This window comes from Leptospira haakeii (assembly GCF_002812045.1).
Classification (GTDB): domain Bacteria; phylum Spirochaetota; class Leptospiria; order Leptospirales; family Leptospiraceae; genus Leptospira_B; species Leptospira_B haakeii.
Window position 1 is genome coordinate 1 of the sequence record NZ_NPEG01000013.1, and the last position, 57671, is coordinate 57671.

Below are 57671 nucleotides of genomic sequence, written 5' to 3' on the forward strand. Positions count from 1 at the left end.
CTTCTTCTATCCTGGATAAAAATGCCTCTTGGTTTTCGTTGATCTCTTTGCTTCCATCTTCTCGGAGTCCGACTATCAGATCGTCTTTTCCATCAGAACCTAAAAATAAACAATCTCCGGGTTTAAGCTGAAACGATTGAACAGTAAATGTTGAACTTGGATCGAAGGGTAATCCAATCCTATTGAAAAAATGTTTGGTTGGGATAAGGCTAGCTTTTCCGTTTCTATATAGAATAGGAGAAGGATGTTCTGCGTTTACTAAATATGTTTTACCTGTAGATTCTTCTATCACTCCTAAGACTGCAGTGACTAACATACTTCCTTCGAAAATTTCGAACACTTTAGAAAGTTCTAAAAAAGAGGATCTCAGCCAGCGTTGGGGACTGAACTCTAATGTTCTATCTTCGAATAGTCTGGTCCTGTTTAAGATAGCTCCGAATACGGAGCCTAAAACGATTGCACCTCCCGCGCCCTGGATGGATTTTCCCATTGCATCAGCGTTCATAAACACTGTACAATTTGCTCCTCCTATCTTGAGGCTGGTAGACATACAAAGATCTCCGCCGATTTCGTGATTTTGTTCTTTGAACGAGAATTGTTTTTTCTGGCGTGTAAATGATTCTACGAAAACTTTTCCGTTTCGAGCTGTTTCTATTCCGAAAGGTTTGAGAAGAAGGGAGGTTAAAAAATAATCTCCTTGCTGTTGCTCCAATAATTTTGTAAGTCTGGAAGTTCTGTCTTTAACCTGATCTTCTAATGTATCTGCGTATACGGAGAGGGCAGTTCTCGCTTCTCGAATGGAGCTAACCATTCCGTTAAATGAGTCGGTCAGAAAACCTATCTCGTCTTGGATTCGAACTTGGATTTTTGTGTTTAGATCTCCTTGGTTTACTTTTCCGATTCCTATTAATAAATTTTTAAGAGGATTCCAAATCGCTCCTCTGAAAAAAATTCTGAATCCGAAAAGTATTACAAATACAGTAATGAATAAAACAGCAAAATAAGGTCCGATTGCTCTATGAAGAAAGTTTCTATACTCTTCGTATGGGAATATTGCCTCGTATTTTCGATTTTCTAAATCGAATTTGTATAATACGGATCGGGATTCTTCTTTATTACCTTCTACAAAATAACGTTCAGCTTTTGAAGGAAAAACAGAGTCGTAATATCCTGAAGATTGTCTTGGGAATCTTTTAGGGGAGTCCGGGTTTGTTGGAATTCCAACACGCAATGACGGGTCCGGATCCGGAACGTTCTTCCTAATAAAAATCGAATTCTCAGCTTCTCTCAGTTTACTTAGATCGAACGTATCTTCTTGCCTGGAGACGGAAGCGAGTCCTATCCAATACAGGATGAGTAAGAATGTTCCCAAACAAATCCCGGTAATCCTGTTTAGAAAACGTGTTTGGTCCGAAGTGGTATTGATATAAAGCACCAGGATGACAAAACTTCCCGGGATCATAAAGAATGTATAAACCGTCAAAAAATCGGTTCTGGAGATCAGTCCTGCGCGGCTCATACTGTTTGCGATCACAGGAGGAAAGATAAGAAGAGAGAAGAATAGAACAAATAATCCTGTAAAGCGGTTGGATTCTTTGGAAGCAATCCAACTTCTCCAAATCCCCGTAAAAATCATTAGGAAAGAATAAACTAAAACCAAAACACCGAGGATCTTATTCTCTAACGGTAAGTAGAAAGTCCAGATCTGTTCTGAAAAATCAAATATGGGTTCTTGATTGAATGTGCTAAAAATATAATATACGGAGAAGCTAATCCAAACGAATAATTGGGTAATTAAGAAACGGAAAGCGAATTTTTCCTTTGCAGGACTTGGATAAAAGAAGAAGAACTGTCCCATACAAGAGAGCGCCGGGATAACAGCCAAGATCAACCATCTATGATAAGCAGCTATAGGAGAATCTATACTGTACGCGATCACGAATGAGAACGCGTGGATCGATAATAGAAAAAATGCCCCGGCCAGATAAGAGCTGGATTTGGATCTATTTCGGATTGCGGCTAAAAAACTTCCAAGTACCGCAGTGAATATACAACCGATCAGAGATCCAAAAGAAAAAAAAGTTAGCTGTAAGCTCATAAAGCCCCCACTGACTTTTAGCAGGAACTGTGCCAATGTCGGTTTAGATTTTTATCTTAAATGACTTCTCGTATCTTATATCCATTCGCCGTTTAATTTATTTCAATCGTTTTGAAATCTAAAGCAGTGATTGTTTTCAATCAGTATGGCAAAGAACAGTCGATCGATTTTAATCAGCACTCTATTGGAACGCAGTATTTCTTTGTTTTATGTGCGTTTCTTGAGAAAGTTTTATAAATTTCTTTCTGGCACGAAAACTGCTTAAGGAGGTTAAGTCTCCTGAAAATTCCAAAACGAATTTCGGAGACTCGTATAAAAAAACGAGGAGAATGTTAATGCGATACGGATGGAAAGGGACATTAGTGAGGGCATTTGTTCTATTACTAATTCTTCCACTTATGATCTTACCGATCTCTGCAGAAGAAAAGGAAACTGCGGAACCGCCTAAAGATAAATGGAGAGTTTTACTCGGAGCCTTTGCCGGCCAATTCGATTTACAATTACAAACGAAACTTCCGTTCAACTATGTAAATCCAAGTTCAGGTCAAAGAGAAATTCCTTCTTTAGGTAGGGCGAGTGGGCTTACACAAAACGGGGCCATGGATTTAGGAGCAGAAGGGATCGGTCCTCAGAAAGGACTCCAGTTTATGATCCTAAGCGACTCATTGGTTTTCCAAGCAACATATGCCAGAGTGGATGTGAATTTTGTTCCTCTGAGAAAACCTCCGATTGGAGTGAATACCGCAGAAGGAAATGCAGGCGGTAATGTTTATTCTACCAACTTGGATTATTATATGAACATAAGTCGTTATGTCCAACCAATGGTAGGGATAGGATATGCAGCCTTCGGAGCCTATTATAAGGCGCGTAACGTTGTTGGTACCACTGTTGGTAACGGACTTTACGAATCATTCCCTACCATAGATGCAGACGATGGATATAGTTCCGATGTCGGGAAGGCAGGACTTCGTATCAAGTTGCCTATCCAAAGCTGGTACATTACTCCGTATTTCCAATATGCTGGTAACGAATATCATATTAATGTAAGAACCACTGCGGGGACCGTACAAAACAATGTGAATGGATATCCTGCGGACCCGAACGGTATGTTGGATGCATGGTATTACCAAGGAGTGGGCTCGGTAAGCACTGTAGATTCAATGACTCAGGTTTCTAGACAAGCAAGAAGTGCAGGTGTTGTTTTCTTTATGGATTACAAAAAGTTCATAAGCCTTACGATCAATGCGAGAAGGAACTTTACTCAAGCTGCTTGGAACGTTTCTGCTACCCTGTTGGTATTCCTGCATCCAAATATGGGGATCATGGCGAATTACGCATACTCGGAGCCAGAGATCTTATTTAGCTTTAATAGATCTTGGGCAATCGGACCCGTATTCACTACTACGTTTTAAAAGGATATATCGGATAGGAAAATAGAAAATAAAAAAGGTCGATCTTAAAGATCGACCTAATGCGTAAATAAGGCTAAAGGTTTCCGTTCTTTTTAGAAAGTTCGGAGATCGATCGATCCAAAGATTCCAATTCCGTTCGGAATTCTTTTTTCCGGGTCTCAGAAAGTTCTTCTTTAAGCTTTTCGAATGTTTTGTATAGGATCTCACGGAGATCCTTTTTTTTTCTTAACTGCAAAAGAATATATTCTTCTTCTTCGAAAGTGTTTAAACCGGTAAAAGATCGTTTGTTCTCTAAATATTCTAGTTTTTCATGAAAAGATTTCACCATTTCTGCGTGGTTTGGATCGGGGCGAAAAATATTTCTTCCTAAGTTTTCGAAAATCTCCCTGGTCTTGGATAAAAAAGGGAAACCTACTAGTTCGGTTAATACAAAATCATCCGAAAAATCTTTATCCGAACTATTTTCAGGAATTTCCTCCGCCAAAAATGAATCATCGAGAGTTTCCGCAAAGCTGAACTGTTCTTCCGAAGGCTCTCTAACCTTTGAATTAAAGGAGCTGTCTGGATCAGATTCGGAGAATATAAAATAAAAACAAAATACTATTGCAGCGAAAAGAAATAAGAAGATTAAAACTCGGAATTTGGATGTAGATCTCATAGGCTTCTTCCTAAAAAAAGAATCCGGCGGGGAACACCGGATTCGAATTGGAATTTACTTAACGGTATTGGTTAAACCAAGAATATATTTTTCCTGCAGATGCGGATACCCATTCATGCCCAGCTAGGTAGTCAGTATATCTATCCGTAGGAATTCCTTGGGATCTGAGTTTGTCATAATACAAATCCATGGTCCACCAAGGAACTACAGCGTCCAAGAATCCGTGCATAAAGAATGTTGGCGGATGATTGGAAGGCAGAGTCGGAACAATACAGATCGGTCCGCTGCAAGTAGCATAAGAACCGGATTGAATTGCCAATGCTTTGAATTCTCCAGGGAAAGATACTGCCATACGGCTTGTATTATAGCCTCCGCTGGAAATACCGGTTGCGAATTTTTTATTCGAATTGATCGGTCCAAAACTTCCATTACGGATTGCAGCAAACAGATTATTTAAGAAAATATAATCTGCAGTGAGTTCATAGATTGTAGGCAAGTTTGTTTCCCAGAAAAGATCCAACCCCGCGTCCGGAGCGATCACTGCGAATCCATTATCCAACATCTTCTCAATGACTTTTACTTCGTAAAATCCACCGAACGGAGCCCCTTGTGTACGGGAAAATTGTACCGTAAAGAAAGATCCTTGGTACATCACTACCACAGGCCATCCTCCTGCAGGAGCAGTTCCTTCAGGTACTTGGTATCTTACATCCCTGAATATCCCAGGTCTAGCTTCGATTTTTTTTGTAGAGTAAGAGCAACTAGTTGTCTTTATCAAGAGACCGGTTGTTTTACAACGAGCAGCATCCACTTCCTCAGCACCTGCAAATAACAAGGCACCGATCAGTATAGGCATTAACATCGTGATTCTCTTCAGCATTTTTTTCCTCCCCGAGCCGAATTCGTTCGGCCGGTATGTTTCCTAAAGCAAGACCTGTGCCTAACGCAAAAAATGTTTTGCATAGCGTATGTTCTACAAAATAGATTCAGAATTTTGAAAGTATTCGCTGAATCGTTATTCTAAGAAAATTGAGATGATCATTTTCAATCGCCGAAAATGGACAATTGATTGATTTCAATCGATTTCTATTCCGCAAAATCAACAGAATCGCCGTTATATGCTAAGGATCGTAAGATTGGAACTTTCTCCGCTCGGCACGGATATTGCTTTCTGTCCATTATTATCTTTCCCAAAATAAAATCAGAGGGAAAGAGGAGGATTTCTAACATATGAGACTTTTCTTATATTCTTCTTTGTTGTTTTGGGGATTTTTATTTTCAAACTGTACTTCGATCTTTTTGTATTTGATCAAACCTTCCGGTCCTTTTGTACAAGAGAGTGTTCCGGCTTCTCCCGATTATTCTAAAAAAGAATCTTGGGCAGCACTTCCTGAACTGAAAGATGATCCGGATGAGGTCCCTACAATTTCCGGTTTCAAGGATGGGCAGAATAATGCTAAGGCAGATGTATTCTTTGTTCATCCTACCACTTTTATTAAGGCGGAAGGATGGAATGCTGAGATAGGAAGTAGTCTGATCGTTTACGGACTTTCTCCTCTAAAAATGCAGGCCTCCGTTTTTAATGAGTCTGCGAAAGTATATGCACCTAGATACAGGCAGGCAGCGTTATATTCTTTTATAGATGATTCTGGAAATGGAGAGAAGGCGTTCGAGATCGCAAAAAAAGATGTACTCTCCGCATTCGATCATTATCTAAAACATTATAACCAAGGAAGACCATTTTTTATAGCAGGTCATAGCCAAGGTTCTATGATGCTTGTCCATGTATTAAAAGAATATTTAGATAAGAAGAAGGTCCCGAACTTTGTCGCAGCATATCTCCCTGGTTGGGCCATACATTCTTCTGAATTTAAAAATCTGAAGGTATGCGCTAACTCCAAAGACCTTGGATGTTATATCAGTTGGAATTCTAAAAAATGGGGTTCACAACTTTCTGATTTTGCGCTTCCTCCGGAGAGATATGTAGGAGGAGTTTGTGTAAATCCGGTTAACTGGACTCAAAATAGTCCTGAAACTCCTAAAGAAGAACATAAGGGTGGAGTGGGAATCCAATTTTCTGAATTAGATAAGGCTTATATTAGAACTAAGTGCGAAGGGGAAATGCTTTGGGTAGATCTACCTTCTAATCCAAATTACGAATCCAGAAGAGGGAATAAGAAAAATTTTCATATTTCGGATTATGGACTCTTCTATTTGGATATCAGAGAAAACGTAAAAGAAAGATTAGAAGAATATTTTAATAAAAAAAGGTAAACGTTAGAATTATCACTTAAGCGGCGTTTCGACTCGATCCAATAAAATCGAAATGTCGCTTGACCTTCCGTTTCGGAATGGTCTTTTTAAACTCCACTTTTATTTCATGTATCTTCAATTCCTGACCCTTTCCTTTTTGATCGCAGTTCTTCTATGTATCTTAGGAGTAGTGTATTGCCTTAGTGTAAAAAATAAGATCTCTGGGATCAGAGAGTTAATGCTCTCTTTCCTATGCTTAGTTATTTTATATTCTGCATGTGTCTATGCTTCCATAGAAACGGATCAAAGGGGAGCATTACATAGATGGATCACGGTTTCCGCCGCATTATTTGCTGCAGTCTTCTACCAAAGATTTTTTCTAAAATTTCCTTCCATCGTTTTTCCTAAAGTTTCTTCTTATCTTTTTAAGATCCAATTAGCAATCGCTGCATGTATTTCTCTCTGGTTCGTATGGGAAACAAAAGATGCAGTCAAAACGTTTAGATTTAACGGACAATACTGGGACTTAACCGCAACATTTCCAGGAAGAGTAGTCGCGATCTTTTCTTTGTTCTTAGCTTTGAGTGTCATTGTTATTGCAATCACTCAGATTCTAAAGAATAAGGATCAGAAAAAAATCGCTCTTGGGGGGATTTTAGGTTCTTTCTTCTTAAATTTTCTGATACCTACAATCTATCTTACCTTATTCAGATTGGGACAAGTAAGTGCAGAGGTTTTCGTAAATGCATTAGCGATCTCCGTCATTTCCGGATTTTTTGTATTCCACATATTTTTTGTGAGTTATGGAGGACATAGGACCTCTCTCACTGTTAGGATCTTGACCATAGTTCTTGCGATGGCATTATCCGTGACCCAGGTAATGTCCGGTGGACTGAGTAAAGCGATAGAAAACGAATACGATAGTATCCAAACTAATGTATTACAAAATGCGAAACTATCTTCTCCTCCTAAGGATTCGGTTTTTCTTTCTAAAATTGGAGAAAATACTTCTAGATCGGATCTGAGTGCGGCGGTTTTAGGAGTTCGCTCTTTTATCCTGACTTCTTCCGGAAAACCCCTTATCGTATATCAGAATTTTATAAATAATACAGAGATGGGATTGGAATATTCTTCTTATAGAAGTTTTGTTCACGGATATGTTTTGGATTGGGCGATCCGACTTTTTATAGGTCTTTGTGTATTGATTTTCGGATTCCTGATTTTTATGAAAATCTCCATATTAAACCCATTATTCGCCTTATTAAAAGGTTTAGATAGGGTAGAAGGAGGTGAACTTTCCGTCGAAGTCGAAGTTCGCAATAAAGATGAGATAGGACTATTGACCCAGGCATTTAATGCGATGGTCCGTTCTATTCGAGAAGCGAGACAGGAACTACAGCAGTATACTTCTAATTTGGAAAGAACCATTTTAGAAAGGGATTCTATTTATTATGCTGTTCCTCAAGAAAGGGTTTTATCTAATAAAACCTTAATATACGCATCAAGAAGTATGCAGGCAGTCGTGGATCGTGTAGAAAGAATTTCAGGAAGAGAACAACCTGTATTGATCACTGGAGAGACAGGAACCGGAAAGGAGATCATTGCGGGCCTGCTTCATGAATTAGGAAAGGGGAAGGACAGTCCATTTGTACCAATCAATTGTGCTGCAGTACCTGCGAATCTTTGGGAAAGCCAGATCTTCGGATATGTAAAAGGAGCTTTTACGGATGCAAAATCTGACTACGCAGGTTTGGTTGCAGAGGCAAACGGAGGAACATTATTCTTCGATGAAGTAGGTGAGATGCCGATCGAGATCCAGCCTAAAATATTAAGATTATTGCAAGAACGAAAATACAAACAGGTGGGAGGACGCTCAGAGCTTAAGGCGGAATGTAGGGCAATTTTTGCTACTCACAGAAACTTGAGATCGATGGTAGCAAAGGGAACTTTTAGAGAGGATTTATATTATAGGATTAATGTATTCGAAATTGGGATCCCACCTTTGAGAGAAAGAAGATCCGATATTCCATTTCTTACGAATCGGTTCATAGAACATTATTCCAAACAAATGGAAATGGATAAACCCAATATAAGCGAAGAAGTTATGGATCTGTTCTTGGAATTTCCTTGGTCGGGGAATATACGTGAATTGGAAAACTGTATTATCCGAACTCTTGCGGATTTAAAAGGAGATCATATTAAGATTTCCGATCTTCCCTCTGAATTATTAGAACTCAAAAGTTCACAAAGAGAAGAGATGGGAGACATGCCGATTTCAAACGGATCTTACGCTGCCGGATTTGAGCCATTGGTTTCTATGTATTCCAGAAGATTAATTGAAACAGCATTACAGAAGTGTAAAGGAAATAAATCCGAAGCTGCTCGACTTCTGAAAATTTCCAGAGGAAAACTTCAGTACCAGATGAAAATGCTGGATATGGAATGATTCAAAAGTTCGTTTTACAAACGAATCTAAGAATAAATCGATCATCCACATTCTTTTCGATTTGATATAAAACGAACTGAATTTCTAACTAGGTATATGACAGAGAAATTCGACGTTTTGTCCATACCCTTCAATGTACATATCCAGCTTTCCAGACCTAAACAGGGAGAAGATGCTCTCTTAGTTATGGAGGATAAGCCTATTTATAAAAACCACGTAGGCTCAGGACATGCTGCGGCGTTATTCGCTCTCGCAGAAGGGAGCGGAGGAGAATATTTACTTTCCAAAGTGGCTTCTCTTCCTTTCGAAATCATTCCGGTAGTTCGCAAATCCGAAGTAAAATACAAAAAACCTGCACAAGGTAGGGTTGTCTCCAAAGGAGTGATCAACGAAAAAGAATGGTCCGCGTTCATGGCCCAGCTTGAGAAAAAAGGAAGAGCAGGGCTTACGGTTGGAGTAGAACTTTTTGATGAGACCCAAGCGAATGTAGCGAGTTTTAGTTTCGATTGGTTTATTGCTAAGAAATAAAATTTTTCCTAATTAGATTTGATATCAGCTCAAGCTTAAAATACGAGACTGTATTTCTATTTGGGCTGTTTTTCTTATAGACCCGCCAATCTCGCAGCCTCACTTACATTGATGTACCGATCACTTATATTTTAATTATAAAGTTGTCCGGTGGGTAATGCTGATACGTTCGAAATAAATTCAAAACTTATAATGTTTTTTTCGAACGTAAGTGCCTACTTACATCTTTTTTAAAAATCGTTTGACCTTCCTTAAATTTCGGTTACCCCACTTCGTTGAACTGTGGAGGCAAGGGAAATGAAAAACAAACAAACGAAATTTTTAACCCTAGCATTGGCTCTGATCTTTATCCTAACCGGTTGTGATCAGAAGTCAGACGACGATAAATTATTAGAACTGGCCGTTTCTTCTAATGGAGTGAAGGAATCCAGCTCTAATCCTATTCTAAATAGTCTCGCTTTACCTACATCTACCCCTGCGGATGTGTTTTTGGTAGGTGCAGCTAAGGCTGATATTACTGGACCTTTTGTACAATCAAGCACCGGATATAATAGCCCTGGTGATGAGATGTCCGGTTTGGCTATGAGGCTTTATTCAAGAGCGTTCGTGATTGAACGTCCAGGTGGGGCGAGAGTAGCAATTGTTACCAACGATATGATCCATATGTACCAAAGCGTAAAGATCGGCGTCGTTAAAAAATTGCAAGCTGACGGCTATGGATCTGCGTTTAATAATGATAATGTCCTTTTGTTTGCGACCCATACACATTCTGCTCCTTCTAACATCTCTTGGTACACATTATTCAATTTGTTCAACGGAGTAATCGGTTTTGATAAAGTTCACTATAATATAGTGGTGAACGGTATCGCTGAGTCTATCAAGGCGGCCTATAATAATAGAAGAGAGGCAAGGATCAAATTTGCTGCAGGGAATCTTTCCAATTTCGCAAATAATAGGTCTTCCTCTGCGTATGCATGGAACTTGGACAAAACAAATTATTCTTCAAACATAAACGAGACAATGAGTTTGCTTCGTTTTGAAGGGACAGATGGTTCTCCGATCGGATTATTGAACTGGTTTGCGGTTCACGGAACTTCTCTTGGGATTACAAATCGTAGGGCTCATGGAGATAATAAGGGTTACGCTTCTTATTTAGCTGAAAGCACATTTGGTGGGAACTTTGTAGCCGCATTCCCTCAGGGTCCTATGGGAGATGTGAGTCCGAACACTCCGGATCCTTCCGATATTACGAAACCTTTCTTAAGACCAAATGATATTGATCCAAGCTTAGATGCTTTGGAAAATCCTATCGTTCATGGAACCAAACAAGGAAGTCGAGCATTAGAATTGTATAATGCAGCCACCACTACACTTACCGGGAATATCGGTTATAGACATTCTCATGTAGTTTGGAATAATAAAGTTGCTGTAGATCCTTCCTATATCGGGACCTTCTCCATGCCTTGGGATATTGGCACTGGAAATACAACCTGTGTTGCGACGATCGGTGGTGGATTTTTGGCAGGAGATGAAGAAGGCGCTCCTGTAGAGTTCGCAAAAGAAGGCGAGATCCGAAACAATTACGTGTTCGAGAATGGAGCCTGGGTTAAGAAAAATTATTCTTTAACTAATTTAAGCGGTGCCGCTCAGATCTTAGGGTATCTATGGCCTCTTGCTCAATTAGCATTGGGTTCCACGAAATATGAGGCATGCGATAAGGAAAAATTCACTCTTCTTCCTGTGGGAGAAGTTGATAGTTTCTGGTTTCCAAATCCTCAGGTACCTTTTGTTCCTGTGGTTCTTCCATTACAAGTGATCACGATAGGCAACACTGCGATTGTGGCTTCTCCTTTCGAAGTAACGACGAATGCGGGAAGAAGGTTGAAAGCAAAGTTAACTACAACTCTTGCTGCAGCGGGGATCTCCAACGTAGTTGTAGGAGCAATGGCAAATGCTTATGCTCAGTATCTGACTACTCGTGAAGAATATTCCGCTCAGAACTTCGAAGGTGGATTTACCGCTTATGGCCCTTGGGCGAATGCAGCACTGATCCAAGAGTTTGATCGGATCGCTAAGGATATAGTGGCGAATCGTTCCACAACTGCAGGACCGAATCCTCCTGATCTTTCTAACCAACAGTTTGTTCAGACTTGGCTATCTCAAAACGGTATAGTTAATGATGGAGGAGATTTCGGAAAAGTTCTAACTGATCCTAGCTCTTCTTACAATAGGACCAAAGATACCGTGACGGTCAAATTCCAAGGTTCACATCCTAGGGTGGTTCAGGATAAAAAACTGGATGGATCTCTTTCTTCTTTTTATGATCCGAATACTTATACGTATTTAGAAATCCAAAAGAAGAACGGAAGCTCTTGGACTACTGTTGCTAACGATAATAATCCATATACGGCTTATGATTGGGCAAGAACCGGCGGAGATCTTTCTGCTACATCCGAAGTAACTATCACTTGGTTGATTCGTAATCAACAAGCAGGAACTTACAGAGTTGTATACAATGGTTTGGCGAAACAGTTCTGGGGAATTTTCTGGACTTACAAAAAATTCACAGGAACTTCCAAAGAGTTTGTTTTGCAGTAAAACGATCTTCTCTTAAAAAACCGGTTTAAGACCGAAAGAATATCCCGGAAACGGATGGACCTGTTTCCGGGATTCGGATATGATTCCACTATGGCTCTCAAATCCGTTTTGATTTTACTTTCCTTACTGATAGTTTCCTCTTCTCTTTATGCCGCACCTAAAGCGGTTTATGATTTTACTGTGAAGGATATCAAAGGAAAGGATGTGGCACTTTCCAAATACAAAGGTAAGACCTTACTTATCGTAAACGTTGCTTCCAAATGTGGGTATACCTACCAATATGAAAATTTGGAAAAGGTATATAAAAAATACAAAGGGAAGGGTTTCGAGATCGTTGGCTTTCCTGCGAATAATTTTTTATCCCAAGAACCGGGCAGCGACGCAGAGATAGAACAATTTTGCAGAGTAAAAAAAGGTGCAACCTTCGATATGATGTCCAAGATCTCGGTTAAGGGAGAAGATCAACATCCCCTCTATACCTATCTCACTTCCAGCTCTCCGGATCCAGGCGATGTAAAATGGAATTTTGAAAAATTCCTGATCTCTCCTGCAGGAAAGATCGTAGCGAGATTTCGTTCTGGAACTGAACCGGATAGCAAAGAGGTCATGGATGAAATTGAGAAGGTCTTAAAATAAGGGATCTCACTTTCGGGATAATTTTATTCTACGCGATGTAGGAGCTCCAACAGCATTGCAAATGTAGTGTAGGAGTTCTTACGAGCAGATACTTAAATATGTTCTTTCAAAAAAGCTAATGTGATCGCCCAGGCTTGAGCGGCAGAAGTTTTATGATAAGCTGCTCTCGCATCACAAAAGAATCCATGCTCTGCTTCCGAAAAGACCAATTCCACATAATTTTTTCCTGAGCTCTTTAGTAGTTCCGATATCGCAGCTATATGAGTTTGTTTTACACTTCTGTCCTTGCCTGCCCAAACTAAAAGTAGGGGTGCATTTTGTTTGGGGGAATATTCCTCCGAAGTTTGGACAATCCTAGATCCGTAATATGAAATGGCTGCCTTGAATGTAAAAATTGAATTTGCAAAAAACGAAACCCATCCACCTAAACAATAACCGATACTCGCGATTCTATCCGGAATACTTTTAGGATTGGATTTGATCCAATCCAAGACTGCATTCAGATCTGATTGCAAATTTTCAGGAGTTAGCTGGCTAAAATGAGGTTTTAACGCCATAAAATCTTCGTAACTTCCGGCAAATCCGGGAGGAGCAGTTCTATAATAAAGTTCGGGAGCGACTGCGAGATAACCTTCTTTCGCAAATCGGACTGCAACATCTTTGATATGATCGTTTACTCCAAAAGCCTCTTGTAATACTAAAATGCAAGGAGAAGGAGAAGAATCCGGATAAGCCACGAATGTTTGCATTTCTCCATGAGCTGTTTTAATGATAATCGCTTCCGTATTCATTTTCACCTCTTTAAAAGCAGGTAGAATGATCCGATGATTCGGATCCTTGTCGATCGATTTACAACCTTCTAATACCTATTTAAGTTCTTTTCTTTTTTCTTTCGATTTCCAAACTAAGTTTCATGCTGGTTCGTGTTTTTTGGTTCCTTCTTCTTTTCCCTACTTTCTTATTCTCCCAAACTTTTAGTCCTGAAGTTTATGATTCAAAAAATAAATCTAAGGTAGATTTTTCGTCTATCATAGAAATGGCGAAAGATGCGGATGTTATCATTTTTGGAGAAGAACATAATGATAAGGTGGGGCACGCTTGGAAATTGGAGGCCTTTAAAAATTTGGCCTCCACATATTCTACACTTCTTTCCTTGGAAATGTTGGAGAGGGATCAGCAAAGATCAGTGGATGAATACTGCAAAGGAGAGATCACTGAAAGAGGTTTTTTGAATTCTGGAAAATTTTGGCCGAATTACCAATCTGATTATCATCCAATGGTTTCTTTCGCGAAAGAAAAAAATCTTCCTGTGCTTGCGGCTAACGCTCCCAGAAAATATGTGAACCTTGTATCTCACCAAGGATTGGATTCTTTGTATAAGATCAGATCTCCTTTTCTTCCTCCTAGATATACTTATAATTTATTCAGACAAAAAGAATACGAAGAACTTCTGTCCGCAATGATCGCAGAACATTCTCCTACAGGTTTTTCTCCGGATAAACAAAAGTTTATAGATGCTCAATATGTTTGGGATGCGTCTATGGCCGATTCGATTGCGGAGGCATATTTTTTATTAAAAAGAAAGATCGTACATGTGAACGGAAGATTTCATTCTGATAGAAGTTTGGGGCTGACATATAGGCTGAAACAGATGGGCCTGAATGTTTTGACGGTCAGCATTTTTCCTTCAGAAGAAGGGAAAAGTTTTCAAGAAGAAGATTGGAAATTGGCTGATTTCCTGGTAATCACCGAAAGAAAACCGGTGCCATGACACTTTCTTGCTTGTAGGGTTAGCGGATCTCTCCGACATTAATAGAGATGTTGGAAACCAAGGTCCGCACTCTTACAGAAACCAAGTTTGAATGCCTTTCTTGCGGAACCGTTTCCAGGTTACCGGAAGGAGTTCCTACGGGAACTGTCTTTAAACTTACTTGTTATCGCTGTGGCGAGAAGGCATTAGTCAAATACCTATCTTCTCCGCCTGAAATTACGGAAGAAAAACCGGCGCCAAGGGAGGAGATCCAGACACCATCTGTTGGAACTCCAACATATCAGGAAAGAGAAAGACCCGCGATTCGTCCTATCCAGAAAGAAGTTTCGAAAGAATCGCCACTTGCTGGTTTCCTGGAGGGTATCCAATCTAAATGGGATAATTGGAAAGATTCCTGGTCCAAAAATCCTTCTGAGGATCGTCCTTGGTTCCAAAAGGTCAGAACCGAAACCGATACTCCTACTGCCTTCCATCGTCCGATCAAAACTTTATCCGAAAGATTATTGGAGAAGGGTAGAAGGTTCCAATTTCCTAAATTCCGTCCGAATATCTGGCTCGTCCTAATCCCTTTACCTCTTGCATTAGTATTTTTGATCTTTTTCTGGATGGGAGTGATCCAGAGAGAAGCGGAAGTCCCAGGTCTATTAAGTATTTTTTATATTCATCAGCCGACTGTCATTTATGATAGGGACGGAAGAAAAGTTTCCGAAATTTTCGGCAAAAAAACAAGCAACCTAGAATGGGAAGCTTATCCGGAAAATCTAAAAAGAATGGTGCTTCTGGTAGAAGACCGTAGCTTTTTTTCACACGGAGGAATTCATTATTCTTCGGTGTTACGTGCTTTTTTTGTAAATATAATCAGCCTTCGATTCAAACAGGGTGCTTCCACAATCACTCAGCAGTTGGCTCGTATTCTTCTGAATGATCGTGAAAAAAGTTTAGGAAGAAAGTTAAAAGAGGCTCAGCTTGCTTATGCTTTGGAATCTTCCTTAGACAAAGAAAAGATCTTATTACATTATATGAATAACGTGTATTTAGGTCATGGCGCGTTCGGATTTGCAAGTGCCTCCGAATTCTATTTTGGGAAAAAACCGAAAGACTTAAATGTATCGGAGATGATTGTTCTGGCTTCTCTGGCTTCTGCTCCAAATCGTTTTTCTCCATTAAAAAATCCTGATCTATCTTCCGGAAGAGTAGAAGCGATCCTCAGATCTTTAGAGAATGACGGCGCATTAAAAGAAGATCTAAGGCCTACGATCCAAGATATCTACCAAACATTCAATACTCGTTCTCCTGGAGAAACAGTGTATGGAAATCGTAAGGATGATTCTCCTTACGTAACCGAACATGTCAGAAAATTTCTTCAAACGATGTATCCGGATACAAACATTTATGAAAGCGGTGGATTTTCAGTTTATACCACAATTTCTCAGCCTGTTCAGGCAGAGTTGCAGAAGGTGGTGAAAACACATGTGGAAAATCTACTAAAAGGTGGACAAGTTAGACGAAACCGTCTCACTGAGAATGGAAAAAATGCGGATGTAACTCCTTTCCGAAATTTAGTCGCAGATCTTTCTCCCGCATTGGAATTATTTATAGATACGGATCGATTTGTAACTGGGGGAGATAGCGGGCTTCAGGCTGCAGTGGTCGCAGTAGATCCTCAAACGGGTGATGTTCTTCTTTTGCATGGGGGAACAGAATTCAAATCGGATAACCAATTTCCTAGAGCGACCGGAATGTATAGACAAACCGGATCTACGATCAAGCCGATCCTGTATTCGGAAGCGATAGATTCAGGGATCGCGAATCCTGCGACACATATCTTAGATGCACCTTTGATCTATAAAAATTCGGTCTCGAATTGGATGCCCGAAAATATAGGAAACCAATACGATGGGGATATTTCCCTTAGAGTTGCACTTGCAAAATCCAAAAACACTGCGGCAGTCCAGATCGCCGAAAAACTAGGATTAGGTGAGATTTCTGCCGCATTCGAAAGGTTTTTCTTTCCGGAAGAGAAAGTGTTGAAAAGCAGATTTAGGCGAGATCTTTCTTTGGCTCTCGGTTCCTTGGAACTTTCTCCTTTGGAAATGGCTTCTGCATATTCCGCATTTGCAAATGACGGAAATATAGTAAGACCTCATTTGATCGAAAAAGTAGTAGATAGAGCGGGTAACGTTGTTTATCAAAGAAAGGACCAAGACGAATTCAATTTGAAATGGCCTCAAACTAGAAAAGCGATCACACCTCCTACTGCTGAGATCATGATCGATCTACTTCATGGAAGTGCAAATCATGCCGGTGTCCGAAACACAGGTTACAGGGGGGAAGTAGCGGGCAAGACAGGGACTACGAACGAGCATAGAGACGCTTGGTTCGTAGGAGTAAGGCCTGGGATTTCAATGGCGGTTTGGTTGGGTTACGATTCTCCAGGTTTTGGAATGGGAAGTTCTGCGTTAGGCGGAACAATTGCGGCTCCTTTATGGGGATCAATCGCTAAACTATTCGATTCTGCGGAATCCGGAGATAAGGAAGAAAGAAAAAAATATCAGTACTCCCAAAGAGCAGTGACTATGGAAATCTGTCCTGAGTCTGGAAAACTTCCTGGGCCGGATTGTCCTAAAAAGACCAGTGAATTATTCCATCCTTCTCATCTTCCTGCAGAGACCTGTCCTTTGACCCATAAGTCGGATGCAAAACAGGAGCTTTTGAAGAATGTTTTCTAAAAGAAAGAACGCGGCTCTTTTCTTTCTGGTATTTTCCTTTTTTCCTAGTTTGAGCTTTGCAGTTTCTTATGAAGAAGCTTACGAGTTAGAAAAACTTTCTCCCGTATTTGCGATCCCATTATACGAAGAAGTAGTTCGATCTTCCGGCGTTGGAGACTTTAAAAAAACTGCATCTTCCAGGCTTTATTTTTTATACGAAAAATTTAATAAATACCTTCCTGCCATCCAATACCAAACAAGAGCCGGGAGTTTAAAAAATAAAAAAGGAGAATGGTCTTCTCTAGTAAAAACACTTTCAGACGGATTGGGAGTCACACCATTCTCTTTGCTCGCCGTTATCAATTCTTGCTCTAAAGAAACTCCGGTTTGGGTACCACCTGAGCCGACTGTGCATCCGGAAACGGGAGAACTGATCCAGCCGACTCCTCCTGATCCTTATAGGGTATTATCTAAAAAAGAAAATCATTCTTTGATCCGTCTTTGTTATTCTCTCAAAATGAAACAAAGAGATTTTGAAGGATGGGATAATATATTCTTTTATTTATTTTCCAAAGATGTTCTTACAAAAGATGAAGCGCTTCCACTTTGGGTGGGATCTTCTATACAATCCGGGAAAGGAACTCCATACAAAAGAGTATTTCTTTCCGGAAGATTCAAAGAGTTAAGTAATGAATCCAAATCGGATCTATTATTCTTATATGCAAAGTTCCTCAGACATAATGGAAAATTCGAATCTAGTACCAGATATTTTCTGACAAGCGGCACTTACTCTTCTTCCAAAAGAGGAAAATGGGAAACTGCGAAAAACCTGCTGATCATGGATAGAAAGAAAGAAGCCTGCACGATGATCGGAGATTCGTTCAACGCGGGTGATGAATCCGAAATATTAATGAAGAAGATTTGCCAGTCAGGTAATTGGGATTGGGTCCAAACCTATTTACCTGCTCTCAAAATCCTAATGAGAGAAAATCCGGATCCTGTATTTGCTTATGCACTCGAGGGTGGTGGCAGAGAAGCAATCGATCTATTTTTAAAACAAGTTGGTTCAAAAACTTCCGATAAAGACGACGATTCTGAGGAAGATTCAGAATCGGCAGATATTCTGAACAAACTTATTCCTCCGGAGAGCAGAAATAAATTCCCTTTCTGGGATGCTCGAGACAAAGAAGCGGATCTTGTAGTTCCGGATAGAGCAAAATATTTATGCAAGGTGATACGTAGACCATTCTTCGGGACTCCTTCGATCCAACCTCAGTTCTGCAAAGAAGTTTCTCCTGGAAGTTTGGAAACATTACTTTCTATCGTAGCAGAAGAAGAGGAAGAGGCGAGTTTTGCATTCGCTGATCCTGCTTATCTTCCTCTTTCCGTAAAATGGATCTGGAAAAACGGATCAGAATCCGAATCGAATGTGGAGCCCGCACTTCCAAAAGTTTTGGGTCCTTCTTCCGAACCTGGTCCTTGGAATTTGGAATTTATAGTATATCGTAAAGTTCTAAATCGTGCTTATGCAGAGATCCGCATCAAAGACAAATACTTTGTAGTTTCCGTGAAACCTTCTTATGTGGTTTGGAGTAAGAATTAAAAACGTTACTCTAACTTATTGTTGTACACCTGCACGCCAAACATTGTGGATAGACAAAGTATCTGAAATATTCTGAATTGGATTCCCATCAATCAATAACAAGTCCGCTCTTGCCCCCGGAAAAATTCTACCACGATCGTTTAAGCTGAACCTTCTCGCAGGAATAGAAGTGGCAGCGCGTAATGCCTCTATAGGTTTGAATCCTGCTGCCACAAGTAATTGTAATTCATGATGAAGACTTGCACCATGAGCGAGGCCACCAAGATCTGCAATTGGCTCAGATACATCACTTCCCGCTAATATATCTACGCCAGCTTTATGAAGAGCCATTACACTTTCGAAAGAATCTTCGAGCCTTCCTTTAGGATAAACATTCATATTTTTGGAGAGAGCTTCTAACCATTCTTTACTTAACTTGGAACTTACACGTTTATCTGAAACTAATGTGCGAGGGCTATTGCCGAAAGCTGTAGAGAGTGTAGTCAACGTAGGTACGATAAAAGCCCCGGAAGATTGGATCGCAGAGATCAGTTCTTTGTCAGGTTTCCTATCAAAGAACATATGTGCCAGTCCATCTACACCTGCAGAGATTGCCCTGCGTCCTCCGCTAAGGGAAGTAACATGAGCGATCGCCATTTTGTCGCGACGATGAGCTGCTTTTACAGACGCAATTAAAGTTGCATCATCAATTACTGGAAGTCCAGGTGTGCCGACAGTGTCTCCATCTTCTATAATGATCTTAATGAAGTCGGAACCACCTTCCACTTGTTTGTCTACGAACTTGATTGCTTCTTCCGGAGTGGAAACAAATGGATAACGATAAAATGTTTTTAAGAACCAGTTACTACTCAGCTGCATATACTGTGTTGGATGTCCTCCAGGAGGAGTGATTCCCATACCTGCAGAACGTATGTCGGCAAGGTCAGTCCTATTTGCAATCTGCCAACGTTCCCAGAACATCCATTGACCGGTCATTTCCAATTCCGTAGTCACTCCGAACAATAGAGCATCATGTAAACCGTCTATATCAGTATGAACATGTGAATCTATTAGACCTGGCATTAACATTCCGCCATTTGCATCCACAATCCTGGCGCTGGCAGGAATATCTCCGCCAATAGAATGAATACGATCCCCTTTGATAATCAGAGTATGATCTTTGATAAGTTCTTGTCCGTCGAAAATATTCGCATTGATGATTGCGACTATTTGATCTTCCGGAGCTGAAGGTTTTTTGCAGTCGATCAAAAGGCAACCGGAGACTATTACTGTTAAAGTAGTTACGGTAATCGCTTTTAGAGCAAGGTGTTTGGATTTTTTATAAGTTTTGGTAAGTTCGTTAAAGTTCATATATGGTATCACTTCAAAATCAATTCTACAATTTCTTCCGGAGATTTTTTATTTTGAACACAAATCTCCTCCAATGATTTTGAAGGATCATCAATAATGATATTATTCTTTTTTAGGATCTCCGCAGCCTGCTGATAGTCTCCATTCAAAAGTTTGAAAGAATCAGATACAGGAGATTTAATGAATTTTTCCAAAATCTGATCTTCCAAATTTCCATGCATCTTTCCACCAACGATAAATGCGATTGAAATGATAAGAATTGATATACTCGGAAGAAGAAGTTGTTTCTTCTTCGCGTAATTTTTGATACTGCTCCAATTCATTCGTATATGAAAGATCGCAAACACCACAAAGCTTATGCCTAAAAATTCATGAACAACTTTTGTATAATCATCCAAGAGGTGAAAGAACATCAAGACACCCGTGGCCCCGACGATCAGGAATATAAAAACTAGATAAGGTGTAACGAATTCTTTTTTGAGTTTCATCGGGCTCTCTCTTGTTCTTCATGAGACCTTGGTTGGTGTGGAGGTTCCACAGAAAGGGTTGGGCGACTCCTTCGGACCGCGCTCTACGCTTCAATCAGCAAAGCACCACCTGTGGTGCATTGCCGGATTTCCGCTACGATCGCTGTCGCGGTTGTAGTCTGGGAATGTTTAGTATGATTATGAGGAAAGATTTGTGGACGGGAGATTTCGGATTCGCCGTTACGCACTTTGCCTTCCTGGCAAAGTTGGCTCCACGGCGTCTTTCTCACGCTCTTCGCCATCCATGGCTCGAGTCGCATTCATTTACGCTCCCTACGGGTCGCTATGAATGCTCACGCTCGAAAGCTTCGAATCCTTCCGGACTTTTTAGTATATTAGGATTTTGTTTTAAGGGGGAAGGGAGAAACTTTTGGGCAGGGAAGGATTCGAACCTTCGAAGGCTGGGCCAGCAGATTTACAGTCTGCCCTCGTTGACCGCTTGAGTACCTACCCGTTGTTGAAAGCCATTATTTTTGCTCAGGGTGGCTGGTCAATCTTATTCGGAAAATGAACGAGCTGCCTATAGGAATCGAACCCACAACCGTCTGATTACAAATCAGATGCTCTACCAATTGAGCTAAGGCAGCGTTCAAGAGACAGTTTTCGAAATCATTTTGTCGGGTCAATCGATTAAAAAGGATTTTCTCCAGCTTTCGAATATTGTCTTTTGGACAGATGCCTCTTTTTCTGATCAATACTGGAATGACTCTCTCTATACTTTTTTTTTATACGGGGTATTGGTTTCGTTTTAGAAACAACCGATTGCATAGGATCTTCAATTTGGGAGGAATCCTTTTCAATCTAAGCACCGCAATTTATTTGTTGGGCCTAAAATATTTGGGGGAAGGGATAGAGCAGTCTGGGCTAATCGCGACTGTTGATAAACTGTATATAGACATTCACAGAGCGGTGGCGGCCATTACACTGATTATGATGTTACTCATGGGTTGGTCCGGGCTGACTAGAAAAAAAGAATTCCATAGGAAGCTTCATTTTATTTTTCTACCATTATACACACTCGTTTATCTATCGGGACTATTTTTGTTCCGCTCGAATTAATACCGGAGCTTGCTTACGTGGAAGATACCAAAGAAATCAAAATATTCGCTAATAATATCCGCAAAAACGTGATCAAAATGGTCACTGCGGCAAAATCCGGTCACCCGGGAGGTCCTCTTGGACTTGCGGATATCTACGCAGTATTATACAAAAAGGTCCTAAATCATAAACCTACTGATCCGGATTGGGAAGATAGAGACAGACTTATCCTTTCCAACGGTCACGTATGTGCAGTACGTTATGCTGCCATGGCTCAGGCGGGATTTTTTCCAGAGTCCGAACTTCTTACCTTTAGGAACATAAACTCTAAATTGCAAGGACATCCTTCTACCCGTTATTTAAAAGGGATAGAAAGCTCTTCCGGATCTCTTGGCCAGGGACTTTCTGTTGCAGTTGGGATCGCTTTAGGTGCAAGACTTTCTAAAAAAGACTACAAAGTATATGCATGTATCTCTGACGGAGAATGTGGAGAAGGTATGACCTGGGAAGCGGCACAATCCGCTGCTCATTATAAAACCGATAACCTGATCGCGTTTATGGATAAAAACGGGATCCAGATCGACGGATTCACCAAAGATGTAATGAATCTGGAGCCTCTTAATAAGAAGTTTGCTGCATTCGGTTGGAATGTATTAGAAGCAGATGGCCATAATATCGAATCTATTATCTCCGCTTTCGAAAAGGCGAAAGCTCATAAAGGTTCTCCTACCATTATTCTTTTCGAAACCGTATTAGGAAAAGGTGTCTCCTTCATGGAAAATAATCCAGGATGGCATGGAACTCCTCCGAATGCGGAACAAGAAAAGAAAGCGTTGGAAGAATTAGAACAAGTAACCGCTTAATCCTCTTGGGTTAGAGAAAGAAATTTTTCTAACCCGAACATTTCTATCAACATAACAAAAGTCTCATTTCATTTTTCTAATCACTTGAACAAGTGCGTTCGAAAAAGATGGAAGACATAGTTAATTTATATTGCACATCCTTTTTTATACAATCATTTCAGATCCGAATTGACTTTCGTTTTTGAAATCCGATTTTATAGATATGCAATCCTCCGATTCTTTTTTCGGCACAGTTCCTTTTCCTCCGGATAAGATCGAGGACAAGTTTTATCAGTTAGAGTTTTCTTCTCTTCAAGATAAATCTAGGATCATAAAAGAGATCGCTAGCATGATCCCTTGGCAAGTTAGAGTCCAAGAAATTGCGGATGAACTGAAAGATCCAACTCTCAGAGTTTTTGCACGTTCCGTAAGCGCTGCAATTCATTCTGAAAGGATCAGTTATCGTTATTCTATCTTAGCTGAAAAGGGTCATCCAAATCATTATGACGATTTGGAAGAGGGTGTATTTCTTCTTTCTTCAGTGATTGATTCAGATCTTTCTTATTTGGAGTTCAGAACTTATCTGGATAAGATCGCGATCCGTGTAGAAGAGTTGGTAGATCTGAATGAGGATCTCGCTTCCGACGAAGTTAAGGTGCATTTTTTAACCAGAGTACTCTCTCAGGAAGAAGGTTTCGGCGGAAATCACGACCAGTATGAGGATCCGAACAATTCTTATCTTCACAAGGTGTTCTCTTCTAAAAAAGGGATCCCGATCTCTCTTTCCGTTATTTATTTGTTAGTGGCCCATCGATTACAACTCCCCTTATACGGGGTAAATATGCCTCTACATTTCCTTCTTCATTTTGAATCATCCGAATTCCAAACCTATATAGATTCTTATCATGGTGGCGTGATGTTGGATCGTTCTACCTGCATTCGTTTTCTAAAAGCGAACGGATTTCAGGCCCATGAAAGATATTTCACTCATGCGAGCAGTCTGACAATTCTCAAAAGAATGTTCCGCAACCTAATCCATATCTACCGCAAAAAAGAGGATAGGGATATGGAAAAGATCCTTTCCCGTCATCTTCTTGCCTTGGACAATAAATGGAAACCTTGACCATAATTGGTCTCGAACTCCTCTCCTCGCTTCCTTTACTGCTTGAGCCAAAAATTCGTTTCTAAATACTGTCGTAACAGGAAACCCGCGTGAAAGCAAAAGGATTGAAGGATCTCTTAGTCCGTAAGTTCGATAAAAAACTAAAAGATATCATAGATGAAGATCTGCGCATACTGGCAGAGATCAAAGAATATACGATTCGGTCCGGTGGAAAGAGGATACGTCCTATTCTACATTATTGCCTTTGTAAGATCCTGGGCTATAAGGGAGATAAATACTCCGACGTAGGTGCTATCGCAGAGCTGATCCATGCTGCTAGCCTTCTTCATGACGATGTGGTGGACGAGGCCCAAACAAGAAGAGGAATGCCTAGTGTTCCTTCTAAATTCGGGAATAAGACCTCTATTTTGGCGGGGGATTATCTTCTCGCATGCGGGATTGATCACCTAAATAGTTTGGGGTCTCCGGATTTGATGGATCTATTCACTACAGTGATTAAGGATCTTTCAGTCAGTGAACTCATTCAGATGGAATGGGAAAAAAATCCTAAAATTACATTAGATATATATAATAAAGTAGTTTATGGAAAAACAGCGTCCCTATTCGGGGCTGTCTCGGAAGCTGCGGGAATATTGGCAGAAGTTCACAAGAAGACCAGAAAAAAACTGCATGAATTCGGGATACGATTGGGTTCTTTATTCCAGAAACAAGATGATGCAATCGATTATTTCCAAGCCGGAGACCAAACAGGAAAAATCCCTTTAAAAGACTTCCGCAATGGTCTATATACATATCCGATCTTGAAATTATTGGAAATTGCGGACAAGAACGATAAAAAATTGGCTCATTCTTTATTCGCAAAAGAGGAAAGAAACTCAGATGATGATCTTGTCATTCTATCCTTATTAAACCGATATAATATTCGAAAAAGTTTGAATGAAGAATTTGTGGCAGATGTAGAAGGTTTATTAAGTTTCTTAAAATCTTACCCTGAGTCTAACGAAGGTAATCTTGTTAAAGAACAATTCCGCAAATTGATGGAAGTTTGATTTTTTTAAATAAGGGAATAGAAGGCGAAAGAGTCTCTCGCCTTCCATATCAAAGAATTGATTATTTTTTGCCTGGTGCTTTTACTTGCACTTTAGAAACTTCTTCCAAGAACTTTTTGATATTGGCTCTTGCAGAGTTTTCATTCGCTAATCTCATTCTTTTTACTCCGATCAATGCATCGCCCATAGTAGCTTCACCGGATTCATCTACTAAAAGTTCAGAAACTACCTGAGTTCCTTTAGATAGGGTGTATTTGATTTTCGTTTTTACTGTGAAAGTAGTTCCGAAATAAGGGCGATCCACATCTACGATCTCAATTTTAAGATGCCAATTGTTTCCGAATTGTTCTTCGAGGGTCTCGAAAAGTCCGGCTGCCGCTACGGATTCTTTTACCGCAGCAGTGAATTCCTCATCAGATATTTTGGACATCCAGAACGGTAAAGTGATACTTCCGCCCACGGATTCGTTGATATAGATTTTATCTCCGACTTTTTTTGGAGCTTTAAAATCTGTGACTCTCATTCCTTCTCTTGTAGAAGGGAAAGCACAATTGAACATTACTAAGGCGGAGGCGATTAGGAAAATGGTTTTACGATTCATTTTTGTCCTTATTAGGGGTTAATTTAGAGTAGTATGATTTTCTAAAGCGCGTGACGGTCAAATATTTTAGATAAAGAAGGGCGGATCGTCCTATAATAATGTACGTAAACCGAATTATCCCATATGGGATAATTAAAGAGCGAAGTGTACACAAAAAAGCCGCGAGTAAACCCGCGGCTTCTTTTTTAGCATTTTGCGCTAAACTTGGATCACTGGCTGGTTGTTGAAGAACCGGAAGGTATCGCGTTACTTGTACAGTTAATATCACCTTTAATAGAAACTGTAGGACCACTTGCAGTATTCGTATTATAACATTTTAAACCGTCTTGAGTATAACACATACTAGAAGAAGTAGCAGAAGTACAGTTAATAAAGTCCGTAGTATAACATTGGGTCAATGCAAGACCTGCAGATCCGGTTGTTACTTTATTTCCAACTAAATCTACTGTAACAGTTAGATAGGAAAGAGCCTGGGTGCTGGAAGTTCCTGTATCCACAGGTACTCCACTTCCTCCCCAGAAAATTTTTCCATAGTTTGCAACTACTGGAGAAATCCCTAATAGAGGTAGGCCTGAGAAGGAGAATCCTTGTTGGGCATCTACTGTTCCTTGGTTTTGGGTAGCATCGTAAACAAATTTCAAGGTTACGAAAGCTCCTGTAGTAAAATACATCCTGGAGTTGATCGTAAATAAATTGGTAGTGGAACCTGTACTTGTAGTAGTTCCGGTAGTTGTTCCTGTCCCGGAACTGGAATAAGGAGTTGCAGATCCGCAGTTGGAGGTCTTGTCCTTATCAATCTCTCCCTGGATAGGGAAGGTGGAACCATCGGTTCCTGTTACAGTAAGATCTACTTTATTAGTATCACCAGTATTACAAGACACAAGCACCGCGACCGTGGCGATTAGGCCGACAAATGCAGGGAATAATTTGGAAATAAACGGTTTGGAGAACGCCATAATTCTAATATCTATCTTCGGAAAATCATGGTCAAGAATGAAATCTTGGGAACGAAAACTCGACCAGCTGGGCCTTAGACCCTGAAAACTGGCCGGGAGGTTCCACCATTGAGTTGACTAACCTTCTATTTTAGTTTCCGATCGTCCTCCTGATGAACGTAAGGGCCGAATCTTATTCAGATTATAAACCAGGTGTTTTGGAAAAATGGGGGATCAAAATTCTCCAGAATTATGTCAATGAGGAGAAGGATGAAGAAAAGACTCTTGGACCAAGCCCTGACTTCTTCCCTAAAAGTACTAGGATCATACGTTGGGCTTCCTTCTTAGGATTGCAGATAGGATTTTGGACCACTTATTTTATTATCTTAGTAGAAAAACTTTTTCCTGAATCACCTGAAACATTCTCTCCTGCATTTATAGAAAAATGGAGTTATGCAGGAACAGCACTCGCTATCGGGACAATTATAGAATTTTATCTACTTTATAAATTAGGATTATGGGCAGCGTATAAACTTACAAAACTTTCAGGGATACAATTGGAAGAAGATCCTGATCTTGTAACAGGAAACGCAAATTTACTTTCCAGAATGGCTTTGGAAATTCCGGACCCGGATCTAAAATTATTAGGGATAGATCCGCTAAGGCTCACTGACAAAAGAAGTTTACTCATACGAACATTCTTTTATAAGACCAAGGTTTTACTTTCCAACCTGCTCGCTAAAATTGTACTAAGAAAAATTCTAGCAAGAAACTCGTTGAGGGTATATGCAGATTATATTGCCGCTCCTATCACTGCGATCTGGGATGGAGTAGTTATGTATTTGATCTTAAAAGAACTTAGGATCAGATTACTTTCTAGGATCATCGCAAAAGAAGTAACAGACGAAATATTAAAAAATAAGGATAAACTCAGCAAAGAGGGAAAAATTGCATTCTTAGCAGCAGTCGGGAACTCGGTAGTATTTACCCAAATATTCCATCCCAATTTGGAATACATGCTGATCAAAATGCATAAAGGATTCGGTTTGGATTCTCATGATGGATCTTTGGATGATCTGGACACATTCGGAAGTTTGGTCTCCCAATTATCTAAGGAAGAAAAAAAAGCATGCTTGAGATTATTATGTATCGCATGTTCCTTCGACGGAAAACTATCATCGTTCGAAACAAAACATATTAAACGAATTCTGGGAGAAGAAGCGAAAGAGAATTTAGACTCAATTCGAATTCTTTCAGAGTATATCCGAAAAGGAAATTTAGAAGCTTGCAGAGAAAGGAGTCGCCTATTTTCCTAGAAGACGGACTAGGCAGATCGATTTAGCCAAGGGAGAATTCGAGTTTGAAAATATATCACTATGACTCAATTCCAGATGTAAAAGAAATCGGGGACGGAATTTTTAAAACGGAGATCCCTCAGCCGTTTTATGCACCAAATAATATTTATATCCTTCCAGACGGAGAGCCTGCACTTATCGATTCGGGTTATCTTGCCAATTTAGGAATGCTCCAAAGAGCGCTGCGGAAAATTGGGCTTAGCTTAAATAAGATCAAACATATCTTTTATACTCATAATCATTTGGATCATCTTAGTGCAGTACTTACGATCCGTTATTATACGGATGCAAAACTATACGCAATGAAAGGAATGGCATCCGGTATCGGAAACTATTTGGAACATGTGGAAATGTTCAATAGAGCTTCTAAACGATTGGTGTATAAGGGCCATAGAGTCCCGGAAGATCGTAAAAGAGAACTCGCAAGGATAGAAGAGGGAAATCTAAACTTAAGAAATACATTAAGTAGGGGAACTCGTATCGACCCTATCTTAAAATTCGATATAGAATTGGTAGAAGGAGACGTGATCCACGCGGGTGGAAGAGATATCGGGTTCTTACATACACCAGGTCATAATCTTTGGCATCTTACTCCTTATATCTTGGAAGAGAATATATTTTTCACCGGAGATTTGGTTTTACAGAACATCTCCTCTATTTATGCAGAGATCGACGGGAACTTAGAGGATTATTACCGTTCCTTAGAAAGGATTTCTAAGATGAGCATCCGTAGATTATTACCGGCGCATGGACCGGAGCCGGAATCTCCTCAAAAAGCAATTAAACTTCTTCATAAAACATTACAGATCTTGGAAAGAGGTGTGATCCGCAGACTCAAGGAAAAAGAATACGATCTTTCTGCATTAACATTAGAAGCAATGGGAGAAAAGGTCGCTAATTCAGGATATTATAATACTGCAATGGCGATCTTACATTCTATGGTTCGTAAGTTTATAGACAAAGGCTGGGTGGAAATTATAGAAACAGAACCACCTTACGAGACTTATCGATGGATCGGTGATCAAGAGCCACAGAGTTAGGAGAGCTACAAAGTTTTTTCACACAGAGACACGAAGACACTGAGGGTATTATCAACTTTCCAAAAACTTTTCTTTGTGGCTCTGTGCCTCTGTGTGAACCTTGCCTGTGTCTCTTCAAACTTCGTGTCTCAAGTCTCGGGGATCACTTCTCCAAAAAAACGTGTCTCTTTGATTTTCAAGTTATACGATTTTATAAACAAAAGTTCTAGATTGACCACATCTTCTTTATTATATTTTAAAAGAAGATCTAATGCGTCTTGGTCATCGTATTGAACATATTGCCACCATAATCGAACAGCGTCCGCGCCATTCACTTCATATGGAAGATCTCTTTTTATTCCTAGGGCCTTCTCACATCCTTTTAAACCTCCTTTGATCCCGAGGCTTCTGAGAATGTACATTAGATCCAAATGACGGTTCTTGAATTTTTTACCGAATTCTTTTTCTAAAAAAGGAACATCGAATGCAGCGCCATTATAAGTCACAAAGACATGAGAAGAAGAAAGTTCTTCCGGAAAATCATCCATATTCCTTCCTCTCAGATATGTTTTGAAATTTTTACTATCGTATGTTCCTACAACAGTCACAAAGTCGCCACTTCCTAAACCGGAAGTTTCAATATCTAAGTAGAGAAGATTCTCTCTAATGGTCGGGAATAATCTCCATTTTTGTTGGTTGGGTAGAGCGAAGAAAAAATAATCCCAGTTTTTTCTATCCATTTCCTTTCTGGAAAAATCCAAAGAATCCAAAAGTAATCTGGAATGCATATCAGAAGGGGATTTTACTTTTTCTTTTAATACTTCTCTGAGTTCGTTCCAATGAAGAATTCCTTGGTCCCAGAGTTTTCCCTCTTCGATCACGTCGATGCCAGGGAGATGGCAGAATGTATGTTCTAACAAAGATCCCCCTTGGAGTTAACCCTTAGTTTTGAAAAACGCCCTTTTTCCTACAAGGAAGAATAACGTGAATACCAGAATTGTATAAAGATAAAAAGGAAAATTTCCCCATTCAGAATAGAATGTATTTCCACCTTCTTTCAATTTTGTAGCAGGAAGTAAAAAGGATCTGGTATCTTTTTCTCCGTATCTTGTCGGATGATTTAAACTTCTGCCATAGGGATCCACTGCGAGTGAAATTCCTGTGACTGCGGGGCGCACTAAAGTAATTCCGAATTCTATGGCTCTAAATCGGACTGCTCCTGCATGTTGCCAAGCTTCCACCTCGGATGAGAACCAGGAATCATTGGTTGGATTAACGAAAAAAGTGTAAGTATCTTTGGAAGCGAATTTTACGGAATCTCTAACAAGATAAGAGAACATCGCCTCGTAACAGATCAAAGGTAGGATTTGATAGGAAACATTTTCTTCTTTACCCGAGCTAGTTAAAATTGGACGGAAATGATCCGGATTTTGGATCAAAGGAGTTTCTTCTTCCGTAGGAAAAGAAGGAACTCTTACTCTTCTTAAGGAACGATTTCCCGTAAGAGGTTTAGGATCTCCTCCTGTAATATAAAAGGAAGTTTCCTTAAATAATTTTCTCAAAAAAGGAAATGTAGACTCGAAAGGGATATATTCTCCGAAAGCGAGTAATCTTCTTTTATCATAACGTTCTACCTCGCCATCTGAAGAAGAAAGAAGGGTTACCTGATTTTTTAAACCTTCCGGAAAACGATTCAATTCATTGTATAAAATATCTGCCCCGGATTTATACGCTAGATACATTAGAGCACCGTGGAATGTGGAAGAGTAAACTCCTTGTCCCGGATTTTCATTCGGAATGGTGCCATGAAATGGAACAGCTGACTCGGGCAAAAACAAAAGATCAGGAGGAGGGGAAGTTTCTAAAGAAGATCGAAGTCCTAACTCCAAGCTTGTGCTGATAGTTTGTCCTACAAATTCAGGATTTTCGGCCAGTTCTCTTTTGCCAGGAGAAGTATTCGGCTGTATTAGAACTCCTGAAAGTTTTAAGATCTCATCTTCTACAGCTGGAGTGGAATTAGGAACGGTATAATCAGGAGCGGAATAAAGTCTAAAACTGCCTAAGGTCCAAACAATTCCGAAAATAAGTATACCGGCGATCCCGTATTTCTTTAGGGAAGGATCCCTGATCAATACTAAAGAAGAACTTCCTAAGAGTAGAAAAAATCCTACTCCAAATATACCGGTCCAAGATGCGATCTGCGAAAAGGATAGATTTCCTTCCGCTAAATTTCCCCAGTACCAAGGGAAAAGTTGAGGCATGATCAGATCGGATAAAACTCCCCAGATAGGAAAGATTACCCAGCCGAATAGAGTAGATCTTTCCGGAGAGTTAATGTATTTATTATATAAGAATAAACTAAATTGCCATCCCAAGTAAAAGATGATCAGTTTAAAATGAGAGAAGATCCCGTACACAAGAAATAGGATCCAGGAAATGCCAGCACCTGCTCCTGAAATTGCAGAAATAGAGGAGGGGATCCAGAAAAACACGATCAGGTTAATGACCTGAGAGAGCCCTAATAGCCAGAAAATGACAGATTTAAGTTTCCATTCTCTTAATTCTAAAAATAGAATATATGCGCAGAATGCGGAGAGCCCTCCCGCAGGAAAAAACTCGAAGGGCTCCATTCCGAAAAGGATTCCGGACGCAATTCCGATCAGGTATAAAAATGGACGGATCGGATTTCTGGAAAATCGGATCATTTACCTTGCAGACGTCTTTGGTCTTCTTCTAAGGCTTTTCTTCTACCGTAAGCCTCTGCTTCTTCTTGGCCTAAAATTTTAACTCTGATCTCATTCAAAGCTTTATCTCTTTCTTCAGGTCTTGCAGTCGGATGAGCTTTGAGCCAAGTTTGTTCTTCTTGTGCGGTTTGATCTTCCCTCTTTTTCTCTGCGTCGATTTCTTTCAGGACCTTTTCGATCCTGTCAGCTCCGTCTTTTCCGAAATATTTTTCGCGGATCGCACGAACCTGAGGATCTTTTTCAGCGGCAGATAATTTGTTCAGATCTGTTTCTTTAAAATAAAGTTCAGTTTCGTATTTATTGAACTTAGGCTCTCTTTTATAGATCGTATTATAATAGTTTCCATAAACTCCCTTACGATATTCTTCATATCTCGCGAGCTTTTTATCTCCCGGGAGATTTTTGACTTCGCTCAGGAATTGGTCATATCCATATTGGAACTCCTTCTCCGCTTCTTCTAATCCAAAGATCAGTTTAGCATCTTGGTCTGAAAAAAGTTCTCTTCTCTTCTTCTTTATGATTTCGTAAATTTCTTCCTGACTTTTGCCTTTCGGTTGTTCGAATTCTCTTAATACCATCTCATAAGAAAGATATTTTCTGAAAAGACCAACGAGCCTTTCTCCATCCGCTCCAGGATATTGTTCTAAGATAAATGCTTTTACTATTTCATTACATTGTTCTGGAGTATAATCTGCAGGACATTTCCTTCTCAATTCCCAAAGAGAAGATACAAGATCCAATTCTCCATTCGCAGCGTATTTCAGGATCTCGTCATAGCTCAACCATTGGCCATCTTTATATAGTTCGCGAGAAGTAGCCATGATCTCCGGATTGATGATCCATTCTCCATTCTCATTTTGGGTCACAGTAAAGCCTGGAGAATCCCCTCCATCAAAACCGAACTCTTTGCCGGTTGAACCGGGTTCCCAAAGAAGGAATACAATCAACACTATAAGGACTAAAAAACCAGAGGCAAAAAGCCAGATTTTCGGGGGGATTTCTTTTAAACGTTCTAACATTTGAAATATTTACCGGTTGGAAAGCATTGAAGGTATTGATTGGGCGTGAGAAGGCAAGAGTTTTTACGGAAAATAAATTGGCGATTCAGGTCCTTTTTTAAAAGATTCCTTCATGTCTCTTCCTATTCTTTTTTATCCGGAAGGAACCGTTGGAGCTTCGGAAATTTTTTCTCATTTTCGGAACTTAGATGTGAGATCTTATCCTGCCAAATCTCCAGAAGAGATCGAAAAGTTTAAACCTACTGTATTAATTGCAAATACTAGACTCAAGGTGAATCGAGAAACTTGTAGGGCCTTCCCAAGTGTAAAAATTTTTGCGACTGTGAGTTCTGGAACAGATCATGTGAATTTTTCGGATCTAAAAAAAGAATCCAGAGTGTTCATCAATTCCCCGGGAAGTAATGCGGGTTCTGTTGCTGAATATTGTTGGGTCTCTCTCCTTCATTTTTTTTCGGAAGAAGAGTTGAGAAAGAAGAATGTTGGCATCATCGGCTTCGGAAATACGGGCAAGATGTTTGGCAAAATTTTAGAAGGGAAAAATATTCCTTACGTTTACAACGATCCTTTTATAAAGGACAGATCTGTTCCTTTAGACGAAATCTTAAAATGTGCTATTGTTAGTCTTCATGTGCCTCTTACTTCTGATGGTCCTTATCCTACAACGAACTTGCTGGATAAAGATAAAATTTCCAAATTGAAAGAAGGTACACTTCTTCTGAATACAAGTAGAGGAGAAGTTTGGTCGGAAGAAACTTTCCAGACTATTTTGGCTAGAAAAGATCTATTCAAAGTGATGGATGTGTTTTCTCCGGAACCTCCTAAGGGTAAAATCGCAGAACAAATGGCGAGTTTGGAAAATTCGATTTTCACTCCTCATATCGCAGGTTATAGCCAACTAGGGAGATTATTAGGCACTTATAGGCTTGCGGAGAAGTTATGTATATTATATAAGGAGAGTCCACTTCCGCCACTTTCCGAATTTTTAAAATCGAATCAGCCGATTTCCACAGAAACTTTTTTGAAAGAAGAAGATCGGAATTTGAGAGACTCCTGGAAAAATCAGGACTGGGAATATTTTGAAAGAAGAAGGAACTCCTATCCGGTTAGAAAAGATCTTGGACTCTCGGATCTATATTAGAGAATTCTATCGTTCAATTGCGGGTTTCATGGGTGAGGAGATTATTTTACTAACGCTTTCTCACCTGGAAACAAAAGATATTTAGGTCTTGTTTTAGCGAGAATATCATCTATTACGAAAACTTCTCTAGTACCTCTTTTTCTTTCGAAAGGAGCTTCGTATAAAAACCCTAAGAATACAAGTTCGGAGTTTTTATGAGTTACTAAATCATCCTGTCTTACTTTGCGAGTGATGTCCAAGGACAAGACTTTCCAACCTGAAAAATTAAAATGCGTGAGTAATATTTTTTTTTGGTCTAAGCTGGAATCTCTCACTAAAACAAAAAGAGAACCGCCTCCATCGTTTGCATATACATGGAACTTGAACTCTTTTACGAATTCTTTGGAAGACCAAGGTTTCTTGAATAAGATCTGAAAGGATTGGTTTTTTTCAGCGCTTAGTTCTACATACAAAGATTTTTCGGATTCTCGTTCCGGAGTTCTAAACACAGTGGAAATCCTTACTTCAGGACTAAAATCAGGACCTAATTTTGCTTTTACGTTTTCTTCTCCAAAAACTTCGGTCTCAAAATCTTGGACCACGTATTCCTTATAAATCCCGGAAAGATCTTTGGATAAGATCGAGTTAGATAAGATAAAAATTCCACCAAGTATAAATAGTGAAAAAATCTTTCTCATGTTTTTTATTTCGGTCATATTCTCAAAAAAAACTAACATCCGGTTTATTTTTATAAGATCCATTTCTCTAAAAACTTGATGGAGTATCCGTCATTTCAAGAATCAGTACTATGGATCCTTCAGAAGATTCTTATTTCCAAACTCGCTTGGAATTCGGGGACGCATTCCGTTCCGCTTTTCATGAGTTTTTCGGAGATGAGAAGGATTTACAATACGAATTATACGATCTAAAACCCGAAGGCTCCGGGCCCAAAGCAAAATGGGCTACCTTTTCCATTCGAAATCCATTAGGCGGTCGATCCATCGTATTTAGATTCGATCCTGATTCTGGGACCTTCTACGCTATGTTAAAAGTACAAGTGATTCCTGGGGAAGAAGATTGGAGTTTAGATTCTTTTTTTCAGAAAAATGGCTTTTCGGAAATCGGTTCTGTAGAAGTGCAAAATACTGCAGGGGAATGGCTTTTTCATTCTTTAGCCAGACATTATTTAGGGGTCATTTTTAGCCATTGCCCTCGTATTTTAGAGCCTGATTATAAGTTGGAACCCTAAACTAATCTGGAACAAACTCTATAAAATTCGACATAAATGGACTCTATATATCCTAAAAAAAGATGGGAAAGATCCTGAGGAAATTTGTTATTAAGTAAAGGCCCGGGCATGAAACATATCGTTCTATTACTAAGTATCTTTCAGATCTTATATTGCAACCAAGCCAAGGAAGTGAGTATAGACGCTTCCAAGTCTTTAATGGGCCTTGGCTTGGATCTTACATTATCCAATGGGCTCCAGCCGACCGATGACAGCAATGAGTTTGTAGCAGTCGGCGTAGCTTGCTCTTTGTGGACTAGTAAGGATGGAATTGCATGGACTGCAAGTACGGGCTCTTCCGTCTTTCCGGATTGTAGCGGAGGAAGTTTATACTCAGTCACTTACGGAAACGGTTTATTTGTAGCTGTAGGAACAGTCACCGGTGATTTTACAAGCAGAACGAATAATTGCGGGATTTGGACCAGTGCAGATGCAGAGACTTGGACTAGGATCGCATGTCCGAATTCCGCCGCACATTCATCTCAAGGAAATCTACCATTACGCACTATCACTTATGGCTCAGTTGGCGGGGCGAATAAATTTATTGCAACAGGTTCCAAGTATGCCTCATCTTCAGGGGACAACTTATATATGGTCCAAAGTTCGGATGGTGTTACGTGGACCGTAATTGAAGATATCGCAGATGTAGATTACGGCACCGTTGATGCTTCTTGTTTAGTTTCTATTTATAATAATACGGTGTACTGCTCGATGGAAGTGGGATCCTATACTGCGATCTTAAGATATAATCCTGCATCCTCAATTAACGCTCTGGAATCATTTCCACCATCAGGAAGTTCTATTGGTTCGATATTATGGAATCCTCCAACGGCATCTCCATATGAGATGACCACATTTCGATTTTTCAGATCCCGCTCTAATGATTTCTATTTGATTGGAACTAGATCAAGCGACTCTGTAGCTGTAAGTTCCAAAATGAACACGAACGGAACATGGCCTGCTAGTGTAGCCACAGGTTTTGGAGCGAATACTAGACCAATGGGTTTTGCAAGCGACGAATCAGGAAATATTTACACCTTCGGTGCAAATTGCAAATGGGCTTATTCTTCTAACCAAGGAACATCTTGGACCTCTTTTGGCACTTTGGATACTTGCGGAGGTAGCAGTGGATACAATGATTGGATGAGCGCTACTTATAGTACTAAACTAAATCGTATTGTAACTGTTGGCGATTCCGGTTCTATCGGTACTACAGGAATTTCGCCAACTCAAAGTACCGACTGGACTTATGTGAAAGTTGCAGGTTTTAATCTTGAAATGACTTCAGTAACTAGCAAATCCAACTAAGATCTTGCAAGACATAGGTCTATAATCAATCTGTGATAAAGATGGACCCAATTTTAATTATAGTAATCGTATCCGGATTTTCCGTGGGCATAATATACGGACTCTGGATCAGAAAAAGACATAAAGAATTAAAATAATCTGATAAAGCTAATACATCCCTCACTCAAGGGATCATAAAAAATTTTCTGAAAATGTAAGTCTTAGTTCTTCAGTTTGTTCTCTAATATATAGAGATGAAGAACAAAAGATTCGAGTTAAAACTTTGGAAATTCTATAGAATTATCAGGCCGCTAATGGCGATCTTAATTTCTTTGGCATTCTTACTAGTGAGTATTTATCTTCCGATCAAGGTTTGAATTACTTTTAGTAATGTTTCAAATTTCGCAGTTATCCTGAGGAAGGAATAACATAGATTTCAAAAACACTTTCAGGACTTCTCTGCCTACAGTCTGCAAAGCTCTTTTGCTGGAAATATCCGACTGTATCTGCAAACCGTCAAAGAGCGCGAGTAGAGTTCTCGCGGAAAGTTCAGGAGAAAGATCTGCTTTGATCTTACCGTTTGCCTGAGATTCCTTGATCGTCTTAGCGAAAAGTTTTTCTAAAGAATCATAAAAACTTAATATTTCTTTTTCCATTGCACCGCAGGCGGTCGCTTCCGCGAACAAACGAGGGCTACAATTTCCTTCCACTGCCAAACGATTCGCAAGTCTTTCTAAATATTCTACTAAGCGTAAATGTGGAGGGAGTGCTTTTACCTCAGGTTCTTCAAATCCGAATCTTTCCCAGGACAAAAAGTTTTGAATAAGAGTGTCTCTGATCTCTTCTTTACTTTCAAAATGGAAATAGATCCCTCCCTTTGTGAGTCCGGCCGCGTCTGCAATGTCTTGGACAGAAGTCCTTTCGAATCCTTTGCTAAAGAAACATTGCATGGCTGCCTGAAGGATGGATTCCTTTCGGACCTCCTCCGGCATTTTTTTCCAGCCAGGTTTTGCTTTGCTCAGTTTCATTCCTTGCCCTCTGTTTCTATATTTTTCATCCGCTCGTCAAACGAATTCTCCAAATTTCCCAAAAATAAATACCAACCGGTAGGAATTTTAATTGACCGGCCCAGTCCAATAAATACCGAATGGTAGGAAATAACTTGAGTGAGAGTTTTATGATCCAGGCATTATCTAAGGAAGGAATTTCATCCGAACTGAAACTTCCAAACGGCCAAATACTCAAAAACAGAATTGTAAAAGCATCTATGGAAGAAGGCCTTTCGGATAAGGAATTTCTTCCTAGCCAAAAATTATTAAAACTTTATGAAAGATGGTCCCAATCAGGCGCAGGACTTCTTCTTACCGGAAACGTAATGGTGGACCCGAATGGCCTTACCGGTCCGGGTAATGTTATCTTAAGAAAGGATATGGATCTTTCATCCGTCCAAAAATGGGCAGAGATAGGACAGTCCGGCGGTTCAAAAATTTGGATGCAGATTAATCATCCGGGAAGACAAACATTCGGTTTTATTACGGAAACACCTGTTGCTCCCTCGCCAATAAAGGTACATATACCCGGAAGAATGTTCGCCAAAGTTTTCGGAGTGCCTAGAGAATTAAAAGGAGAAGAGATCAAAGTCCTTATCCAAAAATTCATAGATGCTGCAGTATTGGCTGAAAAGGCAGGATTCAACGGGGTAGAAGTTCACTCCGCTCATGGATATTTATTAAACCAATTTCTATCTCCAATTACAAATATTAGAAAAGATGAATGGGGCGGCCCATTAGAAAATCGGGCCAAATTTCTTTTAGAAATTTTAAAAGGTATCAAAGCTTCCGTTCGATCCGATTTCGGGATTGGAGTTAAATTGAATTCAGCGGATTTCCAAGGTGGCGGTTTTCAAGAAGAAGATTCCATCCAAGTGATCAAAATGTTAGAGCCAATCGGTTTGGATCTTCTGGAAATTTCAGGAGGGAATTATGAATCTCCTGCAATGCAAGGAACAGGCACAAATAAGAGAGAAGCTTACTTTTTAGATTTTGCAAAAAAGGCAAAAGAGATCACTAAAATTCCACTGTTAGTAACCGGAGGATTCAGAACTAAATCCGTAATGGAAGAAGCTATCGTTTCCAAAGAGGCGGACCTGGTTGGGATCGCCGCACCTTTTGCATTTCATCCTACTTTCGTAAATGGAATACTTTCCGGGAAAATAGAAAAGGTTTCCGTAGAAATACCTAAACTTTCTAACCCTGCATTAAATTCACTTTCAAAGATGTCCGCGATCCGTCTTCAGTTTAGAAGAATGGGAGAAGGAAAAGAACCTAGGTTACCAGGCTCTTTGATTTGGAATATGATACGAGATCAGATCAGAGGAAGACGTAACGCTAAAAATTACAAAAAATTTTTGGAACGAATTTCTTTAAAGCGGATCGCATACTGAAACGACTTAATCCATTGAATAGCAAACCTTAAACCGTCCGTCGGAGTAATTCCGACGGACCTTTTTTTATTTATTTTCTGGAGAGAGAATTCTCTTGTATTTTTGCTCCTAACATCAAAGGAGATTCTTTAAGTAAGAAAGATAGAGCCAAGTTTAGAACCCCAAGACCTATAAATATTTTTAAGAATAGATCTATTCCTAAAAAGTTCAGTCCTAAGATAAAGAATATCCCGGAGATCTGACCAATCCAAAGTAAAAGTCCTTGGGAAGAAGACTCAGGTGCAGGTGAAGTGATCTCTGCACAATATTGGAATCCAATCGGAGCCCCGATTCCAAGTAAGAAAAATCCGATTAAGAACGCGCCAGTTAACACTAATGAATAGTCATTCGCTAAGGAGAATAATAACATTCCCGGCAAAAATCCCGCCATAGAGATCACTAAGAAGGGTTGTCTTTTGCCAACTTTGTCGGAGATCAATGGAACAAAAATCCCTGCAATAATTCCGGACATTAACATCATTCCTGCAATCTCTCCGGACTGGGTCATGTTCAGCTGTTTTGTTTCACAGATCTGATCGATACATGTACTGACTGCATTAAATACTCCTAAACCGATCAGGAATAGAAGTAGGGATTTTCTCATATCCTTTTGGCTTAAAATATGTTTTAAACCTTCGAATACTTTAAATTTAGAATCTTGTAGATTGGCATTGTCTGGAGCAGTCGGCGGTTTCTCTTTGAAAAATGCTAGGAATATTACGGCTCCTACCATAGCTACCAATCCGTAATTCAAAAGAATTCCTGGGATTTCTTGAGGATTCGGATTCACTTCTCCCAACATTCTAGGAGTGATCGCCATAACTAAAATAATACCTACAAATTGTGCCAATGTTCCTATTGCAACTGCGGTGGCTCTTTCGGTGATTGGGAACCATTGTACGCTCACTTTTGTGACTGCGTTTAATATGAAAGGTTGTGCGATCGCTAAGCCGATTTGGGACGCGATCACTACGTTAAAATTATCCGCGTAAACTCCTTTGCTTAAGGAGAAAATTCCCGTGAGAGCTGCGCCCACTCCGACTCCGATCTTAATTCCGTAAGTATCGATAATATAAGAAGCGGGGATCGCCATTAATACGAATACTCCCATGAAGATAAGAGAGAGGAGATCTATTTGGAGGCTTGATACATCGTAAAATACTTTAGCCTCTCTGGCTATAGGCGCAAAAGTCAGCCATTGGATTTGGATAATCGCCGTAATTAGTGCGTATAGACCAAGAATCACCCATCTGTAGCCGTATACCTTTACTTGGTTTTCACGCATAGAAAGCCCCGTTTTTTATTTTAATAGTGAAAGATAAAAATTCACATCACTTAGGTCCGAGGAAGTCATCATAATACACTCGGAAGTAACAATGACAGTATAAGAGGTATATGTTATAGTTCCAAGCAAATTATAATTTTGGAATGAGAAGTACCTGTGATTTTAGATTCTAATTATAACAATCTCAATATTATGCGAATAAGTGATTTTGTAAAATGTAAGACGCATATAAGTACAGGGTAATTCGGTCCTATAATCCCGTTCCTTTTTGCATAGATGCAAGTTTACATCTCATACTAGTACTTTAAGAAATAAGAAAGTTGTAAGTTTCGATTTTTTATGAAAGACCGACTTCTTAAATTCGGACGTTCGACTTAAACAATGCGGACGACCATTTTCTTTTTTGCCTTATGATATGAGGCAGTGGAGAAAATTTTATGTTAAAAAAATGGGCAATAGTCTTTGCATTGGTTTCTACCATTGTAAAATGTGAAACAGGAAATTTAGAAGATAGGACAACGTTACCAAAATATCCAAATTCTTCTATGGAAAAAGTGATCCAGTTGGATCGCCCTCCCGGTAATATAAGTGCATCTGCATCCGGAAGGATCTTCTTCTCCTTCTTCCCTCAAGGTTCTCCTCCGATCAAAGTTGCAGAGTTAAAGAATGGCCAGGTTCTTCCTTTTCCAAACCAAAACTTTCAGAAAAATTTTAACACAGTTCTTTCAGTGAGAGTGGATGATAAGAATCGGTTATGGACCTTGGATTATGGTAATCTGGCGATCACAAGGCCAAAGGTGTATGCATTCGATATAGAAACAGGTGCCACCATCCACGAGTATGAATTCCCTGTCGCTATAGCTCCTAAAGATTCTTTATTCAACGATATGCAGATCGATACGGTAACGGAAACTATCTTTATCACAGATACAAGCCCATTGATACCGGATCCTGGGCTGGTTGTTTACGATATCACAAACAAAAAAGCAAGAAGGTTATTAAAAGACCATGTCTCTGTGGTTGGGGAAAGAAATGAGATCGTAGTAAACGGTTCTCCTTTCCAAGTAGCCGGGGTTTCAGTCATATTTAACGCGGATTCTATTGCTTTAGACCAAAATCGGGAATGGTTATACTTTGCTCCTTTCACTTCCGGAGAATTATATCGTGCTAAGACCAGTGTTTTAAGGGATTCTACTTTGACTGCGGCCCAACTCGCGGCGCAGGTGGAACAATATTCTTTAAAGTCAATGAGTGATGGGATCAGTATCGATAAGAGCGGAAATATTTACGTGACCGACGCCGAACATTCTGCAGTGAATCTGATCGATCCGGATAAAAAGATCACTACATTATTCAAGGATCCAAGTTTCCGTTGGCCTGACGGATTTAGTTATGCTCCTGATGGATATATGTATCTAACTTGCAGTGCGTTAAACGAAGTTTTCCTGCAATTGGATAGTGTAATCTTAAACAAAGGACCTTATTATATCTATAGATTCAAACCGGAAGCGGAAGGGATCATAGGTAGATAATATACAAAGGACTTGGGCGACTCCCTCGCTTCGCGAGAGATCGCGCTGCTGTGGGTTCGCGCATTCGCGCTCATCCGGGCAAAGCCCGGACTAAAGCCCTTCGCATCGCTGTCGCGGTTGGTTCCCGCGATTCAATTGACACGAAAAGACAATCGCATATAACCGCCTTCTCATTTAGGAAAAAATGATTGCCCTTTTTGAGGGCTTTTCCAATCTCCTGATGAGTGAGTGCTCACTCATCGAGTAAAATTCCCAACAGGGCTTCAGAGGATCCGCTGCATGAAATCAAAAGTCTATGTTTTGGCTTACGATATAGGAACTACCGGGACCAAAACTTGCCTATTTGAAATCGGTGATAGGCTTACTCTCGTTAATTCCGCGACCCAAGAATACGGACTTACACTTTTAGAGGGCGGAGGAGTGGAACAGGATCCCCAAGATTGGTGGAATTCTATGAGAGATACCACTGCTCAGGTCCTAAAAGAAAGCAAATTAGATCCTGTAGAAATTCGTGGGATCTCCTTCTGTTCTCAAATGCAAGGACTTGTCTTAGTTGATAAGGATCTGAAACCGGTTCGTCCAGCGATGAGTTATATGGACCAAAGAGCTCGTGAGCAAATGAAAAAAGGGATAGAGCATGGGATCAAGATAGAAGGTCTGAATGCTTATAAACTTCTTCGTTCCTTACAGATCACAGGTGCAGTTGCAGGAAGTGTAAAAGATCCATTATGGAAATATAAATGGGTCGAGGCAAAAGAGGCAGAAAAATTCGCAAGAGTCCACAAGTGGTTGGATGTAAAAGATTATCTGACTACTAGATGCACAGGCCGAGCTACCATGACCTTGGATTCTGCATTTGCCACTTTCTTATACGATTCTCGCCCGGGTAAAAGTCGCTGGCATAAAGGACTCTGTAAAATGTTCGGAGTTCGCTTTGAACATCTTCCTGATCTAATACAATCCACGGATTTGATTGGTGGCCTAACTGAAATATCTGCAAAAGAATTAGGCTTAAAGGAAGGAACTGCAGTTTTTGGTGGAGGTGGAGATGCCACACTGATAGGAATCGGAGCAGGTGCGGTAGAAGAAGGAGACACTCATATTTACGCGGGAACTTCCGGTTGGGTTTCCACAGTGACTAAAAAAAGAACTGTGGATATTAACGCAAGGATTGCTTCTATCGTAGGTGCAAGAGCGGGTTATTATAATTATTTCGGAGAACAAGAAACTTCCGGTAAATGTCTACAATGGGTCAAGGACCATCTTGCCCTAGACGAGATAGATGTTTATTTAGAAAAAAAGAATGTAACAGAAGGAGAGGACGCGGTTCACGAAAGTCTTTTCGCATATTTATTCGAATCCATCAAAGATACTCCTGCAGGAAGTGACGGGGTCATCTTCACTCCTTGGTTACATGGAAATCGTTGCCCATTCGAAGATCCTGCAGCAAGAGGAATGTTCTTCAATATCGGTCTGGACACCGGAAAAAGAAAACTCATTCGATCCGTGATAGAAGGTATTTCTTTTCATAAACGTTGGATTTTAGAATTATCTGATGCAAAGGTTCCTGCTTCTTCTACGATTCGATTTGTAGGTGGAGTGGCGCGTTCTCCCATCATTTGCCAAATTTTGGCGGATATTACTGGTAGAACTATCGAAACCATAGATCATCCTCAAAATGCGGGAGCTACTGGAGCGGCAGCGATAGCTGCATTAGGATTAGGTAAAATTCATTCTTTCGAAGAGATCAGAAATCTAATTCCAAGCAAAGAAAGATGGAATCCGAATCCGGCGAATAAATTAGTATATGATCGGAATTTTTCCGTATTCAAAAAATTATATGAGGCTAATAAGGCGCATTACGCAATCTTAAATACATATAAATAAAAAGAACTGAGCGTATCCCATAAGGGACTCCTTATGTAAAAAGTACGAACTCGGTTCTGGCAGGGTGTCAACAGATGAAGAGAATAGAACAGTCCAATCGAGTTCGGGGCAAAATTTTAGAAGTTTCCCGAAAACTTTTCGTAAGTGAAGGATATGAAAAGGCAACCATACGTAGGATCATCGAGGAAGCAGAGATCACTACAGGAAGTCTTTATCATTTTTTCAAGAACAAGGAAGAGATACTTCTCGCAATAGCGGGAGAAGTATTCAACGAAGCGGGTGAGACCGCTGAACGCCTGGTAGGTGAAATGGATCCTCCACTGGTTTTTGCCATGGAAATAGGATTACAATTCTATCTTTGCCAGAAAAAACTTACCATAGCGGAAACATACTTAGCGGCTTATAAAACCCACGGTGTGACCGATATGATAGGAAATCGGGGCTCTCATAGAAGCAAGATCCTATTCGAAAAATATAATCCTGAATTCGACGAGCAAGAATATCTGATCCGTACTTTGGCCTTCAGAGGGGTATTCCAAAGTCTTCTGGAAGAAATGGTATATTCCGGAAAAATAGACAGACTCAGAATGATGACCACAGTCATCCAATTGGGGCTTACTACATTCGGAGTTCCTAAAGAAGAAATGGAAATTGCATTACAAAAAACTTTCCGACTTCTGAAAGAAAGAGCTTCCGAGATAGAAGCGCTGTCAGAAGGATTACTGGAAATTTTCGTAAACGGGCGATAAAAGTTCTCGCGAAAAAATAAAAACGGCGAAAGGAACACTCCATTCGCCGTTTTGACCTTAAGAGAGATATTCGGTTTTGTTTATACTCTCGACAACCTTTCTTCCATTCCTTCTGCAACTTTACGGACGTCTTTCTTATTGATGACTACTTCGTAAGCAGCATACATGATCGGAACTTCGTTCGGGTCTATCTTCATTAGGTTCGGCATTACTTTCAATCCATAGAATCCATTGGACATCTTTTCGGAAGGATGGCCATTTGCTATATCATAGCCTGTTTTTCTGTCTTTTGCATCTGTTCCAAAACAAGATAACATAAAGTCAGTGAGTCCGGATAAACCTTGGAATGTTTCCGGTTTTCCTCCCATCCGCACTCCCACATTTACCATTTCGTTGAAGAAACGATTAGAAAGATGGAATAGAGAATTATCCACATTCCCACCGAGAGTCTGTTGGAAATAACCTTCGACGATTCCCATTACAAGAGCATAAATTGTTTTGAGCGCGCCGCCTAATTGGACTCCTTTTACGTCCGTAGGTATAATGGCGGATCTTGGGAAGATATAACCTGTGGTTAATAATTTTTGAATACGAGGGATTAGGCTTTCGTTCACAGCTGCGATCTCGAATCCGGAAATTTTTCTTTCCATGATCTGATCCGGATAACAAGCACCGGAGATCACTCCGATCCTATCGTCTTCAATTCCTAACCCATGTTGTAGATCGTCCAGGATCAAACCGGCACTAGTAAACCCTTTGATGATATTGAAGAATGGAGCCTTGTTCTTAGAAAGATAAGGTTGTAGGTCAGGATAGATAGTATGCAGCTCCCAAGGATTGGTTCCCTGGATAAACAATGTAGCTGATTTTAATTCTTCCGGATCAGAAGTGAATGTAAGGTTCGGAGGAAGTTTATACAGAGAGTAAGTTCTGAGGTCTCTTCTTTCCGTATTTGACTGAGAAGTATATTCTTGATCTGGATGGTATACAAAAACGTTGATATCTTTATTTGCAAGTACGGTTGCGATCGCAATTCCCATACTGCTATTTCCGATCACTACAACCTTTTCTTTAGGTTCTTTAGGCACCTTGATGAGTTTGTTTTGATCTCTAGCGTCCGCGCTATACAAGTTCCTGTAAATACCATGTTGGTGTTTGTTCAGGTTTTGTCCTACGAGTAGAGCCAGATTATCGATCAGGAACTGTTTTTTGTCCCCATGTTCCGGGAATGGAAGGTGTTCGATATCCTTAGGGAAATGAGCCATTTCCTTTTTAGATAAGTCTCCAACTAACACTGGTTTACCGATTGTAAGTTTTCCAGCTACTTGATTGAAAAGTAAGCTCGTGGTGGGAAGAATCTTGTCAGTCTTCTCCAAAGAAATTGGAAGAATGACCTTATTTGCTACATAGTGATAAACCGTATCCACAAAAGGCATTAGTCTTCCGTCTCTGGATCTGGTTCCTTCAGGGAAGATTGCTGCGATCTTTCCCTCTTGTTGTAATTTTTGAGAATGTCGGAACGCTCTCATATTAATTTTGGTCATTACGTCTGAAAGACTTGGGTTATCCGCCATGTCTCTCTTGGAGCAGACCAAAAGAGTTCCGAACATATACAGTCCTAGTCTGGTAAAGTCCGGCTCGTATGCCAAACGTCCTGCGATGAATACCAATTGTTCCGCTACTTCTCTACCTTCAGGAGAAGCATGATATAAAAGTTGGAAGATTGCAGGAGCATCCAAATGGCTTAGGTGATTGGAAATCAGGGTAACCGGGTATTTTCCGATCAGAGGTTTTACTGCGGCTAGGTTTTCGATACCTTCTACGGTAAAAAATTTCATGATAGGAGAAAGGAATTCGATCATGAATTCGCGTGCCTTCTTTTCAGGAGGCGTATACACACCTATTCTTTCCAAAGAAGATGGATCTTTAAAAACATCCATGACCGGCGGCATTGGAGTTACGGAACAAAGATAAAGAAATTTCTGAAGTATCTTTTTAGCTTCTTCTTCGCTCATTCCTGATCTTTTGAATAGGTGAATGTTCTCGAAGAATTCCTTCTGCCATCTTCCGACGGATTGTTCTTTTTCTGCCATGCTACGTCTCTGTTTAAGGTCTTGCGGTTAATCTGGTTTCGGTGCTTAGAGCTCGAACTTTAAGGTTGGATACGCGATTTCCGGAGAATACTTTCTATCCTTGGAAGGCTTATTGTCATTCTATTTTTTGGGAAAAACGATTTGAATTCTACCCTAGCCAAAAGGAACTGTTCTTTGGGGCTTTTCGTAAAGAACAGATGACACATAATCCTCCAGAGTTTAGCGAGAAAAAATGGATCCCGGACGGATTTCATTTTTTTGGACCGAACGAGAGTTCGGAAAGAAGGGAACTTCTAAATTCCCTCAGTTCCAAGCTCAAAGAATTCAAATACTCTGAGGTATTTTTACCTTCTTTTGATTATTCTTCTTCTTTTTTGCTTACCATGTCAGCAGAAGACTCCTCTGCTTTATATAGATTCAGGGATTCTGATGGAAATGAGATCTCTCCTAGCGCGGATTTGACTGTTCAGGCCGTAAAAGGTATGGCCGGTTTTGCGCACCGCAAAGAAAACCAACGTATCTTTTATCAGGGAAAAATTTTCAGAGACTATGGTAGAAAGAGCGGATCTAGAAAAGAAATCCTGCAAGTAGGTGCAGAGCATATAGGTGGTTCGGGTTCTTCTGCTATTTTAGGAATTTTGAAAGAGATTTCTGGATTGTTCTCCGGAATTAAACTGCGTTCGCCATTGACCGTCGTGCTCGGTAACGTTGGAGTCTTTCATTCCGTTCTTGAGTCACTGGAACTTTCCAGATCTGAAAAAAGGCAATTATCGTTTTTATTATATAGGAAAAATCTTCCGGAGATCCGCCGTTTTCTGGAAAACAGAAACGCTTCTAGGATTTTCCCGGTATTAGAATCTTTATGTTTGGGATTTGTTTCTCATAAGGAAGATCTAGGTAAGAAGTTTGCGTCTTTAGGACTTTCTGATTCTTTCCAAAAGATCATTTCTGAAACAGGTGAAATTATAGGTTCACTCGGCAAAACTCCCGGTTTGGAATTTTGTTCAGATTATACTCTTATTCCGGATTTGGAATATTATACTGGATTCGTTTTCCAAGGTTACGTATCCGGAAGTTCAGAACCAGTTCTAACCGGAGGAGCTTATGATCATTTGTACGAGCTATTCTCCGGAACCCAAAAAGACGCCTGTGGATTTGCAATCAATGTAGATGCACTGGAAGCAGTATTGGAATAATATGAAATTATATAAATCTATCGGTCAGATACAAAAGAAACAGGAATTAAGGAATAATCCATGCCCGCAACATTAGTGGTCGGAACCCAATGGGGTGACGAAGGGAAAGCAAAAGTAATCGATTACCTTTCCAAAGATACGGATATCATAGTACGTTACCAAGGTGGAGCAAACGCTGGACATACAGTGGTAGTTCATGGCAAAAAATACGTTTTTCATTTGGTGCCATCCGGGATCATTTACGATCAAACAGTTTGTGTGATCGGTAACGGAGTAGTCTTAGATCCAACATTCTTTATCGAAGAATGTGATAAGCTCCAAGCAGAAGGATTTCCAGTATATGATAAACTTCTGATCAGCGACGCATGCCATCTTCTTTTCCCATTCCATGGATTGATCGATTCTGCTAGAGAAAGTTCCTGCACTCCGGATCGTAAGATCGGAACCACTAAAAAAGGAATCGGTATCTGTTACGCAGATAAAATGATGAGGATCGGGCTTAGAGTCGGAGATCTTAGAGAAAGCGATTTCGAAACCAGACTACAACATCTAGTAGATGAGAAGAATAGAGAACTCGTAAAACTTTACGATGGAGAAGAACTCTCCGCCAAAGAGATTTTAGAGAATGTAAAAAAATTCTATTCTAAGATCCAAAAGAATATCATCAACACTCCTTATTACTTGGAATCCCAATTAAAAGCAGGCAAAAAAATACTGTTAGAAGGTGCGCAAGGAACAGGGCTGGACGTTGATTTTGGTACTTATCCATATGTAACCAGCTCCAATCCTACCACTGGCGGGGCATTTATTGGTTCTGGAATTGCATTCCATCATTTAAAAAGTGTGATTGGAATCACAAAAGCTTATACTACAAGAGTGGGAGAAGGTCCTTTTCCTACAGAACTTCACGGGGAAGAGGGAGAAAGACTCAGAACTTTAGGCGCAGAATACGGCGCAACCACCGGCAGGCCAAGACGTTGCGGTTGGTTTGATACGGAAGTTTTGAGACATGCGGTTCGTATCAACGGACTTACATCCATTGCACTTACTAAGATAGATGTTCTTTCTGCTTATGATAAAATTCCAGTGGCAGTTGCTTACGAAAGGAATGGCAAAAAGTTGGATTGTTTCCCTTCTCAAGGGCTAGACCAAGTAAAGGTAATCTACGAAGAATTCCCTGGTTGGAAAACAGACATCACCGGCATCGGAGAATTCGACAAACTTCCTTCTGCTTGTAAGGATTATATCCGCGCTTTGGAAAAACTGATCGGAGTTCGTATAGATTTAATCTCTACAGGACCGGATAGAAAGGATACAATAGCTTCCGGATTCTAAACCAAACGAAAGTTTTTTGCGTTTGGAAACTCCTCCAAACTAGTAAAAAACTATGTGAAATTCGTTTGACCAGAGAGGGCCGAAAAATATCGTGTTCTTACGTTCGAGTCGTTAGCTCAGCTGGTAGAGCATCTCACTTTTAATGAGAGGGTCTTGGGTTCGAATCCCAAACGACTCAAGCTGAACTAATTAAAACGCCGCCATCGTCTAGTGGTTAGGACACCAGGTTTTCATCCTGGTAACCGGAGTTCAATTCTCCGTGGCGGTACCACTCACTTCTTCTTTTTCCCATAAATCTTACAAACCTCTTTCAGATCGCAAGATTCACATAGCTCGGCGATATAAACACTTTTACATTTACGTAAGATTCCGAGCCTACAAAGTGCAAAGTCCATTCTCAATGGATCTTCCGGATAAAACTTTTGGAAATAGTCCGTGACTTCTCTGGATTTTTTGAAATCAGAAGTTCTTCTTTCCGTAATTCCTAAAATATTAGAAAGACGATTGATATGAGTATCTAAAGGAAATAATAACTCCGAGGTTTTGATCCCTTTGTATAAACCAAGATCAGGTTCTTCTTTGCGGACCATCCATCGTAAGAACATACAATAACGTTTATGCGCAGACTTAGGATTTCCAAGCCCGATCAAAAAACCTAGTCCGTAGGACTTCCAACCAGGATCTAATTGGCTTAAAATTTCAGAAAGCCTGGATTGAAAACCTGAGATCCTTTTTTCTAAACCAGATTCTTTTGGATGGATTGGACTAAACCAAGATTCTAAAAACTTCTCACCGGTTTTTTCAATTTCCAGATAAGCTAATCGGATCGCTTGTAAGAACAATAGAATGTCCTTTTCTTTTTGGAAACGATAAGGCCCTAATTTATTTTTCCAGATCTTGGTTCCATGATTGAGTAAATATTGTTTAGGGTGTTTACCCATCGGTTCCAAAAGCCTTGCGAGAAAACCTCGGATTGCGGTTACATTGCCATAGGCAAATAACGCGGATAAAAGTCCTACAAATTCTCTATCTTCCGGAGAATCATATAAATAACATAAGAATAATGGATCTGAATCTAAGAATTCCGGTTTAGTATAATTCTTATATAAAAGATCAAAACTTTTTTTTAGGTTTTTCTCTTTGGGAAGGGTAGAAGAAGGCATATTCGCTCTTAGCGATTTCTTTTTAAGAGGCCGCTTTTGCTTTTAATGCGATATAGGAACGTGAAGCCAGTTTTCTTTGTAAGATGCTTTCCATGAACGCAGAAGCTTCCAGCAATTTAGAAAGATCTATTCCGGTTGGAATCCCAGACTTATGGAAGAAGTAAACCAAATCTTCGGTCGCTAAATTTCCGGATGCACCTTTTGCATAAGGGCAACCGCCTAATCCACCGGAAGAAGAATCAAAGGACCGAATTCCTAATTCATAGGATTTTTGAACATTCGAGATTGCCATTCCGTATGTATCATGAAAATGTCCTGCTAGTTTATCGGCAGGGATTTCTTTTAGAAGAGTGTTAAGCAATTTTTCGACTTCTGCAGGAACCGCAGTGCCGATTGTTTCTCCCAGGGATATTTCATAAGCACCTTGGTCCAAAAGTATTTTAGAAACTTCTAAAACCTTTTTTGGATCAATTTTCCCCTCATAAGGACAATCGATTACTGTGGAAACATAACCTCTTACCAGCACTCCATCTTTCTTTGCTTCTGCAAAAATTTCCTTAAATCCATCTATGGATTCTTGTATGGTTCGATTGATATTTTTTTTGGTGAATGATTCCGATGCTGCAGTGAATACGGCTACTTCTTTAAATCCGGAAGAGATTGCCGCTTGGTATCCTTTTAAGTTAGGAGTGAGCGCACTAAAATGAACATCTCCTTTCAGATCCAAGGACGCGGAGAGTTCTTTTGCATCTCCTAGTTGAGGAATGTTTTCTTTTCTTACAAAGGAAGTCGCTTCTATATGTTTTAAGCCGGCCGCGACCAGCTTTTGGATATAAGCTAGTTTATCCTCTGTTGGGACCTCCGACTTTTCATTTTGGAGTCCATCTCTTGGTCCTACTTCCGTAATTTTCAAACTCATGTCTTTAAGGGATTGATTGTCAGAATTCTAAGCAAGCACTAAACCGGTATCCGTGTCCGAGAAAAAAGAAACTATCATCATTATGGAAGAAGTTTCCCTGTCTTCTTCCGAAAGGACTTACTTATCCGGGGTAAACCTAAAAGTAGAAGCAGGAGAATTTCTCGGAATTTTGGGCCGTTCCGGTTCTGGAAAGTCCACTCTCTTGCGACTATTATTAGACCTTCCTATTTCTTCTTCTTGGAAAAAAACAGGAAGTATTCGTATTTTCGGAAAATCGAAAAAAGAAATTCCAGCCAGATGGATCCAACCAGTTTTCCAGGATCCTGTTTTGGGTTTTAATCCAATTTGGACCTTGGAAAAAAGTTTAAGAGAACCTCTTCAATTATTCAAAGAAGAAAACTTATACGAGTCTTCATTAGAAAAATGGCTATCTATCTTGGGTTTAGAAGGTAAGGACAGAAATCGGCTCCCTTCTTTTTTTTCGGGAGGAGAGCTTCAGAGATTTTCCCTTCTCCGTGCACTTCTCTGCCGTCCTAAAATTTTATGTTTAGATGAGGCGACTTCTGCTTTAGATCCTATCTTGAATCATCAGGTTTTGCAGGCTCTCTCCGATCTGAATCGGAAAGAAGGAGTTACTATTCTTTGGGTAACTCATAATATTAAATCCGCAAATAAGTTCTGTTCTCGGATTGTGGAAATGGAGGAGTTAAATTCTAATTCTGCCGCCACTTTGAGTTGATCTCACTTGAACGGACCTTCTTCCAATAAAAAACCCCAAGGAGAAGTCCTCAGGGTTTCAACAAAACTATATCGAAAGAGTTTTTTAGAACTCTATATGATACAAGTTTTTGCGGTCTTTTTTGTCCTTATACAAAGCTAATAGAATGTCTATCCTGTAAATGGAAGAGCGAAGACTTGCTTCTAACAATCTGAGAGCTTTGATCTGGTTTTCGAGAGACATCTCGTTGAGTCTGGTCACTTCGGTTTTTTCGAAAACTTCGTGAGTAACCTCGCTCGATTTTAAATCTGTCGGTTTGAAGACGATTTTTTTATTCTCGAACATCACTTCGTAATAGATCCTTTTACTTTCGGATGCTAAAGTGATGTCGGCTACCTTTCCGCTATTGAACTGGAAGGTAATGTATTTGAACAAATTGCTCTCATAACCGTCCTGAACTTGGAAAGGAATGTCTTCCGTGACAATGGTTTGGCGTTTCTCATACTTCGGCATCAGGACCACGAGAATATCGTGTTTGCGCTCCAAGTCTTTTAATCTTTCGTTGATCGTTGCTTCTAGACCTACGATGATTTTTTTAAGGGACTTGGTGTACTCGCTTGTTTCGTCCTGAAATACGTCCGCCTCGTTGACCTTCTGTTTTTGTTGGGCCAATAATGGAACGAAGAAGAAGAGGGTCGCCAAAGCGAAAAGCCTGGTTTGGTTTTTCATTGGATCCTCCGTCCGTAAGATTGGACGGATTATTTTGATTTGCCAAGTCTTTTTCGGGTTTGGCTATTGCCCTTCCTTCTCAGCTTCCTCGTCCGCGGCCTTGATCTCCGCGAATCTTTTTGCCAGGTCCCTTCTTCTTTCTATAATTTTTAGCGAGAATTCAGTAAAGAAAGGGTCATTGGGGAATTTTAATAACTCGTCATATTCTTTTGCAGCCGTGACATAATCGCCGATCTTACTAGCTGTCTCCGCAAAATAAAAATGAAATTTTTTATTATAAGGCCTCTTCTTCCCTTGGTCGTCGTATAGATCCGTGTTTCTGAAGATCTTGTAAGCATAATAATCCCTGCCTCCCATGATCTCCAGACGAGCGAGTCCAAGCTTGGCATCGGGGCTATTCTGGTCGATGGTTAATGCTTTTTTAATATAAATTTGGGCTCTATTCTTTAAATCCGTTCTGATATAATGTTCTGCGAGTAGTACCAGTGCTTCCGTTTGGAACTGATTCAGCTCGACGGCTTTTTTATAATATATGACCGCTTGTATTTGTTCGTTCAGAAGTTCGTAAAGAACTCCCAAATGCATATAAGTTCTGTAATATTTGGGGACTTCTGCGATTGCATATTCATACTGAAAGATCGCCTTCTGGTATTTTTTTTCTATATGATAAGCTCTTCCTAGATTATATCTAAAAGCGAAGAAGGAAGGATCAAATCTCATTCCCGCTTCTAACATAGAGATAGCCTTTTCTCTTTTTTTAGGATCTGCGGACTGCAATAAGCCTACTGCTTCGTTATTGAAGATCCCGCTATTGGTGATCTGTTTTCCTTCGTATTCAAAACTTGCTTTGGATGGGGGAGGGGCGCCTTTCCAATGTCTACCTGCCGCCACTATAAAGTCCTGTTCTGATCTAGCAAGGCTTCCGTCTTGGTAAAACTCAGGATCTAAAAAATCATTCTCTCCCCAGAGTATTCCTGCGTATTCAGAGTCGCCTATTTTGAATTGAGCATGTATGATATTGGGAAAGATCAATAATAAAAATAAGCAGAGTGACTTGGCAAAATTTAAGCCTTGTAAATACTCTTTTAAAAGGGAAATTGTCCTCATTGGTCCCATTACAAACATCGATTCCAGTATTGGAATGTTCTAACCTATCGTACAGTATCGGACGAAAATCGGTTTTAAAGAACGTTTCCTTTTCCGTTTTTCCGAACGAGATCTTATTTGTGAGAGGAATGAACGGCTCCGGAAAGACTACACTTCTTAAGTCGATTTTGCAATACGATAAATTCAAGGGCCAGATCAAATTTCCTTCTTCTAAATCCGCTAAACTTTCTTACCTGGGCCATGATCTGGGATTATATACTACACTTAGCCTAGAAGAAAATTTGGAATATTTCAGAGGTATTGCAGGCGATTGCCGTCCGGAAGATCAGATCATTTCTTGGTTAAAAGATTTTCGTCTTTGGCAAAGAAGAAAGGATCCTGTATCTTCTTTTTCTCGCGGGATGAAACAGAAGGCAGCGGTAGTGCGTGCTCTTTTGCCTAACGTGGATCTTTATCTTTTGGATGAGCCCTTGACAGCTTTGGACAGCGAGGGAGAATCCAAAGCAAGATCAGTTTTGGAGAATGTATTAAATTCTTCTTCTATCATTATGGTGACCCACGATCCTAATTTTAGTTTAAATGCAAGGTCCAGACTTTTGGAATTGGGAGAAAATTCCAAATGAAAGCGATTTTATCTCTGATCCGAAAAGAGTTCCGTTTATTAGGAAAAGCAAGCAATGGGATCCTTTCATTACTCGTTTTAGTTTCCGCGATGGTGTTTTTATTCCATTATGCATTGGAAAGAAACGGCAAAATAGATCTGATTGCTCTGATCGGGTTGAAATGGGCGATTTTATTTGTCGCCTCATTCGTATTAGTTGGACAATTCACTTGGGAAGAGAGAGAAGCGGGTGGCGGAACCGCGAGCAGGCTTTTTATTTCTCCTTGGGTTTTATATTTTTCTAAATCGATTTTAGTATTTATAGCGTTGTCTGGCGCAGCGATTTATTTGATGGGGCTTTTTGCTTTAATGTTCTCTGCATTTCCCGCAGACATAAACGAGTTCGGAAGACAAATCGTATTTTTCTTTCCCGGTCTATTATGCCTTTCTTTTTTGGGGGTCTGTCTTTCCCATATCAGTTTATCTTCTCGCCTCAAGGAAATACTACTTCCGTTACTACTAGTACCTCTTTCTATTCCGGTATTTTTGTATGGGATGGAAGCGGAGAGAAAATTTATCTCCCAACCTTTTTCTGCCTTGGTGGGCTCATTTGTTCTAATTTTGGCATTTGCTTTTTTTTACGGTTCCATGGGCGCACTTCTGGTAGAAATGACTTCCGACGAATAGGATTCTTGTTGATACAATTTGCGGATACCTGCACACTTCCAAGCGTATGAATATTCGCCTCCTGCATCCCGCCTGGGACTGGATACTCTCTCTTTTGTTTTTATCGATTTTTCCGTTTGCAGTGCTTCTAGGTTTGTACTACCCGAATGTAATCTTGGAGCAGGGGATCTCTCATAGAATTTTTTATTTCCATGTTCCTGTTGCATGGGTAGCTTTGTATGGTCCCGGAATTTCTTCCATTTGTGCGGTTGCGTATCTAGTAACTAAGAACAAGACCTGGGACACACTTTCACTTTCTGCAAATAAGATTTCTCTTTTGTTTGCGATTGGTGTTTTGTTTTCAGGACCGATTTGGGCTTATCTTGCTTGGGGAACTCCTTGGGATAGTACTGACGCTCGTTTGAATTCTTTTTTCGTTTTAGTTCTCAGCCTTGTGGCTTATTTTCTATTGCGGTTTTTGGTTCTGGACCAAACTAAAAAGTATATCTTCTCCGCTTTTTTAAGTTTGTTCTGCAGTGTGAATGCTATTTTAACCTGGGGAGCAATTCGTTGGATGGACAATCCTGGAAATCACCCTTCTTCCGTATTGGGAAAAAAGGGAATGGATCCTGATATGAGGATTTCCTTTTGGTTAGGGATTTTAGCATATCATATACTTTTTTTGCTCTTATACAGGATAGTTTATCGTTTGGATAAGATCAAAGCGGTGAGAGAAGAATTGTTGGATTGAAAAATTCACTCAATTTTATAAAATACGAATTTTGTAATGATAAGGAAGGATCGTGGATAGAGAGAAGCAAGAGAGCCAATTGAATTATTCCGACTATTCTATCCTTGCGGTCGATGATTCGGATATAAATCTCAAACTTTTAGTTCATACTTTAAAACCTCTGGGCTTCCAGGTTTTAACTGCAATGAATACGGAAGAGGCACGCACACTTCTTGCGACCAATCAGGTGGATGTACTTCTTTTAGATGTGAGTATGCCTGGCCAGGATGGATTTTCCTTTTGTAAGGAGTTAAGAGAAATAGATAGATTCAACCTTCTTCCAATTCTATTCATCACAGCTTATAATAGAGAGTTGGGATTTGACGAGGCGATCACTCACGGTGGAGACGACTTTCTTCATAAACCTTTCCAACCTAAAGAATTAGTAGCAAAGATCAGAGCATTTATCCGGATCAAAAATCTTCAGGACGAACTTTTACACCAAAAGAAAAAGTACGAAAAAGAATTGGTGATGGCGAGAAGAGTTCAACAGGAACTTGTGCCTGAAAAACAATTGGAGTGGAATGGTTACAGCGTGAATTCAGTCTTCCATCCATTGATGCAGATCGGTGGAGATTTTATAGACGCATGGATAGAAGAGGATAAACTTCATGTGTTTATCGCGGATTGTTCCGGTCACGGACCTTCTGCTGCGCTTCTTTCCGCGATGGTGAAGATGCAGGTTTCCAATTTAGGAAGAAGTAATACTCTTGTTGAAAAAGTAAAAACTCTCCGCCAACAATTGGAGAAAATCTTACCGGAAGATTTTTCCATTACATTCTTTTATGGTATTCTAGATAAAAAAGGGAAATTTGAATATGCGAATGGAGGTCATCCTCCTCCGCTATTGTACAATAAAGGTAACGTCGAAGAATTGCCTGGTATGGGACCTTTAATCATTCCGATAGAACTTGGGACAGAGGACGAGTTTAGATCCGTAGTCTTGGAAAAAGGTGTTTCTCTATTACTTTACACAGATGGGGCCACTGAAATAACGGATGAGAACTATAATATTTTGGGCGAAGAAAGTCTGAAGAAGATCCTAAAAGAAGCCGTTGAATCCAAAGAAGATATACTGAATTTCTCACTGGAAAGAATATTGGCACATTCAGGAAACATGACCCACGACGATGATATCGCTCTCATGGTTATCCAAGGATGAGTGAACTCCCAAAACCTTCTTATATTGGCAAAGTCAGAGACGTATACGATTTAGGAAATTCCCTGATATTATCTTCCACCGATCGAGTCTCCGCATTCGATGTGGTTTTTCGTCAGATCGTTCCAGGCAAAGGAAAAGTTTTAAATAAGATCTCCGCAGAATGGTTCTCTTACTTTAAGGACATTCCGAATCATATCATAGAGACTGATGTTTCTAAATTCCCTTCTCCATTTAAAGATCACCCAGATTTAAAGGATCGTTCTGTTCTTGTCAAAAAATGCAAACGGATCGATTTCGAATGTGTGGTCCGCGGTTATCTTTCCGGTTCCGGTTGGAAAGAATACAAACAAGACGGCACTCTCGCTTTTAAAAAACTTCCTCCAGGTTTGAAAGAATCCGAAAAACTGCCAGAGCCGACCTTTACTCCTGCGATCAAAAACGATACAGGCCATGACGAGAATATCTCCGAAGAAAGAATGAAAAACGAGATCGGATCCGAACTCTTCTCTATTTTAAAGGAAAAATCGATTTCCCTCTATACCAGGGCCGCTGAACTGGTAGCTGGGGCTGGGATTTTGCTCTGTGATACCAAATTCGAATTTGGGATTTCGGAAGATAAGGTCATCTTGATCGACGAGATTTTGACTCCGGATTCTTCTCGGTACTGGGCTCAAGAATCCTATGTTATCGGGACCACTCCGCATAGCATGGACAAACAGATTTTAAGGAATTATCTGGAAAAATCCGGTTGGAACAAGGTTCCTCCAGCTCCGGATCTTCCTGAGAGTCTGATTGTGGAATTGCAAGCGGCATATAAGGAAATACAGGACCGACTATTAAAATGTTTATCGCAAGAATCAACGTAACTCTAAAAGAATCAGTTCTCGATCCTCAAGGGAACACTGTGAAATCCACTCTACAAGAACTGGGCGAAAAAGCTGTCCAAGATGTTCGAGTCGGGAAATACATCGAGGTCAAATTGGATTCTCCAGATCTCGAAACTGCAAAGAAGACAGTGGCTAATCTCTGCGAAAAACTTTTAGTAAATCATGTGATTGAAACTTATCGTTCGGAGATCATAACGGAATGAAAGCAGCGGTAGTCACTTTTCCAGGTTCTAATTGTGATAATGATATCGTAAGAGTTCTTTCAGAATTCTATTCCGCGAAAGTGGACAAGGTCTGGCATAAGGACCAATTCTCCGAAAAATATGATCTGGTCATTCTTCCGGGAGGATTTTCCTACGGAGATT

52 protein-coding genes and 4 tRNA genes (1 of these 56 running past the window's edge) are annotated in these 57671 nt (G+C 40.1%); 34 read left to right on the forward strand and 22 right to left on the reverse strand.

Features of this window, described 5'->3' with window-relative positions; genetic code table 11:
• The coding region (locus CH377_RS15970) for a PP2C family protein-serine/threonine phosphatase (RefSeq protein WP_100724757.1) at positions 1–2098 on the reverse strand (2098 nt) is incomplete at its 3' end.
• Positions 2099–2433: 335 nt separating this feature from the next.
• Between CH377_RS15970 and CH377_RS15975 the strand changes: the two genes are divergently transcribed.
• The gene (locus CH377_RS15975; protein WP_100724758.1) at positions 2434–3510 is read left to right on the forward strand and encodes a hypothetical protein; all 1077 of its coding nucleotides are present in this window, start codon (positions 2434–2436) and stop codon (positions 3508–3510) included.
• Positions 3511–3583: 73 nt separating this feature from the next.
• On the opposite strand, the gene CH377_RS15980 is transcribed toward CH377_RS15975, so the two are convergent.
• Positions 3584–4168, reverse strand: coding sequence for a hypothetical protein (locus tag CH377_RS15980; RefSeq protein ID WP_100724759.1), 585 nt, complete (start codon positions 4166–4168; stop codon positions 3584–3586).
• Positions 4169–4226: 58 nt separating this feature from the next.
• Positions 4227–5048 carry an extracellular medium-chain-length polyhydroxyalkanoate depolymerase gene (locus CH377_RS15985; protein WP_100724760.1) on the reverse strand — a complete coding sequence of 274 codons (822 nt, stop codon included), beginning with the start codon at positions 5046–5048 and terminating at the stop codon, positions 4227–4229.
• A gap of 350 nt (positions 5049–5398) precedes the next feature.
• On the opposite strand from CH377_RS15985, the gene CH377_RS15990 reads away from it, so the two are divergent.
• From CH377_RS15990 to CH377_RS16010, 5 genes are all read left to right on the forward strand, one after another.
• On the forward strand, positions 5399–6442 hold the full coding sequence (locus CH377_RS15990) for a DUF3089 domain-containing protein (protein WP_100724761.1): 1044 nt from the start codon (positions 5399–5401) through the stop codon (positions 6440–6442).
• A gap of 106 nt (positions 6443–6548) precedes the next feature.
• Positions 6549–8867 (forward strand): sigma 54-interacting transcriptional regulator, encoded by a 2319-nt coding sequence (locus tag CH377_RS15995; protein ID WP_100724762.1) that lies wholly within the window; start codon positions 6549–6551, stop codon positions 8865–8867.
• Between the two features lie 96 nt (positions 8868–8963).
• Positions 8964–9395 carry a YiiD C-terminal domain-containing protein gene (locus tag CH377_RS16000; RefSeq protein WP_207797627.1) on the forward strand — a complete coding sequence of 144 codons (432 nt, stop codon included), beginning with the start codon at positions 8964–8966 and terminating at the stop codon, positions 9393–9395.
• 297 nt (positions 9396–9692) lie between these two features.
• Positions 9693–11993 (forward strand): neutral/alkaline non-lysosomal ceramidase N-terminal domain-containing protein, encoded by a 2301-nt coding sequence (locus CH377_RS16005; RefSeq protein WP_100724763.1) that lies wholly within the window; start codon positions 9693–9695, stop codon positions 11991–11993.
• Positions 11994–12083: 90 nt separating this feature from the next.
• Entirely contained in the window at positions 12084–12629 is a 546-nt protein-coding gene (locus CH377_RS16010) for a glutathione peroxidase (protein ID WP_100724839.1), read from the forward strand.
• A gap of 92 nt (positions 12630–12721) precedes the next feature.
• On the opposite strand, the gene CH377_RS16015 is transcribed toward CH377_RS16010, so the two are convergent.
• Positions 12722–13420 (reverse strand): dienelactone hydrolase family protein, encoded by a 699-nt coding sequence (locus CH377_RS16015; RefSeq protein ID WP_100724764.1) that lies wholly within the window; start codon positions 13418–13420, stop codon positions 12722–12724.
• Positions 13421–13542: 122 nt separating this feature from the next.
• Between CH377_RS16015 and CH377_RS16020 the strand changes: the two genes are divergently transcribed.
• Genes CH377_RS16020 through CH377_RS16030 form a run of 3 tightly spaced genes read left to right on the forward strand, consistent with a single transcriptional unit; the run spans position 13543 to position 18711 of the window.
• A complete protein-coding gene (locus CH377_RS16020; protein ID WP_100724765.1) occupies positions 13543–14400 on the forward strand; it encodes a ChaN family lipoprotein in 858 nt (285 codons plus the stop codon).
• A gap of 47 nt (positions 14401–14447) precedes the next feature.
• Positions 14448–17129 carry a transglycosylase domain-containing protein gene (locus CH377_RS16025; protein WP_100724766.1) on the forward strand — a complete coding sequence of 894 codons (2682 nt, stop codon included), beginning with the start codon at positions 14448–14450 and terminating at the stop codon, positions 17127–17129.
• Complete coding sequence (locus CH377_RS16030; RefSeq protein ID WP_100724767.1) at positions 17119–18711, forward strand: hypothetical protein; 1593 nt, start codon at positions 17119–17121, stop codon at positions 18709–18711. The genes CH377_RS16025 and CH377_RS16030 overlap by 11 nt, the downstream gene beginning before the upstream one ends.
• A 15-nt stretch (positions 18712–18726) precedes the next feature.
• Here the strand turns inward: CH377_RS16030 and CH377_RS16035 are convergent, their stop codons facing one another.
• The 5 genes from CH377_RS16035 to CH377_RS16055 all read right to left on the reverse strand — a co-directional run bounded on the left by CH377_RS16035 (position 18727) and on the right by CH377_RS16055 (position 21175).
• Positions 18727–20061 (reverse strand): amidohydrolase family protein, encoded by a 1335-nt coding sequence (locus CH377_RS16035; RefSeq protein ID WP_100724768.1) that lies wholly within the window; start codon positions 20059–20061, stop codon positions 18727–18729.
• An 8-nt stretch (positions 20062–20069) separates the two neighbouring features.
• Complete coding sequence (locus CH377_RS16040; protein WP_100724769.1) at positions 20070–20549, reverse strand: DUF4405 domain-containing protein; 480 nt, start codon at positions 20547–20549, stop codon at positions 20070–20072.
• An 83-nt stretch (positions 20550–20632) separates the two neighbouring features.
• Positions 20633–20776: a hypothetical protein gene (locus CH377_RS19720; RefSeq protein ID WP_165780484.1), complete on the reverse strand. Its 144-nt coding sequence runs from the start codon at positions 20774–20776 to the stop codon at positions 20633–20635.
• A gap of 183 nt (positions 20777–20959) precedes the next feature.
• Positions 20960–21041, reverse strand: a tRNA-Tyr gene (locus CH377_RS16050).
• A gap of 61 nt (positions 21042–21102) precedes the next feature.
• Positions 21103–21175, reverse strand: a tRNA-Thr gene (locus CH377_RS16055).
• 88 nt (positions 21176–21263) lie between these two features.
• On the opposite strand from CH377_RS16055, the gene CH377_RS16060 reads away from it, so the two are divergent.
• The 4 genes from CH377_RS16060 to CH377_RS16075 all read left to right on the forward strand — a co-directional run bounded on the left by CH377_RS16060 (position 21264) and on the right by CH377_RS16075 (position 24640).
• Positions 21264–21647, forward strand: a complete 384-nt coding sequence (locus CH377_RS16060; RefSeq protein ID WP_100724771.1) for a hypothetical protein — start codon at positions 21264–21266, stop codon at positions 21645–21647.
• A gap of 17 nt (positions 21648–21664) precedes the next feature.
• Positions 21665–22489 carry a transketolase gene (locus CH377_RS16065; protein ID WP_100724772.1) on the forward strand — a complete coding sequence of 275 codons (825 nt, stop codon included), beginning with the start codon at positions 21665–21667 and terminating at the stop codon, positions 22487–22489.
• A gap of 202 nt (positions 22490–22691) precedes the next feature.
• Positions 22692–23591: a transglutaminase-like domain-containing protein gene (locus tag CH377_RS16070; RefSeq protein ID WP_165780485.1), complete on the forward strand. Its 900-nt coding sequence runs from the start codon at positions 22692–22694 to the stop codon at positions 23589–23591.
• 89 nt (positions 23592–23680) lie between these two features.
• Positions 23681–24640 (forward strand): polyprenyl synthetase family protein, encoded by a 960-nt coding sequence (locus tag CH377_RS16075; protein WP_100724774.1) that lies wholly within the window; start codon positions 23681–23683, stop codon positions 24638–24640.
• Positions 24641–24701: 61 nt separating this feature from the next.
• Here CH377_RS16075 and CH377_RS16080 read toward each other — a convergent pair whose 3' ends face one another.
• On the reverse strand, positions 24702–25241 hold the full coding sequence (locus tag CH377_RS16080; RefSeq protein WP_100724775.1) for a hypothetical protein: 540 nt from the start codon (positions 25239–25241) through the stop codon (positions 24702–24704).
• 209 nt (positions 25242–25450) lie between these two features.
• Entirely contained in the window at positions 25451–26197 is a 747-nt protein-coding gene (locus CH377_RS16085) for an LIC10920 family plasminogen-binding lipoprotein (protein ID WP_100724776.1), read from the reverse strand.
• 152 nt (positions 26198–26349) lie between these two features.
• Here CH377_RS16085 and CH377_RS16090 point away from each other — a divergent pair, with 152 nt between their 5' ends.
• Both CH377_RS16090 and CH377_RS16095 read left to right on the forward strand, forming a co-directional pair.
• Complete coding sequence (locus CH377_RS16090) at positions 26350–27492, forward strand: LBF_2804 family protein (protein ID WP_100724777.1); 1143 nt, start codon at positions 26350–26352, stop codon at positions 27490–27492.
• 44 nt (positions 27493–27536) lie between these two features.
• Complete coding sequence (locus tag CH377_RS16095) at positions 27537–28571, forward strand: MBL fold metallo-hydrolase (RefSeq protein WP_100724778.1); 1035 nt, start codon at positions 27537–27539, stop codon at positions 28569–28571.
• A gap of 128 nt (positions 28572–28699) precedes the next feature.
• Here the strand turns inward: CH377_RS16095 and CH377_RS16100 are convergent, their stop codons facing one another.
• Genes CH377_RS16100 through CH377_RS16110 form a run of 3 tightly spaced genes read right to left on the reverse strand, consistent with a single transcriptional unit; the run spans position 28700 to position 32313 of the window.
• Positions 28700–29470 (reverse strand): ribonuclease H-like domain-containing protein, encoded by a 771-nt coding sequence (locus tag CH377_RS16100; RefSeq protein WP_100724779.1) that lies wholly within the window; start codon positions 29468–29470, stop codon positions 28700–28702.
• Between the two features lie 15 nt (positions 29471–29485).
• Positions 29486–31255 (reverse strand): apolipoprotein N-acyltransferase, encoded by a 1770-nt coding sequence (locus CH377_RS16105; protein ID WP_100724780.1) that lies wholly within the window; start codon positions 31253–31255, stop codon positions 29486–29488.
• A complete protein-coding gene (locus tag CH377_RS16110; RefSeq protein WP_100724781.1) occupies positions 31252–32313 on the reverse strand; it encodes a lipase secretion chaperone in 1062 nt (353 codons plus the stop codon). The genes CH377_RS16105 and CH377_RS16110 overlap by 4 nt, the downstream gene beginning before the upstream one ends.
• 112 nt (positions 32314–32425) lie before the next feature.
• Here CH377_RS16110 and CH377_RS16115 point away from each other — a divergent pair, with 112 nt between their 5' ends.
• Positions 32426–33451, forward strand: a complete 1026-nt coding sequence (locus CH377_RS16115) for an NAD(P)-dependent oxidoreductase (protein WP_100724782.1) — start codon at positions 32426–32428, stop codon at positions 33449–33451.
• A gap of 41 nt (positions 33452–33492) precedes the next feature.
• Here the strand turns inward: CH377_RS16115 and CH377_RS16120 are convergent, their stop codons facing one another.
• Complete coding sequence (locus CH377_RS16120) at positions 33493–34128, reverse strand: flagellar assembly protein FlaA (RefSeq protein ID WP_243402120.1); 636 nt, start codon at positions 34126–34128, stop codon at positions 33493–33495.
• A 110-nt stretch (positions 34129–34238) separates the two neighbouring features.
• Between CH377_RS16120 and CH377_RS16125 the strand changes: the two genes are divergently transcribed.
• Both CH377_RS16125 and CH377_RS16130 read left to right on the forward strand, forming a co-directional pair.
• Complete coding sequence (locus tag CH377_RS16125; RefSeq protein ID WP_100724783.1) at positions 34239–34679, forward strand: hypothetical protein; 441 nt, start codon at positions 34239–34241, stop codon at positions 34677–34679.
• A 108-nt stretch (positions 34680–34787) separates the two neighbouring features.
• Positions 34788–36026 (forward strand): hypothetical protein, encoded by a 1239-nt coding sequence (locus tag CH377_RS16130; protein ID WP_100724784.1) that lies wholly within the window; start codon positions 34788–34790, stop codon positions 36024–36026.
• Between the two features lie 374 nt (positions 36027–36400).
• On the opposite strand, the gene CH377_RS16135 is transcribed toward CH377_RS16130, so the two are convergent.
• Positions 36401–37033, reverse strand: a complete 633-nt coding sequence (locus CH377_RS16135; protein ID WP_100724785.1) for a TetR/AcrR family transcriptional regulator — start codon at positions 37031–37033, stop codon at positions 36401–36403.
• A gap of 134 nt (positions 37034–37167) precedes the next feature.
• Here CH377_RS16135 and CH377_RS16140 point away from each other — a divergent pair, with 134 nt between their 5' ends.
• Positions 37168–38448, forward strand: coding sequence for an NADH:flavin oxidoreductase/NADH oxidase family protein (locus CH377_RS16140; RefSeq protein ID WP_100724841.1), 1281 nt, complete (start codon positions 37168–37170; stop codon positions 38446–38448).
• Positions 38449–38518: 70 nt separating this feature from the next.
• Here the strand turns inward: CH377_RS16140 and CH377_RS16145 are convergent, their stop codons facing one another.
• Positions 38519–39772, reverse strand: coding sequence for an MFS transporter (locus tag CH377_RS16145; RefSeq protein ID WP_100724786.1), 1254 nt, complete (start codon positions 39770–39772; stop codon positions 38519–38521).
• Positions 39773–40209: 437 nt separating this feature from the next.
• Between CH377_RS16145 and CH377_RS16150 the strand changes: the two genes are divergently transcribed.
• The 3 genes from CH377_RS16150 to CH377_RS16160 all read left to right on the forward strand — a co-directional run bounded on the left by CH377_RS16150 (position 40210) and on the right by CH377_RS16160 (position 43940).
• Positions 40210–41304 (forward strand): L-dopachrome tautomerase-related protein, encoded by a 1095-nt coding sequence (locus tag CH377_RS16150; protein ID WP_100724787.1) that lies wholly within the window; start codon positions 40210–40212, stop codon positions 41302–41304.
• A 279-nt stretch (positions 41305–41583) separates the two neighbouring features.
• A complete protein-coding gene (locus CH377_RS16155; RefSeq protein ID WP_100724788.1) occupies positions 41584–43191 on the forward strand; it encodes a xylulokinase in 1608 nt (535 codons plus the stop codon).
• 74 nt (positions 43192–43265) lie between these two features.
• A complete protein-coding gene (locus tag CH377_RS16160; protein WP_100724789.1) occupies positions 43266–43940 on the forward strand; it encodes a TetR/AcrR family transcriptional regulator in 675 nt (224 codons plus the stop codon).
• Positions 43941–44020: 80 nt separating this feature from the next.
• Here CH377_RS16160 and CH377_RS16165 read toward each other — a convergent pair whose 3' ends face one another.
• Positions 44021–46033, reverse strand: a complete 2013-nt coding sequence (locus CH377_RS16165) for a 1-acyl-sn-glycerol-3-phosphate acyltransferase (protein ID WP_100724790.1) — start codon at positions 46031–46033, stop codon at positions 44021–44023.
• 197 nt (positions 46034–46230) lie between these two features.
• Here CH377_RS16165 and CH377_RS16170 point away from each other — a divergent pair, with 197 nt between their 5' ends.
• The 4 genes from CH377_RS16170 (at position 46231) to CH377_RS16185 (ending at position 48835) form a co-directional block, all read left to right on the forward strand.
• Complete coding sequence (locus tag CH377_RS16170; protein ID WP_207797665.1) at positions 46231–47229, forward strand: ATP phosphoribosyltransferase regulatory subunit; 999 nt, start codon at positions 46231–46233, stop codon at positions 47227–47229.
• Positions 47230–47289: 60 nt separating this feature from the next.
• Positions 47290–48564 carry an adenylosuccinate synthase gene (locus tag CH377_RS16175; RefSeq protein ID WP_100724792.1) on the forward strand — a complete coding sequence of 425 codons (1275 nt, stop codon included), beginning with the start codon at positions 47290–47292 and terminating at the stop codon, positions 48562–48564.
• A gap of 105 nt (positions 48565–48669) precedes the next feature.
• Positions 48670–48742 (forward strand) — tRNA-Lys (locus tag CH377_RS16180).
• Between the two features lie 18 nt (positions 48743–48760).
• Positions 48761–48835, forward strand: a tRNA-Glu gene (locus tag CH377_RS16185).
• Between the two features lies 1 nt (position 48836).
• Here CH377_RS16185 and CH377_RS16190 read toward each other — a convergent pair.
• Together CH377_RS16190 and CH377_RS16195 are read right to left on the reverse strand one after the other, a co-directional pair.
• Positions 48837–49727 (reverse strand): TIGR02757 family protein, encoded by an 891-nt coding sequence (locus tag CH377_RS16190; protein WP_100724793.1) that lies wholly within the window; start codon positions 49725–49727, stop codon positions 48837–48839.
• A 22-nt stretch (positions 49728–49749) separates the two neighbouring features.
• Positions 49750–50646: a hydroxymethylglutaryl-CoA lyase gene (locus tag CH377_RS16195; protein WP_207797666.1), complete on the reverse strand. Its 897-nt coding sequence runs from the start codon at positions 50644–50646 to the stop codon at positions 49750–49752.
• Between the two features lie 52 nt (positions 50647–50698).
• On the opposite strand from CH377_RS16195, the gene CH377_RS16200 reads away from it, so the two are divergent.
• Positions 50699–51385: an ATP-binding cassette domain-containing protein gene (locus tag CH377_RS16200; protein WP_100724794.1), complete on the forward strand. Its 687-nt coding sequence runs from the start codon at positions 50699–50701 to the stop codon at positions 51383–51385.
• A gap of 84 nt (positions 51386–51469) precedes the next feature.
• On the opposite strand, the gene CH377_RS16205 is transcribed toward CH377_RS16200, so the two are convergent.
• Together CH377_RS16205 and CH377_RS16210 are read right to left on the reverse strand one after the other, a co-directional pair.
• A complete protein-coding gene (locus CH377_RS16205; protein ID WP_100724795.1) occupies positions 51470–52093 on the reverse strand; it encodes a hypothetical protein in 624 nt (207 codons plus the stop codon).
• A gap of 63 nt (positions 52094–52156) precedes the next feature.
• The gene (locus tag CH377_RS16210) at positions 52157–53200 is read right to left on the reverse strand and encodes a tetratricopeptide repeat protein (protein ID WP_100724796.1); all 1044 of its coding nucleotides are present in this window, start codon (positions 53198–53200) and stop codon (positions 52157–52159) included.
• On the opposite strand from CH377_RS16210, the gene CH377_RS16215 reads away from it, so the two are divergent.
• The 7 genes in view from CH377_RS16215 to purQ are tightly spaced (at most 52 nt apart) and all read left to right on the forward strand, a layout consistent with a single transcriptional unit that may run on beyond the window.
• Positions 53200–53823, forward strand: coding sequence for an ABC transporter ATP-binding protein (locus tag CH377_RS16215; protein ID WP_100724797.1), 624 nt, complete (start codon positions 53200–53202; stop codon positions 53821–53823). The genes CH377_RS16210 and CH377_RS16215 overlap by 1 nt on opposite strands.
• Positions 53820–54488 (forward strand): heme exporter protein CcmB, encoded by a 669-nt coding sequence (locus tag CH377_RS16220; RefSeq protein WP_100724798.1) that lies wholly within the window; start codon positions 53820–53822, stop codon positions 54486–54488. Before CH377_RS16215 ends, CH377_RS16220 begins: the two co-directional genes overlap by 4 nt.
• A 46-nt stretch (positions 54489–54534) precedes the next feature.
• A complete protein-coding gene (ccsA, locus tag CH377_RS16225; RefSeq protein ID WP_100724799.1) occupies positions 54535–55218 on the forward strand; it encodes a cytochrome c biogenesis protein CcsA in 684 nt (227 codons plus the stop codon).
• Between the two features lie 52 nt (positions 55219–55270).
• A complete protein-coding gene (locus CH377_RS16230) occupies positions 55271–56419 on the forward strand; it encodes a PP2C family protein-serine/threonine phosphatase (protein ID WP_100724800.1) in 1149 nt (382 codons plus the stop codon).
• Complete coding sequence (locus tag CH377_RS16235) at positions 56416–57285, forward strand: phosphoribosylaminoimidazolesuccinocarboxamide synthase (protein ID WP_100724801.1); 870 nt, start codon at positions 56416–56418, stop codon at positions 57283–57285. The genes CH377_RS16230 and CH377_RS16235 overlap by 4 nt, the downstream gene beginning before the upstream one ends.
• The gene (purS, locus tag CH377_RS16240) at positions 57261–57509 is read left to right on the forward strand and encodes a phosphoribosylformylglycinamidine synthase subunit PurS (RefSeq protein ID WP_100724802.1); all 249 of its coding nucleotides are present in this window, start codon (positions 57261–57263) and stop codon (positions 57507–57509) included. The genes CH377_RS16235 and purS overlap by 25 nt, the downstream gene beginning before the upstream one ends.
• Positions 57506–57671, forward strand: partial view of a phosphoribosylformylglycinamidine synthase subunit PurQ gene (purQ, locus tag CH377_RS16245; RefSeq protein WP_100724803.1) — the start only. Its footprint extends 494 nt past the window's final position; the window shows 166 of its 660 coding nt (coding positions 1–166); it begins with the start codon at positions 57506–57508; its stop codon lies off the right edge, out of view. Before purS ends, purQ begins: the two co-directional genes overlap by 4 nt.

Excerpts from the sequence above, each read along its gene's own strand:
- CH377_RS15975 (WP_100724758.1), top strand. The coding sequence starts at position 2,434 with ATGCGATACGGATGGAAAGGGACATTAGTGAGGGCATTTGTTCTATTA.
- CH377_RS15980 (WP_100724759.1), bottom strand. The coding sequence starts at position 4,168 with ATGAGATCTACATCCAAATTCCGAGTTTTAATCTTCTTATTTCTTTTC.
- CH377_RS15985 (WP_100724760.1), bottom strand. The coding sequence starts at position 5,048 with ATGCTGAAGAGAATCACGATGTTAATGCCTATACTGATCGGTGCCTTG.
- CH377_RS15990 (WP_100724761.1), top strand. The coding sequence starts at position 5,399 with ATGAGACTTTTCTTATATTCTTCTTTGTTGTTTTGGGGATTTTTATTT.
- CH377_RS15995 (WP_100724762.1), top strand. The coding sequence starts at position 6,549 with ATGTATCTTCAATTCCTGACCCTTTCCTTTTTGATCGCAGTTCTTCTA.
- CH377_RS16000 (WP_207797627.1), top strand. The coding sequence starts at position 8,964 with ATGACAGAGAAATTCGACGTTTTGTCCATACCCTTCAATGTACATATC.
- CH377_RS16005 (WP_100724763.1), top strand. The coding sequence starts at position 9,693 with ATGAAAAACAAACAAACGAAATTTTTAACCCTAGCATTGGCTCTGATC.
- CH377_RS16010 (WP_100724839.1), top strand. The coding sequence starts at position 12,084 with ATGGCTCTCAAATCCGTTTTGATTTTACTTTCCTTACTGATAGTTTCC.
- CH377_RS16015 (WP_100724764.1), bottom strand. The coding sequence starts at position 13,420 with ATGAATACGGAAGCGATTATCATTAAAACAGCTCATGGAGAAATGCAA.
- CH377_RS16020 (WP_100724765.1), top strand. The coding sequence starts at position 13,543 with ATGCTGGTTCGTGTTTTTTGGTTCCTTCTTCTTTTCCCTACTTTCTTA.
- CH377_RS16025 (WP_100724766.1), top strand. The coding sequence starts at position 14,448 with ATGTTGGAAACCAAGGTCCGCACTCTTACAGAAACCAAGTTTGAATGC.
- CH377_RS16030 (WP_100724767.1), top strand. The coding sequence starts at position 17,119 with ATGTTTTCTAAAAGAAAGAACGCGGCTCTTTTCTTTCTGGTATTTTCC.
- CH377_RS16035 (WP_100724768.1), bottom strand. The coding sequence starts at position 20,061 with ATGAACTTTAACGAACTTACCAAAACTTATAAAAAATCCAAACACCTT.
- CH377_RS16040 (WP_100724769.1), bottom strand. The coding sequence starts at position 20,549 with ATGAAACTCAAAAAAGAATTCGTTACACCTTATCTAGTTTTTATATTC.
- CH377_RS16060 (WP_100724771.1), top strand. The coding sequence starts at position 21,264 with ATGCCTCTTTTTCTGATCAATACTGGAATGACTCTCTCTATACTTTTT.
- CH377_RS16070 (WP_165780485.1), top strand. The coding sequence starts at position 22,692 with ATGCAATCCTCCGATTCTTTTTTCGGCACAGTTCCTTTTCCTCCGGAT.
- CH377_RS16080 (WP_100724775.1), bottom strand. The coding sequence starts at position 25,241 with ATGAATCGTAAAACCATTTTCCTAATCGCCTCCGCCTTAGTAATGTTC.
- CH377_RS16085 (WP_100724776.1), bottom strand. The coding sequence starts at position 26,197 with ATGGCGTTCTCCAAACCGTTTATTTCCAAATTATTCCCTGCATTTGTC.
- CH377_RS16090 (WP_100724777.1), top strand. The coding sequence starts at position 26,350 with ATGAACGTAAGGGCCGAATCTTATTCAGATTATAAACCAGGTGTTTTG.
- CH377_RS16105 (WP_100724780.1), bottom strand. The coding sequence starts at position 31,255 with ATGATCCGATTTTCCAGAAATCCGATCCGTCCATTTTTATACCTGATC.
- CH377_RS16110 (WP_100724781.1), bottom strand. The coding sequence starts at position 32,313 with ATGTTAGAACGTTTAAAAGAAATCCCCCCGAAAATCTGGCTTTTTGCC.
- CH377_RS16115 (WP_100724782.1), top strand. The coding sequence starts at position 32,426 with ATGTCTCTTCCTATTCTTTTTTATCCGGAAGGAACCGTTGGAGCTTCG.
- CH377_RS16120 (WP_243402120.1), bottom strand. The coding sequence starts at position 34,128 with ATGAGAAAGATTTTTTCACTATTTATACTTGGTGGAATTTTTATCTTA.
- CH377_RS16125 (WP_100724783.1), top strand. The coding sequence starts at position 34,239 with ATGGATCCTTCAGAAGATTCTTATTTCCAAACTCGCTTGGAATTCGGG.
- CH377_RS16130 (WP_100724784.1), top strand. The coding sequence starts at position 34,788 with ATGAAACATATCGTTCTATTACTAAGTATCTTTCAGATCTTATATTGC.
- CH377_RS16135 (WP_100724785.1), bottom strand. The coding sequence starts at position 37,033 with ATGAAACTGAGCAAAGCAAAACCTGGCTGGAAAAAAATGCCGGAGGAG.
- CH377_RS16145 (WP_100724786.1), bottom strand. The coding sequence starts at position 39,772 with ATGCGTGAAAACCAAGTAAAGGTATACGGCTACAGATGGGTGATTCTT.
- CH377_RS16150 (WP_100724787.1), top strand. The coding sequence starts at position 40,210 with ATGTTAAAAAAATGGGCAATAGTCTTTGCATTGGTTTCTACCATTGTA.
- CH377_RS16155 (WP_100724788.1), top strand. The coding sequence starts at position 41,584 with ATGAAATCAAAAGTCTATGTTTTGGCTTACGATATAGGAACTACCGGG.
- CH377_RS16160 (WP_100724789.1), top strand. The coding sequence starts at position 43,266 with ATGAAGAGAATAGAACAGTCCAATCGAGTTCGGGGCAAAATTTTAGAA.
- CH377_RS16165 (WP_100724790.1), bottom strand. The coding sequence starts at position 46,033 with ATGGCAGAAAAAGAACAATCCGTCGGAAGATGGCAGAAGGAATTCTTC.
- CH377_RS16170 (WP_207797665.1), top strand. The coding sequence starts at position 46,231 with ATGACACATAATCCTCCAGAGTTTAGCGAGAAAAAATGGATCCCGGAC.
- CH377_RS16175 (WP_100724792.1), top strand. The coding sequence starts at position 47,290 with ATGCCCGCAACATTAGTGGTCGGAACCCAATGGGGTGACGAAGGGAAA.
- CH377_RS16190 (WP_100724793.1), bottom strand. The coding sequence starts at position 49,727 with ATGCCTTCTTCTACCCTTCCCAAAGAGAAAAACCTAAAAAAAAGTTTT.
- CH377_RS16195 (WP_207797666.1), bottom strand. The coding sequence starts at position 50,646 with ATGAGTTTGAAAATTACGGAAGTAGGACCAAGAGATGGACTCCAAAAT.
- CH377_RS16205 (WP_100724795.1), bottom strand. The coding sequence starts at position 52,093 with ATGAAAAACCAAACCAGGCTTTTCGCTTTGGCGACCCTCTTCTTCTTC.
- CH377_RS16210 (WP_100724796.1), bottom strand. The coding sequence starts at position 53,200 with ATGAGGACAATTTCCCTTTTAAAAGAGTATTTACAAGGCTTAAATTTT.
- CH377_RS16220 (WP_100724798.1), top strand. The coding sequence starts at position 53,820 with ATGAAAGCGATTTTATCTCTGATCCGAAAAGAGTTCCGTTTATTAGGA.
- ccsA (WP_100724799.1), top strand. The coding sequence starts at position 54,535 with ATGAATATTCGCCTCCTGCATCCCGCCTGGGACTGGATACTCTCTCTT.
- CH377_RS16235 (WP_100724801.1), top strand. The coding sequence starts at position 56,416 with ATGAGTGAACTCCCAAAACCTTCTTATATTGGCAAAGTCAGAGACGTA.
- purS (WP_100724802.1), top strand. The coding sequence starts at position 57,261 with ATGTTTATCGCAAGAATCAACGTAACTCTAAAAGAATCAGTTCTCGAT.